Genomic DNA, 57,671 nt, shown 5'->3' with positions numbered 1-57,671 from the left:
TGAACTGATGTCCGCGGGAAAAGATAGTTAATGGCCGCCGGAAAAGATAATAGTTAACTTTTCTCTGCTAAACATGCACACTGAACACACGCGTCGTATACCAAGGAGTGTCGCATGAACGAACACGCCGCCCATACATACAAGCAACAACAGGTCAACACGGCTACACCAGCAAAGATGGTGTTTATGCTGTTTGAGAAGACCTTGTCGCGCTTGCAGGAGGCGCAAAACGCGATCGAACGCAATGACATTCAAGGCCGTTGCAACGCCAACTGCAGTGCGCAGGAACTGATTGCACATCTTTCGAACACTTTGGATATGGAACAGGGCGGCGAAATCGCTGCGAACCTTGAACGTCTCTATACCCACTGCATGATCCGTTTGATGGATGTGGACCGCAAGAACGACCCGAATGCCGCAGCAGAAGTGATCAGACTACTCACACCGCTGCGTGATTCCTGGGCTGAACTCTCCGAGAAAAGTGAAAGTGAATTGCGTCAGGCTGTTTTGACCGCGCAACAGGACCGCCCGGCACAGACCAATCAGGCCGCCGAGGCTCCTGCTGCCGCGTCCGACGAGGCGGAAAAACCGGCAAAATCCGGTCTGTCCATTTCGGCCTGATTCCATACGTCACAAGTCATCACACGGCATTCAAAGGCCTCCGAGTTTCGGGGGCCTTTTTATTTTGGCCTACCCATTCGTACGCTCAACCAGACAATAACGACCGGATCAATTTTGCCCGGCTGGTCGCATCCGCCCCTGCGGCAAAATCTGCCTTCGCCGATCAAACCCCTGTAACCTGCTGAAAATATGTAGAAAACGTTAACTCGTAAAACTGGCCCGCCGCTTGCAAATGTTCTGACACTGCTTCCATAAGGACCAAGGTCATGAACAGCTCTGCGATTACAAATAGCGTGATGCCAACTGTCTCCATTCCCGGCAACAACCCTAGCAACAGCAAGGGTTCCGGCTTTGGCGATATCATGGCATCGATCACAGACAACTGGTCTGAACAAAACCAGCAGGTCAAACACGACGCGGCAAAATCTGCCCAGAAGAACCTGGATGAACGGCGCGCGGACATGGATGCCCGCAGATCCGCACGTGATGAGCGCAGCATGGATGAGGCGCGCGCAGAAGATCGCCGAGACGAAGAACCAGTTCGCGCAGCCCGTGACGAACACGAAGATCATGACGATCACGCTAAAATCGATGATCCGAAATCCGACGAACCGCGCGACGTCGAAGCCAATCGCTCAGACGATGACCGCTCGGGCGAAGAGATGGAAACGGCGGATGGTGATGATCATTCACAAGACAACCAAGCTTCTTCCGAAGACGGTAAAAACACTGCTTCGGCATCTGAAGACACCAATTCTGCTGATGCCAACGATGATGGCCCGGTTGCGGATGCATCCGTAACAAATCAAGCAGGTATGGTTGATCCAAACCAGCCGACACAGGCGGTTCCCCTTCCCGGATCCCCGGAAGCCATTGAACTGGCCAAGGCAAAAGCAGCCGAAGTGAAAGCGACCAGCGCGGCAGGAACCACCAACGGTCAGAATGCAGCTCTGGCAAATGGTCAGAATGCAGCTGGCACGACCAATGGCACCCCCGCAGCTGCAGATACGACCACTGACGGCTTGATGAACTCGACGGCCCTTTCGCAGCCGGCGGCATCATCCTCGGCGAAAATAGCGCTGAACGGTGCTGACGCGGCCAATGGTGATGAATTGTCCTCTGACAAGTTCCTGTCACGGGTTATGGACTCCATGACCGGAGACGGCAAAGGTAAAACCGATGCCGCCAACGGCGTAAATAGCGCGACAAACAGCCAAGCCGCCAACAGCACCCAGCAAGCTGGCGCAACCAACCCGGCGCAAACTGCCCAGGCTGCACAGCAGGCCATGGCAGCAGCCGCAAACGTGCAAAATGCACAAAACAACCCTGCTGCCCCGCAAAGTGCCGCAGCCACCACTTCGGTGACGGCAACTGGCGGGACCGAAGCCACGGCAACAGCCAACGGCCAACCGGGCAGCACCAACAGCCTGCATCAGACCAATACCGGTGGTCAGACCGCGCAGACAGCGCGTCAGGCGCCGTCGCAACAGGTTCAGCAGCAGGTTGCGGTCTCAATCCGCAATGCCGCCAGTGAAGGCGTCGACAAGATTTCCGTTCAGCTTCGTCCAGAACATCTCGGACGCGTCGATGTCAAAATGGAAATCGGTCAAGATGGCCGGGTTCAAGGCGTTATTCAGGCAGATACGCGCGAAACCCTAGACATGCTGCGTCAGGATTCTCGTGCCCTGCAGCAGGCGTTGAAAGACGCAGGTTTGAATGCAGACAGTCAAAGCTTCACCTTCGAGCATCGAAATGAAGGTGGCCAGAGTCAGGAAGGCAACGGCCAATCTCGTATGACCGCCGATCAGGGCAGCAGCCCCGATGATGGTGATGTCATGAGTGGCACCGAACTTGCCGAACATGTCGCAATTGGCTACGGGATCAATCCCAACGGCCTTGTCGATATCCGGATCTAGAAAAGGTAGAGGGACAATCCCATGACCATTTCATCCCTGACAAACGTTGGCCTGTCGCAAGCGGATACCAATGCCGCTTCGAGCAACGCCGCCAATCAGCTGGCACAGAACTTTGACACGTTCCTGACCCTGCTGACCACGCAGTTGCAGAACCAGGACCCGACCTCGCCGATGGAAAGTGATAAATTCACCGACCAGCTGAGCCAGTTCGCCCAGGTCGAGCAAGGTATTCAAAGCAACAGAAACCTTGAAGACCTGATCGCCATGCAGGGTCAGCAACGTCAGCTTTCCGCACTGTCCTATGTCGGTGCCGAAATCGAGGCGGTTGGTGACACCAACTGGCGCGAAGAAGGCGAAAGCCTGTCTTACAAATATAACGTTTCACCTGAAGTTCCGCGTCTGCAACTGCAGATCCAGGATCAGAGCGGCAAAACGATCTACTCCGAAGAACTCACCGATGTTTCCGGCCTCCAGACCTTTACCTGGGACGGGAAGAACAACAACGGCGTGGAACAGGATGCAGGTGCCTATACCCTGGTGGTCAGCCCGATGGCAGCCAACGGCAACAGCTTCCTTGATGAAGACGGCGATCCGGCAGCTGTGGCAATCGGGATCATCGGCACCGTCGATAGTGTCGATATTGATGACAGCGATATCTACCTGCGCATGGGCGATGTCTCTGTACCGTTCTCGACCCTGACCAACGTGAAGCTGGGCGCGAATGGCACAGATACCAGCAACGATAATACAGACACCGGAGATAACTCCGGGACTGAAGAACAGGAAGAAGCCGCCTAGGGCATTCATCCGGATTTGATCAACACCCTGTAGAAACAGGAGAAGAAAAATGAGCCTTTTTGGTGCAATGATTTCCGGTGTTTCCGGCTTGAATGCTCAGTCTCAGAACCTGGGCGTCATCTCGGACAACATCTCGAACCTCAATACGATCGGTTACAAGGGAACTGTCGGACGCTTTTCGACGCTTGTGACTGAGTCCGCTACAGATACCCGCTACACGCCTGGTGGTGTCCGGTTCCATCCGACCGCATTGATCAGCAAGCAGGGCCTGCTGCAGGCAACCTCGTCGACCACGGCGGCAGCGATTTCGGGCGATGGCTTCTTCATCGTTCGCGGCACCGCATCTCCAGGAACCAACGACGAGCTGTTCTTTACCCGTGCTGGTGACTTCAAGCCGGATGATGACGGTTATCTGCGCAACACAGCAGGCTACTATGTCCAGGGTTGGGCAACCGACCGTGAAGGCGGCCTTCTTGATGCCAACGGCAACGCGACCACGTCAAACAGCTCTGCTGTCACCGACCTTCAGGTTCTTGACATTAACTCGATCCTGACGGCGGCAGCATCGACCACCAATATCGAATTCGGTGCCAACCTGAACTCGGATGAAACGGCTGTCACCGGTGGTACCGCAACATCGACCACGACGGGTCTCGATTATGATACGACCGACCTGACCACGCTTGCCGGTATCTCCAACGGCGACCAGTTCAGCATCACCCATAATGGTACGACAACCAACATCACCATCAACACCGGTGATACGCTGGAAGATCTTGCGGCCGCAATCAGTGCTGTAACCGGTATCGAAGCCACCACCACCACGACCGGCACCAACGATACCTTGACGCTGACTGCAGCCTTTGCTGATCAAGGCGTAACCTTCGCAAACGTGAACAACACACCACTTAGTGCAACGGGTCTTACCATTCCGGGTATTCCGGGTACGCTTGCACCGACCTATGTTGCAGGTAACCTTGCAACCGGAACTGTCGATGAAGACAACTCCATGCCGGTGACCATTTATGACTCTCTCGGTTCCGCCCACACGGTAAACCTTCAGGTGGTCAAACTCGGCCAGAACCGCTGGGGCTTCGAACTTATTGGCAACACCACAGCGGGCGAGCTTGACGTTACTGATCACCCGAACGGCCTGATCCAGGCAGGCACCATCACCTTTGACGGCTCCGGTAACCTTCAGAGCTTTACCGGTGTTCAGGCGACCATCGGTGCCACAAACATCGGGGTGAACGGCAGCTTGGTCGACACCGACATTTCGGCAGAGTGGACCAACGGTTCCGATACCAGCGAATTCACCCTTGATTTCGGCACTATCGGCCTTGGTAACGGTATCACCCAGTTTGCTGCTGGTTCGGATGCCAACGGTAACCTCGTCGAATACACCACCCACTTCATCAACCAGAACGGTGCGCAGGCAGGTACCATGGTGAACTATGCCTTCACCGAAGAAGGCTTCCTGCAGGTGGAATTCGCCAACGGTGTCAAACGCCCGGTTTACAAACTGGCCATTGCCACCTTCGAGGCACCTGATGAAATGGAAAACCACACCGGTAACGTTTACCGCCAGACACGTGAGTCAGGTGATTACCTGCTGCGTGAACCGGGCCTGAACGGTGCTGGTAACGTTGTAGCCTCGGCTCTGGAAAGCTCGAACGTCGACCTTGGTGAGGAATTCACCAACATGATTGTCACCCAGCGCGCCTACTCGGCGAACACCAAAACAATCACCACGACCGACGAAATGCTCGACGAACTGATCCGTATCAAACGGTAATTGACATCTGTTTCAGGGCGTTAGACCGCCCTGAAACACATTGCACCAATCGAGACTCGCCCGGCCCAAGTGCCGGGCTTCTTTTTGGCCAATTGACTCACTACATTAAGGGCAGACCAAAGCGGTCATTAAATATCCAAACGATTCAAATCACTGATGAATTTGAATCCGCCGACTGGGCAAAAATTGCCGGTTGTTAACCTGTTCTTCAGCATGGAGAACTATTCGTTGTTGATGCTGGTCGTAATCCGCATGGATCGATCCGCATTGGGACAGTGGTAAAATTTCGGTTCGGAGCAGTCGATCGTGGGCGGCTTGTTGCAAACACTCAAAGGTCTGGGACCAACGCGCCTGATGGCAATCAGCGGCGTGGGCGTGTTGCTGCTTGTCTTCTTTGCATTCCTGATCATGCGGGTTTCAGCCCCGAACATGGAATTGCTTTATCGCGATCTTGATCCGGCCGATGCCAGCCAGATCGTCAATCGTCTCGAAGATCAGCAAGTCCAGTATCAGCTGCTTAATAACGGCACCGAAATTCTTGTTCCGGCCGATCAGGTCAACCGCATGCGTCTGACCATGGCCGAAAGCGGCCTGCCGACAGGCGGTTCTGTGGGCTATGAAGTCTTTGACAATTCCGACGGCTTTGGCGCGACCAGCTTCGAACAGAACATCAACCATGTCCGTGCCCTTGAAGGCGAACTTGCTCGGACGATTGCCGCGATCCAGTCTATCCAGCAGGCACGCGTTCATCTTGTTCTGCCCAAACGTCAGATGTTCTCGCGCGAAACCCAGGAAGCAAGTGCATCCATTGCCGTCAAGATGGCTGGCGGGGAACTGAAACCTGAGCAAGTTGTCGCAATTCAGCACCTTGTTGCCGCTGCCGTTCCCCAGCTTGACCCCGGCAAGGTATCCATCATTGACGAACGCGGCCGGCTGCTTGCGCGCGGTGATGGCGAACAGCAATCCTCGACCTTCCTGACGCAAACCGCCGATGAAATGCGCATCCGCACGGAAAGCCGCCTGCGCAACACCATCGAAGATCTTCTGTCCCGCTCCCTTGGCTATGGCGAAGTTCGCGCTGAAGTCTCGGTCGAGATGGACTTCAACAAGATCACAACGGCAAATGAACGCTTCAACCCTGATGAGCGTGTGATCCGTTCAAGCCAGACGATCGAAGAAAACGCAACCAACTCCGAGACCGAGGGTACTGATCCGGTCACCCTTCAGAACAACCTGCCCGATGCCAACTTTGGCGCAGGTAACGGGGCTGGTACGCAAAGTCAGGAAAACCGCACCGAGGAAACCGTCAATTACGAGATTTCCAAAACCACCACCACGCAAGTCAAGGAAATCGGCGAGATTTCGCGTGTGACGGTAGCGGTCCTTGTTGATGGCACCTACTCCACCGATGAAAACGGCGAGCGCCTGTATCAGGAACGCTCGCCTGAGGATCTGGAAAAGATCGCAGCCCTCGTGCGCAGTGCCATCGGCTATGATCCGCAGCGCAGTGATCAGGTCGAAGTCATCAACATGCAGTTTGCTGATACCGACGATCTGTTCCCGGATGAAGACATCGAGACCTTCCTTGGCCTTGATAAGGCTGAGATCTTCCGCATCGCCGAGATGCTGGTTCTGGCCATCGTCGCGATCCTGGTCATCCTGCTGGTAGTTCGCCCGCTGCTGACCCGTGCCTTCGAAACCCTGCCAAGTGCAGCAGACATGGCACAGCGCCAGTTGCTTGCCGATGACATGACCGCCGACGGCACTCCGGCCCTTGAAGGTCCTGCACCGGTACCGATGGCGCCAGGTGGTGTTGATGAAGGCGAAGAGCTGATCAACCTGTCGCAGGTTGAAGGCCGCGTGAAGGCATCCTCGGTCAAGAAAATCGGCGAGATCGTGGAGAAACACCCGGAAGAAGCTCTCTCGATCATTCGCAACTGGCTGTATCAGGAAAATTGATGTTCCTGACAGTTATCGGCTCACTGGCAGCCGCGAGGCTGCCTTCCTTTTGTTGCTCAAGGCGTTTTAGCAGTTCGATATGACGGCCATTGAAAAGTTCACATTCTCGCTAAGTTTCGACGATGCCGATAACGTAATCCGTTCGGCAGGCGATGAAGATGAGCATTACGAACTGGGCAGGAAAAAGAAGAAAAAGAAAGAAGAGGAAGCCCCGCCACCCCCGCCGCCGGTCTATACCGAAGAAGAAGGCGCGCAAATGGTGGCCGAGGCCGAAAAGCGCGGGCACGAGCAGGGCTATGCCGAAGGCCACAAGCAGGGCTTTGATGATGCTCATCAGCAAATCATGGCCTCGCTCGAAAAGGCTGTTGGCGACGTAGAGTCCGAAATTGCCGAAAAACTTAGCCAGATCGATGAGCAGCAAAAACGCGCCAATGCCAAGATTAATGAGGACGCCATTCACGTCGCCCTTGGCATCATTCGCAAACTGGCACCGGCATGGTCCAAGCAATACCAGCTGACCGAGATTGAAGACATTGTCCGCCAGTGTCTCGCCAACCTGTTTGAAGCACCGAAAGTCATGATCAAGGTCCATCCTGACCTTGAAAAGGATGTCGGTGCTGCCGCCGAACGGATTGCCGTTTCGCGCGGTTTTTCGGGCAAGGTTGTCGTTGTTGGCGAACCGGACGTCGCAATGGGCGATTGTCAGGTTTCCTGGGGCGACGGGACAGCGGTCCGTGACAGCGCACGCGTATGGTCCGAGATCAACACCATTATCGACAATGCGCTGGCACTGCATGCCGGTGATCATGATCTGGGCGAAAGCGACATGGGCGACCCTGAAGTTCAGGAAAGTCGCCTGCCGCCGGAACCGGCTGCCCCGGCAGCGACGGTTGCGCCGCAACCAACGGATACCGGCAATGTAAACAGTGCGCCCAAGGCGCCTGCGCAACCCGAGCCACAATCTTCGCCAGAGGCCAACGCAGCGCCTACACGAGATGCTCAAGTGCCTCACCAACCTGTTTCCGAGGCACCAACGCAGCCCACAACAGAACAAGCTGCCAGCGTTGCAGCATCGCACGACAATCTGGCGGGTCTGACGCAGGGCAATCCGGCTGATCCGGTGACACAGGTCACACCGGATGGGGCAACACCCCAGGCAGCGGCACCTCAAGCCCCCGGCGCGCAAGAAGGCGATGGCACCAACGCGCAGGATATGCAAACATCGCAAGCAGATACGATGTCCGAGCCGGTAAATCCGGGCAGCATACCGCAAAACCCGGAAATGGGTGCGGCAGCCCCCCGTCAACCGGCCCCGGAAGCGACAGCACAGCCGGGCGTTACCGAGCAGGCCGCCACCACCGCACAAGGCCCTGCACAACCTGACGAAACGCGTTCGGAAACCGAACCGCACAAGCAGGAAAACCCGACGACCACAGCCGACGATATGGCTGCTGTGAAGCAACCGACCAAAGACGCAGGAGACGAAAATGGCTGATGATGACGATCTCGAACTCTCGGAACTCGACGATGATCACATCGAACTCGAGGGCGAGGGAACTGAACTTCTTGCCGCAGCCGAGGCCGGCAGCGAGCAGATGAAGACTTCCAAGGATCTCGAAGCCGTGTACGATATTCCCGTTCAGGTTTCAGCAGTCCTTGGAAAAGCAACCATGCAGGTCAGTCAGTTGCTGAAACTTGGTCGTGGTGCTGTCGTAGAGCTTGACCGTAAGGTTGGTGAAGCTATTGATATCTATGTGAACAACCGTCTGGTCGCACGCGGCGAGGTGGTGGTGGTTGAAGACCGGCTTGGCGTGACCATGACGGAAATCATCAAATCCGAGAAAAGCTAACGTAAGAGAGGATATCCGACTATGGCCGAAGGGGGGACTAAAACGTCGTTTGACATTGCGACAGTCGGGGGACTGGCCATTGGCTTTGCGTTGGTGATTGCAGCGATCATCTTTGGCGGATCGCCAGGTGCCTTTATCGATATCCCCTCTGTCCTGATTGTTATCGGCGGTACCGCAGCCATCACGGCTGTCAGCTTTGCGTTGGGCGAGTTTCTCGGATCCGGCAAGGTCCTTATGCGCACGATTTTCCACAAATCGCGCAATCCGGCCGATGCGGCGCTTCAGATCCTTCAGCTTGCAGAAATCGCCCGTAAGGGCGGCGTTCTGTCGCTTCAGGGTCATCTCGATAGCCTGCAAAGCGAGGAATACCTCTGGAAAGGTCTGTCGCTGGTGGTTGACGGCACCCCGCCCGAGGAAGTCGAAGCCATCATGCGCAAGGACATGAACGCCACCATCGGCCGTCACCAGAAAGGTGCCAACATCATGAAGAAGGCCGGTGACGTTGCACCGGCAATGGGCCTGATCGGGACGCTGATCGGTCTGGTGCAGATGCTTGGTAACCTGGATGACCCGTCTTCGATTGGTCCGTCGATGGCCGTTGCGCTTTTGACCACCTTCTATGGCGCGGTTCTGGCCAACATGGTCTTTATGCCGCTTGCCGGTAAGCTTGAGCGTAACTCCAGCGACGAAGAGCTTTTGAATTCGGTCTATATGGTTGGTGCTGTTTCCATCGGTCGGCAGGAAAACCCCCGCCGTCTGGAAATGCTGATCAACTCGATCCTGCCGCCGTCAAAACGCGTCAGCTACTTCGATTGATCACACGTGTGAATACGGCCTTGCGCGCCCATAATCATTTGGTGCGCAAGGTCCCCGAAACTGATCGGAAAGAGATGAGACGATGCAGGTACTGATCGTTGGTGGACTGGGCGGACAGATAGGCGCAGCCAGCAAGATCGCAATGGCGCGCGGTGCTTCGGTCCAGCTGGCCGAAAGCGTTACGACGGCGCTCAATATCCTGCGAGCTGGCAACCGGATTGATCTGGTCATGGCTGACATCACCCTTGATGTCGCCGCCCTGATTGAAGCCATGGGTGCAGAGCGCATCACCGTTCCGGTTGTCGCATGCGGCATCGGCAATGATGTGAATGGTGCGGTAAATGCCATCAAGGCCGGCGCACAGGAATTCATCCCCCTGCCGCCCGAAGCTGATCTGATTGCTGCCATTTTCGAAGCCGTCACCGAAGAAAGCCACGCGCTGATCCATCGCGATGCCCGCATGGCCGAAACCCTGCGCCTGGCAGGTCAGGTCGCCAACAGTTCGGCATCAATCCTGATCACCGGTGAGAGCGGTACCGGTAAGGAAATCATTTCGCGCTACGTGCACCGCAAATCCAACCGTGCGGATAAGCCGTTTGTCGCGGTCAACTGTGCGGCAATCCCTGATAACCTGCTTGAATCCGAGCTGTTCGGCCACGAAAAAGGTGCCTTCACGGGTGCCCAGGCACGCCGCATCGGGAAATTCGAAGAAGCCAATGGCGGCACGCTTTTGCTTGATGAAATCAGCGAAATGGATGTCCGCCTGCAGGCAAAGCTTCTGCGTGCCATTCAGGAAAAGGAAATCGACCGGCTTGGCGGCAAGACGCCGGTCAAGGTCGATGTGCGCATCCTTGCGACCTCGAACCGTAATCTTGAGGCCGAGGTCAATGCGGGCAACTTCCGCGAGGATTTGTATTTCCGCCTGAACGTCGTCAATCTGGATATCCCGTCACTGCGCGAACGCCCTGACGACATCCCGGTTCTGGCCGAGTTCTTTGTCAAAAAATATTCTGAAGCCAATGACGTGCCGATCCGCCCTGTCAGCCCGTTGGCCATCCAGCGCCTGCTGTCCCATCACTGGCGGGGCAATGTGCGCGAACTTGAAAACACCATGCATCGCGCCGTTCTGATCGCGGGTCCTGATGAAATCGGACCAGAGGCCATCATGCTGTCGGGATCAGGCAGCAGCGAACCGGCACCGGCTGCCGCACCACAGGCCCCTACGCCGGCACCAGCAGCACCCGCTGCCCCGGCACGGGCAAGTTCGGCCTATGCGAACGCCAATGCCGCCTATGGTGCTGCGTCTTCAGCCTATCAGTCCAGCACACCGACACCACCGCCCGCCCCGGCGTCATCAGCGCCGGCAGAACATGCGCCCGCAGCTGATCAGGGTGCTGATGCAGCAGACAGCGCATCGGATGAAAGCACGGCTGGCAATGGCTCGATGACCTCTGCGCTTGTCGGGCGCACGGTGGCGGATGTCGAACGTGATCTGATTATCGATACGCTCAAACATTGCTTTGGCAACCGGACCCATGCGGCCAATATTCTTGGCATTTCCATTCGGACCCTGCGCAACAAGCTGCGCCAATATACCGACGAAGGACTTGCCGTACCCGCACCGGGCGATGGCCAGGACTGAACATGAAAAATCCCGGCGCTGCCCCCATCTTCAAGACAGGTGAACGCGCAACCGACATCGAGCACGCAACAGGATAACAAGCAAAGACAATGGCCGAAGGTCAAGACATCACACCGACTGGTTCCGGTGGCTCTGAGGGCCCCGGTGGCGGTGCGCCGGGCGGGCTAAATCTCGGCGCCATTCAGTCGCGTGTATCTTCGGCCATGAAACGTGGCGATATTGCCATGGCGCTTGGCTTTATCATGATCCTTGTGGTCATGATGTTCCCGATGCCGCCATGGCTGTTGGATTTCATGCTTGCGCTTTCGATCAGCTTCTCTGTGCTGATCCTGATGACCTCGCTGTTCATTCAGAAGCCGCTCGAATTCAACTCCTTCCCGACAATCCTGTTGGTGGCAACGTCGCTCCGACTTGCGCTGAACATCGCGACCACGCGTCTGATCCTGGGCCATGGTCACGAAGGCACGCATGCTGCCGGTGCAGTTATCGAGGCCTTTGGCAGCTTCCTGATTTCAGGCAACTTCGTCATCGGGATTATCGTCTTTGCCATCCTTGTAATCATTAACTTCGTGGTTATCACCAAGGGTTCCGGCCGTATTGCCGAGGTCGCGGCACGCTTTACCCTTGATGCCATGCCCGGTAAGCAGATGGCGATTGACGCCGATCTGTCATCTGGCCTGATCAACGAAGAACAGGCCAAGGCGCGTCGTAAGGAACTTGAAGATGAAAGCTCCTTCTTCGGGTCCATGGATGGTGCGTCCAAGTTTGTCCGCGGTGATGCCGTTGCCGGTATCCTGATCACGTTTATCAACGTGGTTGGCGGTATCATCATCGGCACCGCCCAGATGGGTCTGTCACTGGGCGAAGCGACCGAGACCTACACGATCCTGACCGTTGGTGACGGTCTGGTGTCCCAGATCCCGGCCCTGATCGTTTCGACCGCAGCCGGCCTTCTGGTCACCAAGGGCGGCCTTGACGGCGCGACCGAAAAGGCCGTCTTCGGACAGGTTAGTAACTATCCCGCGGCCCTTGGTGTTGCGGCTGCCCTGATGGGGGGCATGTCGCTTCTGCCGGGCATTCCGATGTTCTGGTTCCTGCTGCTTGCCGGCGGGCTTGGCTACCTCGCCTATTACATGGGCAAGCGTCAGAAAGCCGCCGTCGTCGAAGAACAGATGAAAGAAACCCAGGCCGCGGCAGAAGCCGCCGCCCCACCGCCGGAAGAACCCATCGCCAATGCGCTGCGCATGGACTATGTGCGCCTTGAACTGGGCTATGGCCTGCTGTCGCTGATCAGCACCGAACGCGGTCAGAAACTGACCGATCAGATCAAAGCCCTGCGTCGTCAGCTTGCCGGTGACATGGGCTTTGTCATGCCGTCCGTACGTATTCAGGACAACATGCAACTGCCCGCCAATACGTACGTTCTGCGCGTCAAGGAGATCGAGGCAGGCCGTGGCGATCTGCGTCCGAACATGTTGCTGGTGATGGATCCACGTGGTGAGGAAATCACCCTGTCGGGCGAAAAGACCATGGAGCCGACCTTTAACCTGCCCGCCATGTGGATCGAGCAGGGCATGAAGGAAGAAGCCATGTTCCGTGGCTACACGGTTGTCGATCCGCAGACCGTGATCACGACCCACATCACCGAAGTGATCAAGGATCACATGCCCGAACTGCTGTCTTATGCGGAAACCCAGAAGCTTCTCGATGAGCTTGATGAAGACCAGAAAAAACTGGTCGAAGACATCGTCCCGGGTCAGGTTTCGGTTGGCGGTGTTCAGCGCGTTCTGCAGAACCTTCTGACCGAGCGTGTCTCGATCCGTGATCTGCCGACCATCCTTGAAGGCATTGCGGAATCCACCGCCTTTACCCGCAACCCGACCTTCATGACCGAACATGTTCGCTCCCGACTGGCGCGACAGCTTTCAGATGTAAACACCAATCAGGACGGCGTCATTCCGCTGGTGACCATGTCTCCGCAATGGGAACAGATCTTTGCCGAAAGCCTTGTTGGTTCGGGCGAGGAAAAGCAGCTTTCGATCCCACCAAGCCAGCTTCAGGAATTCATCAACAAGGTTCGCACCACGTTCGAGCGCCTTGGCATGATGGGCGAAAGCCCGGTTCTTCTGACGAGCCCGGGTATTCGACCATATGTGCGATCGATCGTTGAGCGTTTCCGCCCGAGCACCGTGGTGATGTCGCAAAACGAAATTCATCCCAAGGCACAGCTGAAAACGCTGGGGCAGGTCTGATGCGCATGACACACCAGACCGCCCTGATCGCGGGAATGACAATAACACCATGGGGGAACCGGAATGCGTCTTAAGACCTTCACCGCGCCCACCATGACAGAGGCGATGGCGCTCGTAAAAGAGCACATGGGCACTGATGCCATCATCGTCTCGACACAGGATATCCCGGGCAGTGGCGTGCGCCTGACTGCCGCCCTTGACCGTGATCCTGACTTTGAAGATGACGGCGGCCCGGCCCCGGCCCTTCAGGAACAACTTGATGCGGTTGAAGCCGCCCTGACACGGCATAATTTGCCGGAACGGTTGCGCATTCGTCTTTGTGATCTGATGGCGCGCGAAACAGCCGCCGCATCCGAACAGCAATTGCTGGCCGGTGCGCTTGATGAAATTTTTGATTTCTCGCCACTGCCTGAAAAGAACACACCACGTGCGCTGGCCTTTGTTGGCCCGCCCGGGTCGGGCAAGACGCTTGCGGTTGCCAAGGCCGCCGCGCGGGCCGTAATGAAGAAGCGAAAAGTCGCTGTTCTTTCAACTGATTATAAACGTGCAGGTGGCATTGCCCAGCTTGAGGCGTTTACCAAAATCCTCAAGATCGATCTTTTGCAGGCAAAATCGCCAGATGATCTGAAGGCACGCTTTGGTGAAATCCGCGAAGCCGATGTCATTCTGATCGACACGGCAAGCTGCAATCCCTATCTCGAAACCGAGATTGGCACGCTTTGTGAATTCATGAAAGCGGTACCGAGTGAACCGGTGCTGGTTAATCCTGCGGGAATTGATGCCTATGAGGCGGCTGATATCGCCAATGCCTTTGCCGACGGCGGCGCAACACGCGTGATGATCTCGCGACTTGATGTTGCCGCCCGCCTTGGCGGTGCGCTATATGGAGCCGATTCAGGAAATCTTTCCCTCTGTAATGTCAGTATGACAGCCCAGGTGGCGGACGGCCTTACGGCCCTTAGTCCCCTTGCCTTGGCAAAACTTCTGATACCGTCCCATCGCGCTGATACCGCGAAACCGAGCTTCTCCGAGGTCGTGAAATGACTACCAAGTCTGATGCTTCACCCAAATCCGCCCCGCGGGCCAGAGGCCGCAATGTCCTTGCTGTCGCATCTGGCAAAGGCGGCGTCGGCAAGACCTGGTTTTCCATTACCCTGACCCATGCCATGGTTTTGGAAGGTCACAAGACGCTGCTGTTTGACGGTGACCTCGGCCTTGCCAACATTGATATTCAGCTTGGCCTGATGCCGAAATATGATCTGGGCGGCGTGATTTCCGGACGGATCAGCCTCAAGGACGCGGTCACCCATTTCCCGGATGGCGATTTTGATATCATCGCCGGACGCAGCGGATCGGGCAGCCTTGCCAACCTGCCGGCCACCCGCCTGCAGGCGCTGTCGGACGATTTGCTCCAGACCGGCAAAGAATATGATAAGGTATTGATCGATCTTGGTGCCGGTGTGGACCAAGGCGTGCGTCAGATGACCGGTCTTGCCAATACGGTGATTGTGATTACCAACGGCGATCCGACCTCTTTGACCGATGCCTATGCCTTTATCAAGATCACCCATATGGCCCGCCCGAAAACCGATATCCGGGTGGTGGTCAATATGGCCAAGGACAAGAAAGAAGGTCAGGCGATCTATAACAAGCTTCTCAAGGCGTGCGAGGGCTTCCTGAAGATTTCACCGCCATTGCTTGGCGTTATTCGTGCGGACTCAAAGGTTTCGGAATGCATCCGTAATCAGACGCCGCTCCTGACCCGTCATCCGAACTGCGATGCCGCCCACGACATAGAGGCAATCGCCCGAACCCTTCTCGAGGAGTAGGTTTGTCATGACGCTCCCGCCACAAGCAATATCGCCCGGCCCGGCCGTCGGTGGACATGCTTCGGCGGGTGGCACTGCCGGACAAGCCAATCAAGGGTCGGTTCCTGCACAAATCAACGCAACCGTCACAACCGCGACCTCGCAACAGGTTGCCGCTGCACTGGCCAAGCTGCCGGTCGAAACGCTTTTGCAGGCATCGGTGCAATCTCAATCGGGCAATCAACTGACCCTTGCGACCGCTCTTGGATCGGTCACGGTCAGGGTCCCGACGCAGCTTCCGGGCAATCTTGGTGATCTGCTTTGGGCGCGCATTCCAACAACCAATCCCGGTGCCGCACAAACCGCATCTGGTGGCAACCCGACCGAGGGCATGCGCCTGCAACTTCTGCCCCATACCCTGACCCCCGGCGGGTCTGGTGTTACCGGCAGCATTGCGAGTGGCAATATTACCGGAAGCAGCCTGACACCCGGACAGACATTCAGCGCGGTTACCACATCGATCCTCAATATGCCAAACGGCACCCAACTGCCCGCCGGAAGCCAGACACAGGTCATTTTCCTGGGCCAGGGCACCGTCACCGCCCAACAGGCCGCCAATGTCATGGCCGCAGCGACCAATGCCGGTTCCACCGGGATGGCAGGCGGCGCAGCTGGTGGTGCGGCGGCTGGTGCAGCCACGGCGGGCATGGCGCCGACCATCGCGGCACAAGCCGCAGGCGGCCAGGCCCCGGCAAGCACCTTGATGTTAACCGGTACTGTCCTGCCGCCAGATAGTGCGGAGGCCCGCCTGCTGCCGCAGGGCTTTACAGCCCTTCGGACGTCAGCCGGGATTGTCGGCATCAAACTGCCCGTACCTGCACCCACAGGTGCGACATTGTCGTTTAACGTCGATCCGGCTGGCACGGCCAAGCCATCGCTGTCTGCACCAATGACCGAGGCGCAATTGATCGCGCGTGGTCAGGCAGCCGCACTGACCCACGATTGGGACAGCCTGCACAAAGCGGTCAGCGCACTTCAGCAACATGATCCGGGTGCGGCGTTAAGCCTGCTGAACAATATTCCACAGGCCGGTCCGAAACTGACCACAACCATGATGTTCTTCTTCGCCGCCATGACAGGTCCGGGCGGGAGTTTGCGTGGCTGGATCGGCGATCGTGCAGCGAACAGTCTGGCGTCGCTTGGTGATCTGGATGGCGGCGGGCTTAAGAAACTTGAAGGTGACTTTGGTCAACTTCGCAGTATCGCTGCTGACGACAGGCCGGACGGCTGGCGCGTGATGACGATGCCGTTCGATATGGGCGACAAGATCGAACAGCTTCAATTGGGCTGGCGGCACGGGGATCAGGAAAACGATCCTGACAAACCCGAAGATCAGGGCACGCGTTTCCTGCTGGACTTGTCATTCAGTGTGGTCGGCCATACCCAGCTTGACGGTCTGGTCAAAGGCGAGGACAGCAAGTTTGATCTGATCATTCGCACCGAAAACCCGCTGCAATCCCATAACCGCGATGACATTCGCGGCATTTTCCGCGAGGCCCTTCAGATTTCCGGTTACAAGGGCCATATCCAGTTTCAGGATGGATCGCGCTTTGTCGAAATTGCCCCCGTTGCCGATACCGACGGCCCGAATTCCCATCATGGGATCGAGGCATAAGGGACAAACAACCGTCATCGACTTGAAATGAATGCTTTTCCTGCTTGCGGCGCGGTCTTATCCTTGATCTTTCACTTATGACAACGGTTGGAAGCCATGCTTGAGATTTATCAGCGCCGTAATCTGATCCTGACCGAACCGAACCCGGGCCCGCGGATTAATTATGTCGTCACCCTGCAAAGCAACCTGACCGGTGCCAAGGATGTCTTTCCCGCACGTCTGACACTTCGTTATGTGCCTGATCGCCTGATCCTCAAGACCAACAGCCTTGCCGAATATTACGCCGAAATCGCCAATATCGAGTTCGAGAATTTCGAAGCCGCCGCCGTTCTTTTGATGGATGATTTCAACAACGAACTGGTGCCGCGCTGGATCAGCCTGCGTCTGGACAAACAGACCGCTGACAATGATCAGGTCTTCCATCACGAAACCGCCCTTGAAGACCGCCAGCCCAAATGGGGCAACCCACGTCTTCTCGATCGTCTCGAACGGTACTGATCCGTTTGTCTGATTAACGGAACGGGTTACCGTGCACCCATTGGGTCAGGGAATAACGTTCTCCCGCCGTGGTCGGTGCCACGCGGTGTAGGACAAAGCTTGGAAAGAAGATCGCTGATCCCCGTTCCATCGGCGCATCAATAAAATGCCCGGCCGGGTTGAGCTGTAACTGACCACCTTCATACTGATCGGGCTCTGAAAGCTGGATCACCATCGTCAGTTTACGACGGCGTGCCACTTCGGATGCGCCAACATCACTGTGCCAGTCATAATGCCCGCGCAAATCACCGGCATAGCAGGCAATCTGGGCATCTTCGGCAAATTCGCTCAGCGAGAAATCAAAGACATTGCGGTTCACATCGGCCACAAGATCAATGATCCGGCGACACACAGCCGGTTCCTCTTCCTCGTTAAACCAGGTGATTTTTGATCGGCGGATGTGGGTTGCCGTTTGTCCCTGCACAAGGCCGCCTTCGTCCATCTCGTGCGCGAAACCGGCAATCAAACGGTCACAGGTGGCCGGATCAAGCGCATCCGGAACAACTGAAAACATTTCTTCAGGGAACATTGACGACATCCTCCATGCCGCACGGGTCTTGTGATTTAACGTCTGGGACCCAAGACAATTCTTTGCGGTAAAGTGCTATAGGACCAATCAAAGGGTGTTTCCACAAAATTCGCTGCATGCCATCGTTGCATTATCGCGCGCTTAATCCAACGCAATCACCCGGCCACCGGCGGCTTCGCCATCTTCGGGATCATGGGTCACCATCAGAGTCGGTAGGCTGTTCTTACGGCATAGATCGAACACAAACGACCGGATTTGGGACCTCAGTCCGCTATCAAGTTTTGAAAACGGCTCGTCAAGCAACAGCGCACACGGTTCCGACAGCAGAACACGCATAAGTGCCACACGCGCACGCTGCCCACCCGATAATGTCGCCGGATCGCGGTCATAAAACCCGTCCATCTCGGCACTGGAAAGGGCTGCTTCAACCCGGCTGCGGCGATTGGCCCGGCCCTTGATATGCGAAGGCAGGGCAAAGGCGAGATTGCCGCCAACCGAAAGATGGGGGAACAACAGATCATCCTGAAACAGAATGCCGACATGCCGATCCTGCGGCGCCAAACCATCAAGGTCCCGGCCATCGAGATTTACCTGCCCGGAAACATCAAAGGCATCAGGCAAGGTGCCGCAAATATGGCCAAGCAAACTGGATTTTCCCGATCCGCTTGGGCCCATCAGGGTGACGATCTCGCCCGGTGCAATTGAAAGGTCAATCGCCACCAGTTCACGCCCTTCCAGGCAAATATGCACATCGCGCAGTTCCAGACCGTTTTTAACCGCCTCAGGCATTCATCATCCCTTGTTCTGTGCACCCATGCCGCGCCGATGGCGAAACAATACCGCCGGGATCAGCAAGGCAAGGGCAAAGCCCGCAAACGGCAAGACCATTTGCAGCAACCCATAAATGCCAATCATCCGCCGGTCCCCGCCAGATGCCAGTGCGACGGCCTCTGTCGTTACCGTGGCAAAGCGCCCCGCCCCGATCAATAGCGTTGGCAAATATTGCCCTACCGTCACCGCAAGCCCGACGGCCGCAGCCGTTAATACCGCGCGGGTCAGAAGCGGCAAGCGCACCTGCCAGAATACCCGTGCCGGTGACGCGCCAAGACAAAGGGCCGTTTGCCCATAGCGCGGATCAAGGGCGTGAAACGGCTCTGACAGGGACAGGAACACATAGGGTGCGACAAACACCAAATGCCCCAGCACGACCGACAGCAATGTGCGTTCAAGGCCCAGCAGGGTAAAGAACACCTGCAAACCGAACATAAAACTGATCTGAGGCACCAGAAGCGGCAGGTAAATCAAAAGCATCGCCTGCCGCCCGGCGGCCTTGCCCGTGCGCACCTCATTTTCAAGACAGGCCAGAACCAGCATCACGGCAACCAGAACAGCCGGGATACCGATTAGAAGTGTTGTGGTAAGGCTGCTGCCAATCGCATCCAGCTCGCGCGCCCAAAGACGCAAACTAAACCCGCGCGGTAGCAAATCCGGAAAGGCCCAGAACCCGGCCACACTCCAGACCAGCAACACGATAAGTCCCAGCACAACAGCACCGGCCGCGACCAGCGCCATCGTGGCCGCAAGCCCGCGCAAAGCTACATCTTTCTTGAAACGATGCCCGTCCTCTGCCCAATAACGCCCCAGTGCCGAAATAATCCGTTCCCCGGCAATCCAGACAGCCATCGCCGCAATGACGATCAAAAGCTGCAAGACAGCTGCACTTGATGCCATAAACCTTAAACCCAGATCAGGATCGGACAACCACCCCAATATGCGAACCGCCAGCGGTGCCGGCGTTGTCGGGGCCAGAATGATCGCCACATCAACCACCGAGGTCGAATAGGCCAGCACAGCCAAAACCGGCAGGCGGATTTGCGGATAGATGCGCGGCAATGTTGCCTTGAACCACCCGGTAATCCTGCCATAGCCAAGGGTTGCCGTGACTTGGGCGGTGCGATCTGTATCAGCCTGCGGCAGGGCAGAAAGCGTCATGAGGAAAAGAAACGGGATTTCCTTGGCGACCAAGCCTGCAATCAGCGCCATCCCCCACGGGTCATGAATGATCGCGATATCAGGCGGCCGTTCCCACCCGGCAACTTGTGCCACTACACGCACGATCCATCCTGACGGCGCAATCAGAAAGGCCAGACCAAAGGCCGCTGTTGCATGCGGCACCGACAGGATCGGTGACAACACCCGCTGCATGGCGTGAAAGATGCGCGTGCCCTGCCAGGCAGAACAAAACAGCATGACAATCGCAACCGAAATCGCGGTTGCGATCAAACCATTCACAAATGACAGACGGATGGATGTGCCAAGGCCGGGCTGGGCAAACAATGCTTGCCACGGATCAAGCGATGGTGTCGTCCTGCCAAGGGCGGGCAAGATGCCAAATGCAGGCAAGATCGTTCCAATCAGCCCGGCCGAAACCGGGCCGATCATCAGAACAAGTGTCAGGATCGGAACAAAACGCAGCATGCGTTATTATTGCACAACGCCGTAACGTTTTTGCCATTCGGTTTCGACCAGCGACATCCAGCTTGGATGCGGTTCCGGCAGAATCGTGCCACGCTCGGACGGCGCAAGTGATGCAATGCCAAGATCAAGATTGGCAAAGGCGTCCTGCATATCGGCAGGCAACTTATCCATCGCCAGGACCGTATCAGCACCCCAATATTGCGGATCCTGCTTGCGCAGCTGGGCTTCGGGCGACATCAGGAAATCGGCCAGAACAACCGCACCGGCCTTCGCCGACGCGTTATAGGGAATGGCAACAAAGTTGGTATTGCCAAGGGTGCCGTTCTCAAACACGTAGGAGCGCACGGTATCAGGAAGCTCGAACGCCTCGATTGCCGATGACACCTCGCCAGAGCTGAACGAAAAGGCGATATCGACTTCATTGTCTGCTAAAAGGGTACGCATAGACGCCCCGTTCTGCGGATAGGCCTGACCATCGCGCCACAAAAGCGGCTGCAAATCTTCCAGATAGCCCCAAAGTGGTGCGAGAGTCGCTTGGGCATCGGTTTCATCAGCGGGCTGCTGCAGAACGCTTGGATCAGCAACAAGTTCGGTCAGAATCTGTTTGAGGAAGGTCGAGCCCATATAGTTGGGCGGCTGCGGATAGGTAAAACGCCCGGGATGCTTCACCAACCATTCCAGAAGCTGCTGGGCAGATTTCGGAACGTTATCAAGCTTGGCCGTATCGTAATAGAAACTGACCTGCGCCATGCCCCAGGGGGCCTCAAGCCCATCGGTCGGCACGGTGAAGTCATTGACCACGGTCGGTTTGCCTTCAACATCGACATAGGCGAAATTCGGTGTTTGCTCTGCCCACGGGCCAAACAGCAATTCATTGCGCTTCATCGCAGCAAAGTTTTCGCCGTTAATCCAGATCATATCAACCGCGCCACCATCATCGACGCCAGCGGTCTTTTCCGACAGAACGCGGGTCACCGCATCGGCGGTATCGGTCAGTTTGACCTGCACGACCTCAACGCCATAGCGTTCGCGCACCTGTTCACCCGCCCAGGCGATATAATCATTAATCCGCGGCTCTCCGCCCCAGGCATGCCAGTAAACGGTTTGCCCGCGCGCCTGATCCAACACCGATTGCCAGTTACCGACATCCGGGGCCGGATCGGCCATTGCAGGGCCTGACAGCGACGTGGCAGCAACACCGGTCGCAATCCCCAAGGCAGAAACAAAAGCGCGCAATCCTGACCGCATATCGGACAATCCTTTTACCTGATGACCCACGGCCTTGCCCGCCTGGCGGGTGCGGCCGGTTGTTTGTTTTGTGATTGTCACTTTTTCAACAGACGGCACATAAAATCAATTCACGCTTGCGTTAGAGACCCTCGACGCACACCTTTTGCCAACCATGGTTGCATCACCAATCGCCAGAACAGGACGTTTTTGATGTTTGACTGGATAAGCGATCCGAATATGTGGATGGGGCTTGCCACCCTGACGGCATTGGAAATTGTTCTTGGCATCGACAACATCGTTTTTCTGTCGGTGATTGTTTCCAAACTCCCGCCGGAGCAACAGGCATCCGCACGCCGTATCGGCCTTCTGGGTGCGATGGGCATGCGCTTGGGGCTTCTGGCCGGGATCGCCTGGGTCATGCAATTGACCGCCCCGATGTTTTCTGCCTTCGGACAGGAAATCAGCGGTCGTGATCTGATCCTGGTTGTCGGCGGGTTGTTCCTGATCGCCAAGGCATCGAAGGAAATCCATCACACCATTGATGAACCCGAAGAACACGGGCCAGGCAAAATCATGTCCGGCTTTGCCATGACGATCGTGCAGATCATGCTGCTTGATATCATCTTCTCGCTCGATAGCGTGATCACAGCGGTTGGGCTGGTTGATCATATTTCGATCATGATGATCGCAGTGATCCTGTCGGTTCTGGTGATGCTGATGGCAGCCAAGACCATCGGCGAATTTGTCGAACAACACCCCTCTGTCAAAATGCTGGCATTATCGTTTTTGATTTTGGTCGGGTTTGTCTTGCTGCTGGACGGGGTCGAGATTCACGTACCGAAAGGTTACATCTACTTCGCGATGGCCTTTAGCCTGTCGGTCGAAACGCTTAACCTGATAAACCGCAAACGCAAACTCAGACGCCGCGCACAAGAGAATGGCTGATGAAAAAAGTTTCACCTCCACAGCGCCTGCAGAACGCCTTTTCCGAACGCAACCTTGACCATGTCGAGGTGTTTGAATTCCCCGCTGGCACGCGCACGGCTGCGGACGCAGCCAACGCCATTGGCTGCGACATCAGTGACATCGGTAAATCACTGGTCTTCATGACCGAGGCATCCCGCCCGATCCTGGCCATCATGAACGGTGCCGATCAGGTCGATCTGAACAAGGTTGCAAGCTTGCTGGGCCTATCCATCCGCAAGGCAGATGCAGCCGAGGTTCGCGAACATACAGGCTACGCCATCGGCGGGGTCCCGCCCTTTGGCCACGCCCACCCGATCGAAACCCTGATTGATGAAAAGCTGCTGGCCAAGGGAACCATCTGGCTCGCGGCCGGAACGCCGAGCACGGTCTTTGAACTTGGCACGTCCGACCTTAAACGTGTGACAGGCGTCGAAGCAGGCGTTGATATCGCGGCCTGATCATCAGCCCCATCCTTAAAATTGCTATTTCAGATTGTTTTATATTTCAAAAAACAATCTGAAGAGATATTCCTGATTCAGACTAAGGTTTTGATTTCATACGGAGTATCAAACAAATGAAGAGCGCCATCAAACACACCATTGCAATCCTTGGCCTGGCTCTTTTAAGTGCCTGTGCATCACCGGCCGAGTTTCAGAACATGGTGGTAACCGAGGGCATCGACACAGCTGCCACGCAGAACTCGGCCCTTAAGGACAGCATTGTTGTGAAGTCGGTTGATGGCGGTGAAGAAACCAACCCGCTATGGACGTCTGAAATCAGCAGCCAGGCTTTTGAAAAAGCCCTGATCGCATCCCTTGAGAATGCTAACTTGCTGGCAAAGCTTGATGAAAACGCGCCGTATGGTTTGCGTGTCACCTTGCTTGACGTCGACCAACCGCTATTTGGTTTGGACCTGACGGTCAAAACCCGTATCCGTTATGAAATCATCGAAAAAGATGGCGGCAAACCGGTTTTTGATGTCGAGATTCCCGCAACACATACCGCAACCTTCGGAGATTCTCCGTTCGCGATCCAGCGGCTGCGCCTTGCCAACGAAGGGTCTGCGAAGAACAATATTGCCGCCTTTATCGAACGCGCCCTCGCCTTTTCACCTGATATGTCAGACGGCAACGTAGCGCTTAAATAAGCCCGTCATCGCGGGTGGCCGAACGGGTGCCGATTTCATCAAGCTCGTCCTGTTCTTTCTTGTCTTCTTCGGCACGCTCGGCCTCAAGCCGGTTGCGTTCGGCAATCTCGGCAGTTTTGAGTTCCTTGAAGGCATCGGCGACTTCTTCGCGAAAGGCGTCGATCTTTTCTTCCTGCTCGGCAATCATTTTCGTGATCGCTTCGCGTTCGGCGATTACGGCAGTGGCAAAACCGCCATAGGCAAAACCGGCGAGTTCCGGGTTTTCCGCCGCAATCTTCTGTTCGTGGATCACCGCTTGCTCAAGGGCCTTTTTTTCGGCTTCAAGATTGCCCAAAACACCCAGCATCTCGCCCAGCTCGCGCTGTTTTTCATCAAGCGCCCATTTGCGCATGCGCACCAGTGTCTTGAAATCCTTGGCCATGGGTCAGCCCCTAGGGTCCGCAATCATTACGACGCCCCGTCAGGAGCATCATTGCCATCCTGACGCAGCGCGCGCTTGGCTTCGTTCAGGTCCTGCCCATCGCGCTGGGAACGGCTTTTGACCTTAGGACCGCGATTGATCTTGGGTCCGGTCGAAGGCGGTGGTGCCGGACGAGCCGCAGGCATCTCTGGCGGCACAGCAGATTGCTGGGCACCTGCCGGATTGACCGCATTGGGCTGCTGAGCCTGACCGGCCGGTTGCCCTTTGGCCGGTGCGGGTTGTTCAGGCTGTTCGGCCAGAAGATCAAGGCGGCGGGCCAGTTCCAGATAGCCTTCATTAAGGCGCGTACACTCCGTCTTGCGCTGTTTGAGGAATTCCTCGATCAGTGGGAAGTAATGAATGGCTTCGTCGACCTTGGGATCGGTGCCCTTGCGATATGCCCCCAGCCGGATCAGTTCGGCCATATCCTCATAGGTCGCAAGTAACTGCCGGGCGCGGGCAACGATCTGGTTTTCTTCCTCGTTATTACAGCCGGGCATCGTACGCGACACGCTGCGCAGGATGTTGATCGCCGGATAGCGACCCTGTTCGGCAATCGCGCGATCCAGCACCACGTGCCCGTCAAGAATACCACGCACCGCATCGGAAATCGGTTCGTTATGGTCATCGCCATCGACCAGCACCGTAAACAGTCCGGTGATCGATCCCTGCCCCGGCCCACCCGGGCCGGCACGCTCCAACAGGCGCGGCAATTCAGCAAAGACCGTCGGCGTATACCCCTTGGATGCCGGCGGTTCCCCCACCGAAAGGCTGATTTCACGCTGCGCCATTGCAAAGCGCGTTACAGAGTCCATCATGCAGAGTACATCACGCCCAACATCGCGGAAATATTCCGAAAGCGCCATCGTCATATAGGCCGCCTGACGGCGCATCAGTGGCGGCTCGTCCGAGGTTGCAACAACCACAACGGATCGACGCAGGCCTTCTTCGCCCAGATCGTCCTCGATGAATTCGCGTGCTTCGCGGCCACGTTCACCGATCAGACCGACCACGGACACATCCGATGTGGTGTGGCGCGTCATCATCGACAGCAAACTCGATTTACCAACACCTGACCCGGCAAAGATACCCATACGTTGCCCGCGGCAACAGGTCAGAAACGTGTTCATGGCGCGAATGCCAAGATCGATCTTGCCCGCCACACGTTGGCGCGAATGTGCTGATGGGGGCATATTGCGGATCGGATAGGGCCGGCTGCCCTCAGTCAGTGGGCCTTTGCCATCAACCGGCTCGCCAAAGGCATTGACCACGCGCCCGAGCCAACTTTCATCGGGATAGACTTGCGGCTGGGTATCGCCAAGTTCGACTTCGCAACCAATACCGATGCCATCAAGAATGCCAAACGGCATCAAAAGCGCGCGTTCATTGCGAAAACCGACGACCTCGCAAATCACCGGTTTGCCGTCGCGGCGCTTGACCTTGCAGCGGTCACCGACTGAAAGCGCGCCTTCTACCCCGCCAATCTCGACCAGCAAACCCAAAACAGCCGTCACCCGCCCGACGACGCGATAGTCGGGAATGCGGCGGAGTTCTGCGACAATGTTGCGGCCAATCTGAAACACGGGCGGTTCTTTTCAGCAAAATCGGTGGAAACAACTCTTATGACACGGAAATTTACCCCATGGATCGGTCAAAGGGGTGGCAAATCGCACCGCGTCGTACCAAATATATTGTCATAATCGTCGTTAAAAAGCCGTGTAAACGATAATTGCACATTTTTTTCTGTGCATAAGGTTTTTGCGATTAACGCCGCAAACCGTTGGGAAAACTCGCATTCCGGTCCCGAGTCGCTTCTTTGAATGAAAAAAAGTTAACAACTTGCGACTCGCCTGCTTGCCACGAGTCGCAAAGCAACGTATCGTTAACGGAATGGGGAAAAAATTTCCTAATACGCGACAATCGTTGGGGCGATTGTCGACTAACCGGATCAACACGGACTTATTGCGGAACACGGTAACGGAGCAGAAACATGCGGGTGCTGCTTGTTGAGGATGACAACACCTATGCTGACAGCATCGAATTGATGCTGAAATCAGAAGGCATGGTGATTGACACCACCGACCTTGGGGAAGACGGCCTCGAGATCGGCAAGCTATACGATTATGACATCATTCTTCTGGATCTCATGCTGCCAGACATTGACGGCTATGAGGTCCTGAGACGTTTGCGCGACGCACGCGTCGAAACACCGGTCCTGATCCTGTCGGGTCTGACCGAAACCGAAGACAAGGTCAAAGGCCTTGGCTTTGGCGCAGATGACTATCTGACCAAGCCTTTCGAAAAGACCGAGCTTCTAGCACGCGTACAGGCAATCGTTCGCCGTTCGCGCGGCCATGCCCAGTCGATGATTTCGACCGGCAAGCTTAACGTCAATCTGGATGCACGTACCGTCGATGTTGACGGCAAGCCGCTGCATCTGACCGGCAAGGAATATGGCATCCTTGAACTTCTGTCGCTGCGCAAAGGCACGACACTGACCAAGGAAATGTTCCTCAACCACCTTTATGGCGGTATGGACGAGCCGGAACTCAAGATTATTGACGTCTTTGTCTGCAAATTGCGCAAGAAAATCCAGTCTGCGACCAAGGGCGACAACTACATCCACACGGTTTGGGGCCGGGGCTATGTCCTGCGCGATCCCGACACCAACAGCGCTGCGGCCTGATACCCGGATTTCGGTCTCAGGCCTGCCTGACGCCGCTCCTACAGTGCCCGCTATACGAAAAACGCCCCGGACTGCACCGGGGCGTTTTTCGTTTCTGGTTATGGCAAGTAGACCATCGGAATGATCAGCCCGATTACCTGCAACCGGTCAATCAGCTCAAAGATCGGGATCACCATCAAAAACACCAGCCCGTCGCGCAAGGTCCGCACCAGAAGCTTTGGGCGAACTTCCAGCATTTCCGCATCCTGCCAGACAGTAACCCGTGGCCCGAAACGCGGCACGCGCGCTTTATATTCCGAAAACGACGCACCGAACATTTCGCCCAAGGCGCGCTCTTCACGCAGGATCACCGGCAAGAAAACGGCAAACGCCCCCAGTCCGAACAGCAGAGCTACGAGCAAACTTCCGGTTTGTGCCCCGATGCCGGTCGCACCGATAAAGCTGAACATGTAAAGCGGATTGCGGCTGATCGAATAGGGCCCGGTATCGGTCAACTGACGGGCTTTGCGCCCGCCGATATAAAGCGTGCACCAGGCGCGCCCGAAAATGGCGATGAGGATCAGGATAATCCCGCCAATCTCGACACTTTCATGGGTAAACATCCCCACCCGGGCAAACGATTGCATGAGCGGAAGCGCGCAAAGTACGAAAAGCGTGATGCAGGCAATCGCAAGCTTGCGCCGACGCTGAACACGGCGCAGGTCATTACGCTGGGCAGAAAAGGGGATTGATGCGTTTGAGGTCATTGGCCTTCCCGACATTCAGTTCAACAGAACAGTCGGCAAAGCACCAACTGTCAGCTACTTCTTATCGTCCGGCTTACCAAAACGGGACCGATCAAAGGTCGTGGACGGGCGCGTGGTTCCATTTGAACCGCTTGTATTGCTGCTACCTGTCCCCGGCCGCTGTGTCGTGCCCCCCGCGCCGGCACTGGTTCCAGTTCCAGTGCCAAGCGGACGGCGATAGGTCGACCCGGTGGTTCCAGAAGAGCCAGTCGTGCCTGTGGTACCCGGACGCGTGGCTGAACCTGTACCAGTCGAACCTGACGGTCTGCTGAACGCGCTGCCCGTCGTACCCGTCCCCGTCGTCGGACGGGTGGTCGAGGACGTTGTACCGCCCAGCGGTCGCTGGGTTGATTGCGTGCCAAAGCTCGACGTGCCCGGACGGGTCGTTGCCGTGCCAGTTGTGCCGGTTGTTCCAGCCGCCGGACGAGCCGCCGTGCCGGTCGTGGTACCCGCACCGGTTTGCATGTGCTTTGGTTTCGGGAAGGCCAGTCCACCGGGCGCCGCAGCACCGGCGGCACCCCCGGCAGCAGCCCCTGCCTGCACCTTTTCAAGCGCGGTCAGATCGACTTCCGGGGCCCCCGGACGGTTGAGCTGATAGATGCCACGCTGACGGGCAAGCGGTTTGAACTTGTCGGAAATGCCCAGAACCGTTTCGGCACCACCGAGGAACAGGAAGCCGTCATCTGGCATCAGGGCCGAAATTCGTGACAGAACATCGCTTTTGGTCGGCTGATCGAAATAGATCAGCACGTTACGGCAATAGACGACGTCAAACTGCCCCAGCGGGCGGAAATCTTCCAGAAGGTTGAATTCCTTGTATTGCACCTTGCCGCGAATATCGGCCGAGATCTGCCACTGGTCTTCCTTCTTCTGGAAGTATTTGACCAGAAGACCAATCGGAAGGCCCCTTTGGACTTCGAACTGGGAATAAAGCCCTGCGCGTGCCTTGGTCAGGATTTCGCGCGAAATATCCGTGCCGATAATATCGATGCGCCATCCGGCAAGCTGTGACTTGAACTCGTCAAGGATCATGGCCAGCGAATAGGGTTCCTGCCCCGAAGAGGCCGCAGCACACCAGATGCGCAGGTGCTTTTTCGGCGCACGCGCCTTGATCATGTGCGGCAGAACAACATGGCGGAACTGATCGAAAGGTTTGGTATCGCGGAAGAAGAAGCTTTCATTGGTCGTCATCGCATCAACGACTTCTTCGACCAGATTACGGTCGCCGCCGCGCAGCGCGCCAATCAGCTCTGTCAGGTCCTTGAGTCCCCGCTTGCGCGCAATCGGCATCAGCCGGCTTTCGAGCAGATAAGTCTTATCCTGGCTCAAAACGAGCCCGGACTTGGACTTGATCAATCTGCTTACGAACTCGAAGTCATCCGGCTTCATCATTGTGGGTTAACGACCCCCCGCGAATTTTTTGATATAGGCCGCAATACCGCCAACCGGCAGAACCGCGGAACAGATGCCGGCATGTGCTGCTGCACCTGGCATCCCCCATACAACGCTACTTTGCTCGTCCTGTGCGACGACCATGCCCCCCGCATTGACGACGTCGCGACCACCGAGCATACCATCCTGCCCCATTCCGGTAAGGATTGCAGTCAGAATGTTTCCTCCGTAACTCGCCACCAGACTGCGCAACATCGGATCAACCGACGGACGACAGAAATTCTCGGGCGGGTTCTGGTTCAACATCAGATGCCGATTGCCACCACGCCCTTCTACGGTCATGTGGTAATCGCCGGGCGCAAGGTAAACCTGTCCGCCCACAATTGGCATATTGTTTTGCCCTTCCTGGCACTTCAAACCGGTCAAACGGGTGATGTGCTCGGCCAGAATGGTCGTGAAGGTCGACGGCATATGCTGGGTAATAAAGATCGGCTGGCGCACGCCATTCAGACCGCGTAGGACTTCGAACAATGCCTGCGGTCCGCCGGTCGAGCTGCCAATGGCAATGGCTTCGACATTGATGCGTTTCTCGGGCAGAAGCGTCACACCACCGCGCGTCGATGGGCGCTTTGCCGGGGCCGGCGCGCTGCCTGAACGGGCCTGCTGGACACGTGCGCTTTTCTGCGGCGCAGGTGCGGTCGGGCGTTTGGGTGCTGGTGCGATTCTGGCCGCTGGTGCGGCCTGGGCTGGCCGTGACGGCGTTTTTGGCGTTGCCTTGGCCTGTCCGCCTGCGGCAATGGCCGCATCGCGAATAAGTCGGCCCGGATCACGTGACGGGGTCGTCGCACGCGATGCTTGCGCAGTCGGTGCGGCTGCGGCTTTTGCGGCCGAGGCTGCTGCGTCCGGCGTTGCCGGTGCTGCGGGCTGTGCCGTTGGTGCAGGCTGCTGCGGTTGCGGCGTCTGACGCATCTGGACCGGCTGATGGCGCGGTTGCTGCATCGGACGCGGGCGCAGTTCTGCGGTAAATCTTTTGCGCTGGATACGGCCTTGTTTCTGAAGCTGCTGATGTTCGACCGACATTTCCGCCCGGAAAGTCGATGCCTTGCCATCATCCGCATCACCACCCTCGGTTTTTGCTGCGACGTCATCTGCCTCGGATGCGGCAGGGGTGGGTTCTGGCTCCGCTTCAGCGGCTGCTGCGGCAGCAGCGGCTTGTTCGACCTCAAGCATCTTGCGACGCTGTTCAGCCCATGCCTTGACCTTATCAAGAAGCTCTTCGCGGAAGCCTTCGCCGACATTGAGGTCCTTTGACGAGCTTGGCTTGGGGATATAATCCACCGCACCCAGCGTCATCGCCTGGAAACTGATATCGGCATTTCGTTTGGTAAGGGTCGACGCCATGATCACGCGAACGGTCGGGTCAATCTCCAACAGTTTAGGCAAAGCCGTCAGGCCATCCATGACCGGCATTTCGATATCCAGAACGACGACTTCGATGCCGCCGCCTTCCATCACAGCCAGTGCTTCTTCGCCATTATTGACCGATCCGACGACGTCAATTTCCGCGTCTTCGGCCATCATACGTGTCACAAGCCCGCGCACGATGGCGGAGTCATCCACGATCAGGACTTTGTATGGCGAATGGATAGGCGTTTCTTCCACGTAGTAGCGTCCCCGCTTGATGATGGAGATCAGTTGTTAAAGGCGTGCAGGCATCGTTGGCAAGCAGGCCTAAATCAGGCCGACCTGCTCAAACTTGGCCTGGATGATCTCGCTATCGAACGGCTTCATGATGTATTCGTTTGCGCCAGCGGTAATCGCTTCCTGGATGTGTTCAAGGTCGTTCTCAGTTGTACAGAACACAACAACAGGATCATCGCCACCAGGCGTTGCGCGCAGTTCACGCAGGAACTCAATCCCGCTCTTGACCGGCATGTTCCAGTCAAGCAGAACCGCGTCGGGCATGGACTCAAGGCACTTGTCGATCGCCTCCTGTCCGTCCACTGCCTCAACAACCGCAAACCCGATTTCCTCAAGGATGCGGCGTGCTACCATTCGGATGACTTTCGAATCATCGACGACGAGACAACTCTTCATCGACTTCCTTCTCGCTTATTTAGGTCGTTAAGCCACAATGGCAGGAACCGGGCACATTGCGTGCCCGGCATGGGAACTCAGCCTAACCAGCCTGCTTCACAGAAGACGTGAAATCAAGCAGACGGGTCACATCAAGAATCACCAGAAGCTTCTTGTCGAGACGGAAAATACCGTCCGAAAATTCGCGCCAGCGCGGATCAAGCGTTGCCGGGTTCTGTTCGAACGCCTTTTTCGGAACGCTCAGAACTTCTCCGACCTGATCAACCATCAGGCTGTAAAGCTCGCCGCCTTCATCGACAACGATGCTCATGCCCGGTTCATTGTCTTCCTTGTCACGCAGGCCAAGACGCTTGCGAACATCAATCGCGGTCACGATACGACCACGCAGGTTCAGCGACCCGGCCACTTCTGGCGGCGACAACGGAATACGCGTGATACGTTGCGGACCCAAGACATCCTGAACCGTCAGGACCGGAATACCGAAAAGCTGTTTGCCAATATTCGCGGTCACGAAATCCTGGCTGTCACCACCAAGGTCAAGGGCGCCGCCTTTTTCCTGGCTCGGAACGAGTGCGTTTTTATCGCTCATAGGACTTTTCTCCCGCTTACATGCTGCTCAGTGTCTGGATCAGGGTCGAGACAAGCGCATCGCGATCAAATTTGGCCACGTAGTCGCTGAAACCGACCTGACGACCGCGTTCGAAATCTTCTTCGCTGGTGTGCGAAGACAGCGCAATGATCGGAACTTCGCCCCAGGCTGCATCATCCTGCAACGCTTCGGCAAATTCGAAACCGTTCATGCCCGGCATTTCGATGTCACTAATAATCGCATCAAACAGAACGCCACGGTTTTTAAGGTCCATGGCCTGTTCTGCGTTTTCAACCGCAGTGACGTTGAAGCCGGCAACAGACAGCATCGGGGTCAGAAGGTTACGGAAGAACGGGCTGTCATCGATCAACAGAACACGCTTCTTCTCGCCACCATTGTCCTCGGTGCCGAACCAGTCACTGAATGCCAGTTCAAGATAGTAACCGGCATCAATAAGGTCGGTCGCCTTGCCGTCAATCACGGCGGAACCAACCAGACCATCCTGATCCGCTGTCAGTTCAACATTAAGCACGTCATCCACGATATCGACGATCTCGTCGACGACCAGCCCCATGGTGCGTTCACGATCCTGGAACACAAGGGTCGGCTGACGTCCTTCTGCCTTCATCTGGTAGCTACCATCGATAAAGACAAGAGGCATCAGCTTGCCGCGATACTGGACCAGCGGACGGCCGTTTGAATGTTCGATATTCTCGACATCAATTTCTTCAAGGCGGGCAACAAGTGCCAGCGGAACCGCGCGCACTTCGCTGCCACCGGCCCGGAAGACCAGCATGGAAGTGGTTTCGCGATCAGATGCATCCGCCTTGGCTTTGCCTTCCACGCCCTGCGAACCACCAACGGTGATTTCGCCGGTGCGGGTCGCAATGCCGTTCGGATCAAGGATCATGATCACGCTACCATCGCCAAGGATGGTGTTACCCGAGAACAGCGACAGATCGCGCAGGATCGGCGCCACCGGTTTGACAACGATTTCCTCGGTGTCGAATACGCGGTCGACGATGATACCGAACGAATAGGTACCAACCTGGGCAACGACGATGAATGCTTCTTCATCGACGGATTCTTCGGTTGCTTCGCTGCTATCAAGGCCAAGAATTTTCTTGAGCGTCACCAGCGGCAGCAGACGGTTACGCAGGCGCAGGACCGGCGTATCGTGAATGCGTTCGATGGAATGCTCGGAATTGTTCGACGCGCGAACCAGTTCCAGAACGCTGATCTGCGGAATGGCAAAGCGTTCGCCGCCACTTTCAACGATCAGAGCCGAAACGATAGCAAGCGTCAGCGGGATCTTGATGATGAAGGTTGAACCGCGGCCTTCGACCGATTTCAGCTCAACCGTACCACCGATCTTTTCGATGTTGGTACGCACAACGTCCATACCCACACCACGACCGGAAACAGAGGTCACTTTCTCCGCGGTCGAGAAACCGGCTTTGAAAATGAACTGCTGGATCTGCTGGTCGCCCATGCCTTCCAACTCGCCCTCGGTCGCAAGACCATTGGCAATCGCCTTGGCCTTGATGCGCTCAAGGTTCAGACCACGACCGTCATCGGAAATCTCGATGATGATGTGACCACCTTCGTGATACGCGTTCAAGGTGACCGTACCGGTTTCAGGCTTGCCCGCATCACGACGGCCCGGAATGTCTTCCAGACCATGGTCGGCAGAGTTACGCACCATGTGGGTCAGCGGATCCTTGATCAGTTCAAGAACCTGACGATCCAGTTCGGTGTCGGCACCGATCATCTGCAGATCGATCTTCTTGTTCATCTCAAGCGCAAGGTCGCGAACAATACGCGGCAGCTTCGCCCAAGCGTTGCCGATCGGCTGCATACGGGTCTTCATCACACCTTCCTGAAGGTCGGTGGTGATGTGCGACAGGCGCTGCAACGGCACGGTGAATTCACTGTCATCCTTGCCGCGAACCATCTGCAGGAGCTGGTTACGGGTCAGGACAAGCTCGGAAACCAGCGTCATCAGGTTTTCAAGCAGCTCAACATTCACACGAATGGTCTGGGCTGCGACCGAGCTTTCCTTGGTCTCGCCACGCGGTGCTTCGGCCTTTGCCTTTTCGGCAGGCTTCGGAGCCGGTGCGACTTCCTGGGATTTTGCAGCAGCAGGCGGCGCTGCCGGTTTTGCCGGGGCTTCTGGTTCCGGCTCGGCGGCGGCTGCCGGCTCATCAGGCACTTCGAAGTCCGGATCGTATTCTGCGGCGTCAAAGGCAGCCTGCAGTTTTTCGTCATCCGTCATTTCGACTTCTTCAGCGGGTTCTTCTGCGGCCGGGGCTGCTTCTGCAGCTGGCGCACCACCCGGAATTTCGCCGGTATCTGCAAAGTGGTTCAGACGGCCGATCAGTTCGGCGTCATTGCCGTCCGGCTCAGCTTCGTTCTGCTCAAGCTCGCCCAGCAGGTACTTAATCGTGTCAATCGACTCAAGAACCAGCGTCACCGCGTCTGCAGTAACGACCAGTTCGCCGTCACGAATTTTACCCAGTACGTTCTCGCCAGCATGGGCAACAGCTTCAAGGCGCGGCAGGCCAAGGAAGCCGCACGTCCCTTTAATGGTGTGAACCAAGCGGAAAATGTTGGACAAGATGTCCGGATCATTCGGGTTCTGTTCCAGCTTCACAAGCTCGACGTCAAGCGTCGAGAGACTTTCCGAAGTCTCGGTCAGAAATTCACTTAAAAGATCGTCCATATACCCCCTCCAAATCTCCAACAATCAATTGCTTGTCGGAACTGGAACTCCCATTAAAGCGCCAATTGGCACAAACATACTATACTTCGGTATCTAGGTAGAAGCTATTGCGCCCCATTACCAGACCTGTCAGTTAAATTTTTATCCGTAGATCAATGCAATATTTCCGTCCTGTTGCAAGACCGAAAGCGCTCCACCGCCAAGATTGGCCAGTTTCCGCAAGAAAAACGCCTGCACATTGCGCGGATCGAGTGCATCTGCAGAAACGTCCTTTTCCAGCACATTCATGATTTCCGGGCGCAAGGCAGCGCGTTTGCCTTCTCCCAGCACCGTTACTTTGCCGGAGTCGCGTGTCACGGAAAGCGTTCCCCCGAAGGGCAATGCTTCACGTGCCAGCATAACCATGTTCAATACGATTCGTCCGTGCGATGGATCAATCGGAAGATCCGGCCACTCAAGCGTTACCTTGCCTTCGGCGGCATAGGTATGTTTTGCCGCCTCTCGCATGGCGGTGGTATCGGCACTGCTGCCCGCCCGCCCGAAGGCCAATCTGAAAAGTTGCAGCCGGCGCGCGGCCTCAAGACCGCTTTTGCGCATCAGCTCCAGCGCCTCGTCATCGCCAACCCCATCTTCGCCCATAAGCTCCGCCCCGGCATTGACCGCCCCGACCGGGCCGACAAGATCATGACAGATCCGCGAACTGATCAATTCGATCAGGGTCAGTTCAAGGGTGGCATCCTCTAGCATAGCGCCGGCTCTCCAAGGTCTTTGCGTATCGGTGTGGCACCCTGTCCCCAAAACACGGTGCCCATTGCGAACGGCCGTCACAACCAGACAGCCCGCTCGCAGAAGCCACAAGATTGCCCCCGATATATTAAGAGCTTATTTAGCACACTCGAAAATCAGGCCTTTCAGACCCGGCAAATTTTACCCCTTGGTGATCGCGGACCCTTTTTGCCCCGCCGACATGACAGCCGCAAATTGCGCATACCCCGCAAACGGCCTATATTGAACCAAGCTACACAGGATACAGAGTACCCAATGGATTTCTTGCTGACGCCGGGCGCCATTGTGCGCCATCCCGACCAACCGGACTGGGGACTGGGCCGTATTCAGGCGGTCGACGGGGATCGAATCGCTGTCAATTTCGAAGAAGCCGGTCGCCAGATCATCCGTCCGCGCTATGTCGTACTTGAAATTGTCGAAGCAGCCGCTGGCTACGAATAGGCGATCCGATCAGAAAAGGTCAGGAAGACCGACACTTGGCATACAGATTGCTCAGTTCGTTTTGTTAACGACTTGAACATACAAGATGGACTCTATCAGACGTTGGATAGATGAACCTGACACGAGCACAACAGTCTTAAGAAGGTCTCGAAACCCATGATCGCAGCCAACAAACCACCGCGTGACAGCTTTAAACAGCGCCATCATGTCGCGGCGTTCACCGTGCTGGAACAATTTGCCCAGGGGCTTGTGCATTTCGCCCGCAACCATGGCGGTTCCGTTACCGAAGAACAGATCTTCAAGGCCGTTGATGGCCTGCGCGACAAGGAAGAACTGTTTGACAACGCCTGGGCAGTGCTGGAAGCCGATCTGGAATCGATCAAGGCCCGAGAACATGCCGCTGTCCGCCATGATCCGTTTGGCCGTCTGCTGGTGTCACGCTTTGATCATTTGCTGGAAGGCAACGAAGCCGGCGATACCGAACATGGCGCCCTTTCGCGCACCATCCTGCAGCCCTTCTTCAAGGTCATTCGCATGATGGTCGGCATGGACATGCTTCAGGAAATCGACCGCGAAATTCACGAAATCATCGAAGCCCACGCTGATGAGGACGACGAACTGCGCAACCCGGCTGAATATTGGGATCATCTGGCCAAGGCCCCGGAAGTGCGTTCGCGCATCAATCTGGTCTTTGCCCGCATGGCGCTTCATTTCAGCAACTATGAACACCGCAAGAAATGGCTGATCCAGCTGGTCAATGACAACATGGCCCAGGGCGAGGAACGTTGGGAATTCACCGAAACCCACTGCATCCGCCTGCTTGATGCGCTGTTTTCTGATGTGCGCAAAACGCTTGCTGTGCCCGAACATTCCGCCGAACTGGTCGCCAAAATGGGCAGCGAAGATGTCGCGACCATTCGCGAAGTCGTCAAATGCATTGATGCGGATGTCGCGCGCCTCTCGGCCTGACCCAAGACCTGCATGACAAAAATCAAAGCCGCCTGACGGGACACCGGGGCGGCTTTGATCGTTTTCACCTGACGGAAAGGTGAACGGCCAACTTCGAAACAGACTGGTCAAACCCCGACCTGCTGTGCGACAGTTGCCTCAGAACGATTACAAAGAACGACGATAAAAAGCCCCGGAAACTCAAGAACACCGTTTAAACGCCACCATGACCAAGCCACTGATCGACAAATACGGCAGACATGTCTCTTACCTGCGCGTCTCGGTAACCGACCGCTGCGATTTCCGCTGCACCTATTGCATGGCGGAAAACATGACCTTCCTGCCGAAATCCGATGTTCTGTCACTCGAAGAACTCGATCAGCTTTGCACGGCTTTCATTACGCGCGGCGTGCGTAAACTGCGCCTGACGGGGGGCGAACCGCTGGTGCGCCGGGGCATCATGGATCTGATTGCCAATCTGTCGCGCCATCTCAAGACTGGCGCGCTTGATGAACTGACCATGACCACCAATGGCAGCCAGCTTGCCACCTATGCAGATGACCTCGCCCGCCTCGGCGTGAAGCGCCTTAACATCTCGCTTGATAGTCTGGATTCACAGAAATTTACCGAAATCACCCGCCGTGGCCGCCTTGAACAGGTACTGGCCGGGCTCGAGGCCGCCAAACAGGCCGGAATTTCGATCAAGATCAATACGGTTGCGCTGCGTAACTTCAACGAAGATGAAATGTCACGCCTTGTCGCCTGGTGCGGGAAGGAGGGCTTTGACCTTTGCCTGATCGAAACCATGCCGCTTGGCGACATTGATGGCGACCGCACCGATCAATATCTGCCGCTGACCGCTGTGCGTGAACGTCTGGAGCAGGAATACACCCTGATCCCGTCCGACCATGTCACCCCGGGCCCGGCCCGCTATACCACCGTGGCCGAAACCGGCGGACGCCTTGGCTTCATCACGCCACTGACCCATAATTTCTGCGAAGGCTGCAACCGCGTACGCGTGACCTGCACCGGCACGCTTTATATGTGTCTGGGTCAGGAAGACCACGTTGACCTGCGCGCCGCCCTTCGTACCGGTGACCCGCGTGCTCTTGATCAGATGCTTGATGCAGCCATGGACCTCAAACCCAAGGGCCATGACTTCGTCATCGACCGCAAAGGCCAGAAACCGGCCGTCGGTCGCCATATGAGCATGACCGGGGGCTAAACCAATCGACACTTTTATCCACCCTAAATTTCAAGTATAATTGATCCCAGCCCTCACTAGAGGGGGTTGAAGGGATTTCGCAATGCGAAGCTTTTTTCAGCTCCCAATCTCACGGCGGCGTACCTAGTACGTGCGTCGGAGATGCTCCTTAGGGGCGATCAGGCTAAAGGCTGTACAGTTGGCGAGTAAGTACTAGTTGCTCGTTCCATGAACAAACTAGTTAGCCCCTTTCAAAGTCTCAGGAGAGACCGTTGTTTGGCGCTAATCGGGCTTAGAACCCCAGTGGATATGGTCGGAGATGTAACGTTGGAGTGTCTCTAACCTGACGGCGGCCCCTACCATGGGAAAACCCGCAATACGGTTACCTTGTTGAGGACGTTTCATCGTAGCCTTCAATAAGTGCGTCTGACATAAACTGCAATCGCTACTACCAAAGCCAAGGATCGGAACCTGTGTATCCGGTTCCTGCAAAGCTGCACGCAGATCACACTCATTCCCACCCGGCACGACCAGCACCGAAACAACCCTCCCTGCCCCGTTTGAGGTCAGCTCATCGACATGCCAATGAGGTTTCTTGTCTTGCTTGCAGTGGCGTTTGACGCGTGCAGCAATGCCGCCGGGGCCGTTGGCAGAACCGCAATAAAGGTAGGTTCCCTTGGCAAGGGAGGCACCTGCGAAGCGTTTGTTTTGAAGAGTAAGGTCAGCGCTGAGTTCGATCACCAAAACGTAAGCTCCGGCAACTTTTGGAAGCTGCCGGAGGGTTTCGTCATTTATCTCTTTGATAAAGGTGCTCACGCGTCCGGGGACTCTCCAAGCAACAGATCAATCGAAAGACCGGGGCCTGCCATGCCGTTGGTCAGGACCGGTTCGCAATGTTCATTGATCCGTGCACCAATGCGTTGGCGAAAACCGCTGAAGCGTTTTGAGGCCACCACATCGACCGGTTCATCCAGATGCACCTCGACCCGGAACACACCGGGTGTCGGGGTGGCGGTTACACTGCGAATAAGTCCGGTCACGGCATGACCGAGATAGGACCCGGCAAAGCGTTTGCCGATGCCAAGGTCCGACACACTGGTCGGGATATTGCGCCTTGCCATGGCAATGGCGGTGTTCCAGTCGCGATAGCCGTGGCTTTGCGCCAGAAGTTCCAGCGAACCGGTATGCGAAATATTGACGTCACGCGCCGCCAAGGCTTTGCGCAAGCGTTTTGCTTGTGCCTTGAGCGTTTCGGTCGCATCCGTCTGAATATCGCCAGATGCGATATTAAGCGTATTGGAAGTCATTCGTCGTCTCCACGCAGGAGGCCGGGGGTCCGCATTGCCGGGCCGTACCCTGATCGGGAAACGGTTCCGAAAAATTCATTCAACGCACTTTACCAAAGGCATAGACCTTGCGGACGGCAGGTGTGCGCAACCAGAAGAATGCGTATTAGTGCAATATCGCGCCAAACACAAGGCCTAGGCGTTGTCTGTCATCACCGGATAACGGGCGTTTCACAAAAATTGACAGCCCCCGTGACAACAACATATACCAATGAAAACAAGTCATATCGGCGGTCCCGAATACAGCGTCGATCAACCATAAGGAATATGCGCCATGGCCATGGAAGCCTACGAAATCGAAAGCATGATCAAGGAAGCCCTGCCCGATGCACAAGTCCGCATCGAGGATTTGCGCGGCGATGGCGATCATTACGCAGCAATTGTTGTCTCTGAACAGTTCCGTGGCAAAACCCGCGTTGTTCAGCACCAGATGGTCTATTCCGCGCTTAAGGGTAAAATGGGCGGCGATCTGCATGCGCTGGCCCTGCAGACTTCTGCACCGGACTGATCGCCGATCTCACCACCCGCAAGGCACGCGCCACCACGCACCGCCTTGCCGACCGATTTCAGGGGTCGTTTCATTTCGACCCCTGATGACTTTCAGATCGCACTGAGCTGGTCCAACGTTGTCGCGACCGGTCACAGCCCCGTTCACTGACCACCGCTTAACGTTAGGTCTCGCCCCGATGTCCTCTCAGGAAAAACCGGCATTGATCGGCCCAGGCCCCCTCGCCGGTCTTGGTGCCTTTATCTTCTGGGGCTTTTTCGGCCTGTATTTCAAACAGGTCGCCTTTGCCACCCCGTTTGAAATCCTGTCACACCGGATTGTCTGGTCGGCGGCATTGACCTTGTTGCTGGTCTTTGTTCTGGGCCGGCGCAAAAAGCTGTGGGAGCTGATTTCATCAGCACGCACCCTCGGGCTTTTGTTCCTTTCAAGCCTTCTGGTGGCGGGCAACTGGTTGCTTTACATCTGGGCTGTCACCAGCGCGCATGCCCTTGAAGCCAGCCTCGGCTATTACATCATGCCGCTGATCATGCTGATCCTTGGGCGGATTTTCTTTGCCGAAAAACTCAACCGCATCCAGATCCTGTCGGTGGCGATTTGTGCCGCCGGGGTTTTGAACCTTCTGGTGTTTTATGGCGACATGCCGTGGGTGGCCCTTGGGCTTTCGACCCTGTTTGGCTTTTATGGCGTTATTCGCAAATTCGTCCCGGCCGATCCGATTGCCGGGCTGTTTGTCGAATGCATCCTGATCACGCCGATCGCACTTGGATATCTTTTCTGGATTGCCCATACCGGTGACATGACATTCGGGCAGATCGGGTGGGTCGAAGATGCGCTTTTGATCGGGCTTGGGATCTGCACGACCGGTCCGCTGGTGATGTTTGCCTATGCCGCACGGAATATGAAATTCTCGGCCCTTGGGCTGATGCAATATCTCAATCCGACCATCCAGTTCTTTGTTGCTGTTCTGATTTTTGGCGAGGCCTTTACCGAGGCCCACATGATCACCTACGGGCTTGTTTGGGTCGGGCTTGCGATTTTCACCTGGGACAATCTGCGCACCGCGCGGCAAAATCGCGCCAAGAGTTGACAGAACCGCAGGTTCCAGCCATATCTTCGCCCATAAAAGTTTAATCCGAATTTGCGGCACGAACTGTGCTGCCCAAAGCCAAGGACAATCATTATGACCGACAATCCGGTATTCGAGCGCATCCAGAAAGACGTCAATGACAATGACGTCGTCCTGTTCATGAAGGGTACCGCAATGTTCCCGCAGTGCGGCTTCTCCGCTGCTGTTGTTCAGGTCTTGGCCGAGCTTGGCGTTCAGTTCAAGGACATCAACGTTCTGGTCGATCCGGCGATCCGTCAGGGCATCAAGGACTTCTCGAACTGGCCGACCATTCCGCAGCTTTACGTCAAGGGCGAGTTCCTTGGTGGTTGCGATATCGTGCGCGAAATGGCTGCCAGCGGTGAGCTGTCCCAGCACCTTAAAGACAAAGGCGTTGCCGTCGCTGCCTAAGGCGCGATTGCCCGCATTCAAAACGCGCTGCGCAGGGTGCCTGGCAGCGCGTTTTTTTTTATGCCTGCGCCGCCCCCGAACCCTCAACGCATGCGATCATTTCAAAGCGCTCACAAAACTATTTCTTGATGGTTTGACGCCCACCCCCCATCTTTATGGCATGCTGCTATTTGCGCCACAGGGGGAAGGTCACCGGCATGAAACCAGCAATCAAATCAATGGCATGTTTTGCCACCTTGCTGCTTGCGATCGCGTTTGCGCTGCCCACCCTGCCCGCACAGGCACAAATGGCCGCCGTCACCGCCCTAAGCGGCGCTGATACCCTTGAGGCTGATCCACTTCCCCAAGATGACGTGGTCACCGAGACCTTCAGCTATTATGGTTTCCTAGAAGAAGGCGTCACCCGCACCCAGGCCCGCATTGCCGATACCCTAAGCGGGCTTGATGCCTTTCCGGGTGAAATTGATGATACCGCCGAATTCCTTTCGACCGATTTCGGCCAAAGCGGCCTGATGCGCGTGTTCCTGTTTACCGCGATTTTCGTTGGTGTCGGCATCCTGATCGAGGTGATCTATCGCAGGCTTTCGGCCCCGATGTGCGCCTATCTTGAATCCTCCCACCCTCAGAAATTCTCCGACCGGCTTAAAAACATGGTCGGGCTTTGCGTGCTGTCGCTGCTGTCACTCTTTGCCTTTGCCATAGGATCGCTTGGCACCTTCATGATGTTTGACTGGCCCGAAATCATGAAGGCCGCCGTCATGTCGCTTTTGATGGCGTTCTTTGCCCTGCGCGTTCTGATCATTGTCCTGCAGTTCCTGTTTGCCCCCAAGGCCGAGGGGCTGCGCATGATCAATGTCGATCCGGTGGCAGCAGGTGCTCTGACCAAAAGTCTGACTTGGGCGTCGGGGATTTCGCTTTTTGCCTTTGCGCTGGCTGGCGTATTCAGTGCCGCACCGACGATTATAGCTGGCGACATTATCCTGTTTGATCTTGCGGTGGTGATATCGGTGCTGACCTTTTGCACAGCAATCCTGTGGCTGGGCCGGTTCTTTGCCACTCACGAGGGGACTGGCACCGGTGTTGAAAAAATGGCCCTGCCAACATCGATGGCCCGTCTCTGGCCGGTGATCGTCTGTGGCTGGTGCATTCTGGTGGGCGGCGTTGCCATCATCGGTGCCGAGCGGATTCTCAAGGCGCTTCTCGCCATCGGTTTGGCCTGCCTGTTTGATGTCGTCTTGCGCAACATCATCGAAAGCCAGCATCGCAAGAAACTGCAAATCGCCGAAGACGAAGCCGCCGAACAAAACGCTGCGGCCGAGGCCATCGCCCGTGAACAGGACGAGGTGTTCGAACCCGTCAAGCCCAAGGCACCGGTCTTTACCAAGGTGCTTAAACGCGGGGTGCGGCTTCTGGCACTGGTCTTTGTTCTCGCCAGCATGTGGCGCATCTGGGGCTTTGACCGTTTGGCGCAGTCTGACGATGCCGGGATCATTGCCCGGATCATTGATAGCTCAACCGAAATCATCATGATCCTTTTGATCGCCGATCTGATCTGGTCGCTGATCAAGGCGTTTCTTGATGAACGCATGAGTGCGTCCAATCAGGGCAATGCGGGGGATGAAGGTGGTGGGTCAGGCCTGTCGCGGGTTGAAACGCTTCTGCCGTTGCTTAAGAACTTTGCGCTTACGGTGATCATCATCATGGTGGCGATGGTGACACTGTCGGCATTGGGGGTCGATATCGGCCCGCTGATCGCCGGTGCCGGTGTTGTCGGCCTTGCCCTTGGCTTTGGCAGTCAGGCGCTGGTACGTGATGTGGTGGCCGGGGTTTTCTTCCTGCTCGATGATGCCTTCCGGCTCGGCGAGTATATCGAGGTTGATAATCTGCGCGGCCGGGTCGAAAACATCTCGATCCGTTCCATGCAACTGCGCCATCACCGTGGCCCGCTTCAGACCGTCCCGTTTGGCGAGATTAAATCCATCGTCAACCACAGCCGCGACTGGGTCATCGTCAAACTAGAATTCCGTGTTCCGTTTGAAACAGATGTGAACAAGATCAAGAAACTGGTCAAGAAGCTGGCTGCCGAACTGCTTGAAGATCCGCTGATTGGCGACAGCTTCATCGAACCACTGAAATCCCAGGGCGTGCGCCGGATGGAAGAATTCAACATGGTAATCGGGCTGAAATATACCTCAAAGCCCGGCGAACAATTCACCATCCGCAAAACCGTCTATCAACGGGTTCTTGCCATGTTCAAGGAAAACGGCATCCAGATGGCCTCGCGTAACGTCAAGGTCGACGTCCCGCCAGATGCGACGCCGGAACAAAAGCAGGAAGCCGTCGCCGCCGCAGCCCAGCAGTCGTCCGAACAAATAACTCCCCTCAAGCCTTAAGTCTTAACGGAGAGTAGAAATGTTCAGCGATAGCTGGATCATTCGTCCGGCAACAATATTTGGTTCTTACAACCAAATATATATATCCAAACTAACAATCGCTTTTTGCAGGCACAGTGACCCGACCAGAACCTGATGGAAACTTAGTAAAAATTGCTTCTGTGATCTCGTCTATAACTTCCGAGATAACACCGCACGAACCCGAGCTAACAGCAGAACTCTCATATAATTTCTGCTCTGTTTCAGCGTCAAACAGATCAATGAAAACTGTTCTGGTGTATGTGGTCACATCGTAGCTGTAGGTTGACGACCCCACAACGCCATACATCGGAGCCGTATAGCTCGTCCCGGAGTAACTACCGTACCCCCCACCATAAGAAGAGACTGTTCCCGAGTGATATGTCGTGCCTCCACCGGTTTGCCCATAAATGGGTACGCTCCCGATTTCTGTAGAGGTTTGCGGGTCACCTATACCATAAGTCACAAATGCTAGATAATCAGCCTCATTGGGCAACGAAATAACAAACCCTTTTTCCATAAATCTAGCTTCGAAAATTGGTTTGTATGTTTTCCATTCGAGGCTCTCTGCAAGCTCATCGGGGTACCCAATAACCGCTAAAGTCTTGCCCGGGTAATCATTAGGTAAATCTGAAAAGCTTTGTACAGTGGCTTGAATCCGCACGCATGCTGTTAATAGTAACATGCCCAATATGACCATTAAGATACGCATCTCAGGTCCTTCGCGTCGCCGAAATTGTTACAGACGCCTATATTAGCATTGTCCGCACAACTTAATGCAACCCAAAGTGTAAAAACGCAAAATCATTGCGTTCAATGGAATCCCCACGCCGAGTAAAGCAAAATCCAGACAAACAAAAACGCCCGCTGTTTCCAGCGGGCGTCTTCGTATTGGTTGGTCGCGAAATCCGTAAGGATTAACGCGAGTAGAATTCGATGACCAGGTTCGGCTGCATCTGAACCGGGTACGGAATTTCTGCGAATTTCGGTACGCGAACGAAGGTGCCTTTGAAGGCCTTCGCGTCAACGTCGAGATATTCCGGAACGTCACGTTCGTTCAGGTTGGCAGCTTCCATAACCATCGGGATTTCGCGCGAAGCAGATTTCACTTCGACAACGTCACCTTCTTTAACAAGGTAGGACGGGATGGTTACTTTCTTGCCGTTGACAAGAATGTGGCCGTGGTTAACGAACTGACGCGCAGCAAACACGGTCGGAACGAATTTCATGCGGTAGATAACCGCATCGAGGCGCTGTTCAAGAATACCAACCAGATGCTCGGAGGTATCGCCCGGACGACGGGAAGCTTCTTTGTAGTAGCGCAGGAACTGTTTTTCAGAGATCGAGCCGTAGTAGCCTTTGAGCTGCTGTTTAGCAAACAGCTGGGTACCATAGTCGGTTGGCTTCTTACGGCGGGTCGCACCGTGCATGCCCGGTGCATATTCGCGCTTGTTCAGCGGCGATTTTGCACGGCCCCAAAGGTTCACACCAAGGCGGCGGTCAATCTTATGCTTTGCAGCAATACGTTTCGACATTTTGTAACTCTCTTTTTTTAAAGATCACTTATTGTCCCGATAGTTTCCAACTGCCCAAACCTCAGCATGCGGAACGGGGACGAAACCACATGTTTCGACCCACTTTCTCGGAAGTGAGGCGCAATATAGAGATCACGGCCCGAGAGTCAAACGAAAATGGCCGTTTTCATGACCTGCCAACGCAAGCACTGCCTGCAGTTTTCGCAAGGCTTGCCATGCCAGCGCAAGTCCTTTCCCAACCAGCACAGATTATCTGGCGGCATTCCAAGGCCTTAGCCCTGTTTTCACGCCACATTGACGATTGTCATGTCATTCAGACACGCTCCAAAATTAAAATATTATCATTGATTAATTATCCCGAATTTGGAGCGCCTCCATGGATAAATCCACCATCACGCCAGTCCGCTTTGCCTTCATGTTCCTTCTGATGGCCATCCTTCTTGTTTTGAATGTCGCCATTGCCAAGGCCGATGACAAAATTGACAAGGCCCTGATCATCCTGACCAGCCCGTCCCTGCAGACCCAGGGCATGGCGATGGTTCTTGGCAACACCATGCAGGCGCAAGGTGTCCGGGTCGATGTTCTTCTGTGTGACAAGGCAGGCGACCTGGCACTCAGTGCCACCCAAAGCCCCGCCCTTGAGCCGAAAAAGGTCACCCCTGAGCAGCTTCTGGCCAAATTGATGAGCGGCGGTGCCTCGGTCAATGTTTGCGCGCTTTATCTGCCAAACAGTTCACAAGATCAAACTGCGCTTCGCGATGGCGTTGGTGTCGCAACCCCGCCGGCCATGGCCAAGATGATGGTTGATGAAGATACCCGCGTCTTTTCGTTCTAAGCCCCAAGGACCCAACGATGATGAATATGCTTAAAATGCGCCCCGTTATGGCCAGTCTGGCTTTGCTTGCGGCCATCGCCTTTTCCACCACTGTTCCGGCATCCGCCAAGGCAGATGAGCTTGGTATTTCCACCCAGAAGGCCTTCGAACTCTCGTCCAAGCAGAACAACGTGCTGTTTGTCGATGTCCGTGATCCGGTGGAAATCCTGTTTATCGGCTTCACCGATGCGGTGGATATCAACATCCCCTTTCTGATGGTGGATCGCACCAAGTGGGACGCAGAAAAGGGCCGTTTCCGGCTTTATCGCAATCCAAACTTTGCCACCGAGATTGAAGCAGCCCTTAAGGCACGCGGCATGGACAAGGACGCCACCATAATCACCATGTGCCGGTCCGGCAGCGAACGTGGCAAGCCAAGTGCCGCCTTCCTGCAGGAAAGCGGCTTTGCCAATGCCCGTTATGTCGTTCATGGTTTTCAAGGAAGTGCGATCAAGGAAGGCCCGCAAAAAGGCCTTCGCCTGCTCAATGGCTGGCAGAATGACGGCCTGCCCTGGCAAAGCAAACCGAACCCGGACAAGATCTATCGCATAGATCGGCCATAACACCGTCCAGCTTGGCACTTCCTGCAGACAAACAACAAGGGCTCCCTGGCCAAGATCGGGGAGCCCTTTATTTTCGATATTAAACCGCGCAAGCGTTACGGCTTGTGCTTGCCGCCACGCATGGCAACGATCATACCGCGCAGCGTCTGGACTTCCTGATGGGTCAGGTTCGCGCGGTTAAAGATATTGCGAATATTGCGCGCCATGCCCGGGCGTTTTTCGGCCACCCGGAAGAAACCGGACTCATCAAGTTCGTTTTCAAGATGCACAAACAGACGTTCCATATCATCCTTGGTCGCCGGGAAGGTGTCGGCCATCATCAATTGATAATCGGGCACATCAACGCCCGCCTGCCACCATTCATAGCCGATCAACAAAACCGCCTGCGCCAGATTGAGCGAGGTAAAACCGGGATTAAGAGGCACGGTGACCACCGCATCGCCCATGGCGATATGTTCGTTACGCACACCGGTGCGCTCCGGGCCAAACATCACGCCAACTTTCTCGCCACGCGCAACGACGCTTCGCATCTCCGGTGCCAAACCCTTAGGGGTAAAGACAGGCTTGATGGCATCGCGCGTGCGGGCCGTGGTGACATACACCCGGTTGAGATCAGCCAGCGCATCTTCTTCGCGCTCGAACACCTTGGTATTATCAATGACGATATCGGCACCCGATGCATTGGCGGTTGCCCGCTCATTCGGCCAGCCATCCCGCGGACGCACCAGACGCAAATCCACCAACCCGCAATTCAGCATCGCGCGCGCGGCCTTGCCGATATTATCGCCAAGCTGCGGTTCGATCAGAATGATCACGGGTGGATTGGCAATCCCGCCTGTTTCAGGCTTGGCACTGCCGATGGGCTCGCTCATCGCGGTATTCTCCGGTCGTCAAAGAAAGGGTGACGGGCATTCCCGTCCATATTGGCGCTTACTTAGCAAAAGCCAACCGTTCGCGCCAGCCTCCTTGTCCAAACGAAAACAGCCGGACCTTGATGTGGCCCGGCTGTATCTAAAACTTGATCCGTTGATCAGGCGTGCTGGCTGCGCACGCCCGACTTGAAAAGCTTATAGGTGATGGAATCACGAAGCGCATTATAGGACGCCTCGATGATGTTGGTTGAAACCCCCACCGTCGCCCAGTTATTGCCTTCGGCATCCCGGCTTTCGATCATGACGCGTGTCACCGCACGCGTGCCATCGCCACGGGTTATGATCCGGACCTTATAGTCGATCAGTTCGATCTGCTCGACCGCCTCGCGGTATTCCGGCACGGTCAGAAGAACCTTACGAAGTGCAGCATCAAGGGCGTTGACCGGGCCATTCCCCTCGGCAACCGACATGAACTGGTCATCGCCAACCACGACCTTGACAGTGGCCTCACTCATGGTGATGACCTGCTCGTCCTGTTCATCGACCCAGCGACGTTCGTCAATCACGCGGAACGAGGTCACACGGAAATAGCGATCCAGCTCGCCCATGGCTTTGCGCGCCAGCAATTCAAAGCTGGCCTCGGCCCCGTCATAGGCAAAGCCATCAAATTCACGTTGCTTGACAGTCTCGACCAGCTTGCCGACGGCTTCCGATTTCGGATCAACATCGACGCCGATTTCGCGGAAACGCGCCAGAATGTTGGATCGGCCCGCCTGATCCGAAACAAGGATATGACGCTGATTGCCAACCAGATGCGGTTCGACATGTTCGTAACAGGTCGGGTTCTTTTCGACAGCTGAAACATGCAAGCCGCCCTTATGGGCAAAGGCGCTGTCACCAACATAGGCGGCTTGGCGCAGCGGTTCACGGTTCAGGCGCTCATCGAGGATGTGCGAGATGCGGCGAAGACTGGTCAGCTGATCATGGGAAATGCCAACGTCATAACCCATTTTGAGCATCAGGGTCGGGATGATCGAAATCAGGTTGGCATTGCCACAGCGCTCGCCAAGGCCATTCAAGGTGCCCTGTACCTGACGCGCGCCGGCGCGGACCGCGGCCAATGAGTTCGCGACCGCGTTTTCCGTATCATTATGGCAATGAATACCAACATGCGTACCGGGGATCTGGCTGCAGACATCGGTGACGATGTCAAAAATCTCGTCGGGCAGCGTGCCGCCATTGGTGTCACACAAAACAACCCAGCGCGCACCGGCATCATATGCCGCCTTGATCGCCGAAAGCGCGTATTCCCGATTGGCCTTGTAGCCGTCAAAGAAATGCTCGGCATCGAACATGACTTCGGAAACCTTGGTTTTCAGGTGCGCAATAGAATCCGAAATCATCGCAAGGTTTTCATCAAGCTCGATCCCGAGCGCCTCGGTCACCTGAAAATCCCAGCTTTTGCCGACCATGCACACGATCGGCGCATTCTGCGCCAGACTGGTCAGCCCCGGATCGTTGGATGCAGAACGCCCGGCACGGCGCGTCATGCCAAAGGCCGTCAGTTTGGAATTCTTGAGCTTCGGCGGGTTGGCAAAAAATGCGTCATCGGTCGGGTTCGCCCCGGGCCAGCCGCCCTCAATATAGTCAATCGACAATTCGTCCAGCGCCTTGGCAATCGCGGTTTTATCCGCGGCCGAAAAATCCACGCCCTGGGTCTGCTGCCCGTCGCGCAGGGTACTGTCATAGAGATAGACGCGCTTGTCTGACATTTTCATTCCAACTGATCGATAGTCTTTCTTGGGGCGGCGCTGTTATGACCGCCTCTGTTCTTCCCGCGCGGGGGATATACCCATATCCGCTGCGGGTCTGGCAAATTGCCGCAAAACAGCCCTTAGCGCAACAGCATTGCTAAATTTGAAGCATTCAGGGCAATTTCCACTCTATTTCAAGAAATTACCCACCTTTAGGATAGCAAGCCTGTCCCCTTGAATGATTGTAACCCCCACCTCCCGATGATTAACTTTACTAAATCATAGGCTGCGTGATCGCCCTCTTGCCCAAAAACAAATACACACACTGATCGCGCGACGTCCGGGAACAATAACAATGGTAAATGACGCCACCACCAGCGTTGACATCATGATGCTTGCCGGTCTGACATGGGAACGTACCGGTCGGAATTGCTGGACAGCATCGGATCGCTTCGCCCGCTACACCATTTTCCGCGATATTGACGAACGCTGGTACGGCGATTGGGAACGCGACGGTGAATTGACCCGTGCGGAATGGTCTTGCCCGATCCTTGAAACTTTTGCCGAATACATGGTCGATAACGCCCGTCGGCAATCGAACTGACCGACACGCCCGGCTCACCCCGGAAAAATCAGAAAAAACTGATAAAAGGACCGTTTGGGACGCGAGAGGCCAGTCTTTTCCTTGTGTTTGACGTCATGTCGATTATGTGTTGGGGTAGCGTAACGTTACATAACCCAAGGCAATTCTATCCAATGACTAAAGCCATTCCCATGCAGATCGACATTGTTTCGGACGTTGTCTGTCCGTGGTGCATCATCGGTTACAAGAACCTCGAAGATGCCATCAGCCGTCTCGACGGTGAAATTGACGTCACCCTGCGCTGGCACCCGTTTGAACTGAACCGTGATATGCCGCCCGAAGGACAGGACCTCTCAGAGCATATCAACGAAAAATACGGCCTGACCGCCGACCAGAGTGCCGATAACCGCGCACGCATCACCATGATGGGTGAAAATGTCGGCTTCCCGATCCATTTCAGTTCGGATTCACGCATCTATAACACCTTCGATGCGCACCGCCTGCTTTACTGGGCTGGCAAGGAAGGCGAATACGGTCAGCAGACCGCGCTGAAACTCAACCTGTTTGCTGCCTATTTCCAGGGCGGGGACAACACCGCCGATCACGGTGTCCTGAAACGCGCGGCCGAGGAAGTCGGTCTTTCCCCGGAACGCGCGGCCGAAATCCTCGCCAGCGACGAATTCGCCAAGGAAGTCCGGGCCGAAGAAGATGAATTTGGTGATGCCGGCATCAGTTCGGTGCCGACCTATGTCGTGAATGGCAAATTCGCCATTTCCGGCGGCCACCCGCCAGAGGTCTTTGAACAGGCCCTTTCGGAAATCGCCCGTCAGGGGGATGAAATCCTGGCCGAAGCCCAGAACGACGCCTGATTATCGGCACTCACCAGACAATCGATCAAAGCCCGGTCCATTTGGATCGGGCTTTTTCGTTCCGCTCGACAGAATTCAACCACTGATCTAGGCTGACTTTGCCACCACCAAAGGAAACGCCCCATGATCAGTTTCACCGAAATCGGGCAGTATCTGCCCGGAATATTGCTGTCTTATGCTGCCTTGCTTGTCGGGCTCATTAGCCCCGGCCCCGCCCTTTTGGGTTTGATGGGCGTTTCCCTTGATCAGGGCCGCCGTGCCGGACAGCATTTTGCCCTTGGCATTGGAACCGGATCGTTCTCAATCGGTCTTCTGACCCTAACTGGCTTGTCGGCTGTGTTGGCGACCTACGCCGATGCCATGACCGCCATCCGGATTTTTGGCGGGCTTTATTTGCTGTGGATGTCTTACCGCGCGTTTCGCACTGCCTTTCGCAAGGCCCCGAACAGTGCAGATGTCCAGAACGCCGTTGATCCCCGGCAAATCTCGGGACGTGGCTATTACTTTCGCGGTCTTGGCCTGCACCTGACCAACCCGAAGGCCATCCTGACCTGGATCGCCATTATTTCCATCGGGTTTCAGGAAGGTGCTCCGCTTTGGGTCGGGGCTGCAATTGTCATTGGCTGCGGGCTGATTTCGACCAGCACGCATTTGCTTTATGCAACCGCGTTTTCCACCGCACCGGCCATTTCGATCTATCGCCGGGCGGCAAGCTGGATCAATGGCTTGCTTGGTGTGTTCTTTGCCGCTGTCGGGCTGCGTTTGCTGTTTAACCGCTGAGCCCGCCAACTGACCTAGGCTTTGGGTGTTTCATCCTTGGTGGTATCGCCCTCTGCCTCGGCTGCAGTTTCTTCAGCTGCAGCTTCCTCGGCGGCGGCTTCTTCCGCGGCTGCTTCGGCTTCTGCCTCAGCCTGTTCGGCGGCCCACACACCGGCGGTTTCAACTGCCATCGGTGATGCCGTCGGCAGGACGCTGACATAGCTTTCGGTTTCTTCAACCGGCAGGGCTTCACGGCGTGTCATCCGATAAAGCGCATAAACCGCAATCACGGCAAATGTCATCGCCAGCACCAGCCAGAACGATTGCGCACCAAGATGCTCCATCGACCAACCAGCGATAAGCGGGCCCAAAATTGCGCCCACCCCGAAGGTCAGCACCAAACCGCCTGAGGCAGCCGGCATATCTTCAAGCGGCAGGAAATCGTTGGTATAGGCCAGAAACAGCGCATAAAGCGGGGTGGTCATGCCGCCCGCGACAAAGGCCGCCGACATCATAAACATCAGGTTGTTGCCCGATATCCAGCCCAGCGTACAGGCCGCCATCGCCACCATCGAGGCACCAAAAATCAATTTGCGGCGATCCATGCGATCTGAAAGCCAGCCAATCGGGAACTGAAACACCAAGGCGCCAGCAAACAGCATCGCAACAAAGGTCGCGATCTGTACCGTCGTCATTTCGATCTGGGTGCCATAAACCGCCGCCATACCGGTCTGGGTGGCATAGACACAGCCCAGCAGGAAGATCCCCACAGTACTCAGCGGCGATCCCGAAAACAGCTCCTTAAGCCCCATAGGACGGGCGGCTTCGGTCACCGGCACGGAAGATGCCGACAGCAGGATCGGTGCAAAGGAGATTGAAACCAGGATGGAAGCGACAATAAACAGTGCCGAGGTCCCCGCATCCCCCAGGGTCAAAAGACCCTGCGCACCAATAATGCCAAGCGTCTGGGCAATCATATAGGCCGACAGGACCTTGCCACGGGTTTCGTTGGTCGAAGAATCATTCAGCCAGCTTTCTGCCGTGACATAAATGCCCGACATGCAAAAGCCCAGGATCACGCGCAAAGCCGTCCAGGCCCAAGGCTCGGCAATCAGCGGAAAGGCAATTAACCCGGCGGAGGTAAAGCTGCCAAGGGCGGCAAAAACCCGGACATGGCCAACACGCTTGATCATGCGTGGCGTCAGACGCGCCCCGGACAGGAAGCCCGCAAAATACCCCGATGTCACAATCGCAAGCTCGGCCGAGGAAAAACCTTCGATGCCGCCGCGCAGACCAATCAGCGTGAAATGCATGCCATTGCCCAGCATGATCAGGACAACACCAATAAGAAGTGCCCAGACACTGGTTAAAACCTGGATCATGGCTCGCCCTTTCACGCTTGGGGATTACCGAAAAGTCATTCTTGTCTGTGCTCACTGCGTCTTGGCCTGATGCAGGATTGGTTCAGACAAACGACTTGTTTCAGCAAAAAGTACGAAACCACCGATTGACGGTGGTTTCCAGACTTTTTTGTCCATGAAGGGAATTTTTTGGCCTAGGCCGCCGGGTCTCTGATTTCCGCCTCTGTCAGGCGCTTGGTGGTCACCCCGTTTTTAAGATCAAGCCAGCCGCAGAAAACCGTGATCCAGACAGCCGCCAGCATCACTATCGCAACCTGCTGATCCATCACCCAAAGTGTTCCGGCTGAAATCACGCACCAGATCAAAGGCACTGGCAAAAGAACCCAGCGCCACGTCCCGCGCGACAGCAACACAAACCCCAGGGAGCCAAGTGCGGTCGGATCGGCCGCGCTGCCAAACAGTTCCGCCTGCAGCAAATCGCGCCCTTCGATCAATCCGATAAACGGATAAGCAATCAGGGCAAAGGCCACCAGTGTCAGCCCGACATAACTGGAAAGATCGCCGCGCCAACCAAAGCGCAGCGGCAATGGCCGTGCCGCAAAGATGGCAAACAAAACAACCTGAAGGCCAAAGCCCGGCAACAGATAGGGAATAGCCCAGTTGATCGGCTGATAATATTGCCAAAGGAAACCATACCCACACCACGCCCAAACCAGCGCCAACAGCACCAGAATAACCCGGTTGCCGCGAAACCCGTGCCGCAGTGCCAGGCCCGATGCGATCAGGCCGGCAACAACCGCACTGGCAACCACCAGCCACCAGGTGCTGTTCATGGTTTCAAACAGCCGGTAATAGACACGCGGCGAAAACAGCAACAAGTCCGCCAGTCCGTAATCCCACCATTCACTCATGCTGGTTGCCCCGCATTTGCATTGCTCACACCAGAACGCCGATCACGGCTGCGATCTGTTCGCGCATTTTATCATCGGGCAACGGCCCGGTTGCTGCTGCCATGTTTTCCGCCGCATGGGCCGGTTTGGTCGTGGCCGGGATCGGGCAGGTCACTGCCGGATGGGCGATCAGATATTTCAAAATCAGCTGCGCCCAGCTTTTGACTTCAAGCTCGCGGGCAAATTCCGGCAAGGGTTGCCCTTCAAGGCGCTCCGTCAGGCTCCCCCCGCGAAACGGCCGATTAACAATGACCGCAATCCCGCGATCATAGGCCATCGGCAGTAGATATTCCTCAACCTTGCGATCAACCGGGTTATAGGTCACCTGCACGAAATCAAGCCGTTCATTCTTCATCACAGCCATTAGGTCATCGGTCCGTCGCCCATGTGACGTCGTCACACCGACATAGCGCAACTGCCCGGCATCCTTCATGCGAAACAGAAGGGGTAAATTGTCATTGATGCCCAGCAGATTATGAACCTGCAAAAGATCAAACTGCTCGACCTTCCAGCGATCTGAGGTTTCGGCGATCTGATCCGCCCCGTCGCCCGATGTCCAGACCTTGTCGGTCGAGAACACCTTGTCGTGCGCGCCCAGCGCATCAAGGCCATAGCCAATCACATCCTGCGCGGAACCATACATAGGTGAACTGTCAATCATGCGCCCGCCCGCCTTGAAAAAGGCCGACATCACATCCGCACACTGATCGCGCAATTCCATGTCATTACCGACATTGAACGTGATCCAGCTGCCCAACCCGACAGCGGGAATGGCCTCGCCAGTTGACGGGATCTGCTTTTGCAGTACTTCGGGTAAGGCCGCGTCTTTGGCACCCTGCGCGCGGGCAGGCATACCCGATGCCATCAGGCCGGTTGCGCCCACAGCACCAATTGCGCCCAGTGCGCCAAACGACGCTGACGCTTTCAAAAACCTGCGGCGGTCAAGTTCAGACATGGCTTACAGCACCTTTTCGTTGCTTCGGACCAATCTGCACACATGATCCATCAAGATTTGGGCAAAAATCTGCCCGTCTGCAACTTTTGGTACTGATACGTAAATTGCCCCGCCCCGGAACAAAAAAAGGGACTGCAAGCATCTGGCCTGCAGTCCCTTTCCGGAAAGATTTCAACGTGTCTTAGACACGCTTCCAGCTGGTACCTTCCTTGAAGTCTTCAAGGATGATACCGCGTGCCAGAAGGTCATCACGGATCTTATCGGCTGTTGCGAAATCCTTGTTCTTCTTGGCGTCCGCACGCTGGGCGATCAGGCCTTCGATTTCGGCGGCCTCGTCTTCATCTGCCGACCCGGTAAACCAGGCTTCCGGATCGCATTCCAGAATGCCAAGAAGCTTGGCCGCAGCGAGGATTTCACCCTTGGCTTCCGCGCGTTCGAATTTCTTTTCCGCCTTGTTGAATTTGGTCACAAGGTTGTGGAATTCCGAAATCGCAAGCGGCGTATTAAGGTCGTCACACAGCGCATCGAGCACCGCACGCGGCACCGGCATGGCTTCGGGCGTGACATCTGCACTCTGACGAAGCGCCGTGTAGAAACGATCAAGTGCCTCTTTGGCCTGACGCAGGTTTTCTTCCGTCCAGTTGATCGGCTGATGATAATGGGTTCCCATCATCGCCAGACGGATCGCTTCACCCGGCCATTTTTCCAAAAGCTCATGCACGGTGACGAAATTGCCAAGCGACTTGGACATCTTTTCGCCTTCGACCATCAGATGGCCGTTATGCATCCAGTATTTGGCGTAGCTTGAACCCTTATTGGCGCAGCAGCTTTGCGCCAGTTCATTTTCATGGTGCGGGAACACCAGATCCGAACCACCGCCATGGATGTCAAAGTTTTCACCGAGATAACGCGTCGACATGGCAGAGCATTCAATATGCCAGCCCGGGCGGCCCCGGCCCCACGGGCTATCCCATCCCGGAATGTCATCGCTTGACGGTTTCCACAGAACGAAATCGGCCGGGTCCTTTTTATAGGGCGCGACTTCAACACGTGCACCCGCAATCATTTCCTTGCGGTCACGGCGCGACAGTTTGCCATACTCATCGAACTTCTCGACCGAAAACAGCACGTGTCCTTCGGCGGCATAGGCAAAGCCCTGTTCGATCAGGCTTTCGCACATGGCGATCATCTCGGCGATATGTTCGGTCGCGCGCGGCTCGATATCGGGCTTGGCGGCATTAAGCGCGCCCATATCATCGAGATAGGCCTGATGCGTGCGCTTGGTGATTTCCGAGATCGGCTCACCACTTTCCTTGGCGCGCGCGTTGATCTTGTCATCAACATCCGTGACGTTCCGAACGTAGGTCACTTTCGGATAGATATGGCGCAACACGCGTACCAGCGTATCAAACACCACCACGGGCCGCGCATTGCCGACATGGGCATAGTCATAGACCGTCGGGCCGCAGACATAGAGGCGCACGTGATCGGGATCGATCGGCTCAAACACCTGCTTTTCGCGGGTCAGCGTGTCAAAAATACGAATGGTCTTGGTCATTTCAAACGTCCGTTTGGCTGTGGTATCGGGTCAAATGCGTACATTTTCCGGCGATCAAAGCAGATGCTTAGACCGCCTTCCCACACAACCGTTCGCGCGCCTTTTCAGCCCCGATCAGAACCAGCATCGTCGACATTTCCGGACCGTGTTCGCGCGCTGTCAGCGCCTTGCGAAGCGGCATGAAAAGCTGCTTGCCCTTGCGCCCGGTTTCATCCTTGAGCGCTGTGGTCCAGGTTTTCCAGCTCGTACCATCAAGCTCGCCTTCAGGCAGCATGCTTGCCGCCTGTTTGAGGAACTCGGCATCTTCTGCATCGATTTCCGGAATGACATTTTTGTGGATTACATCCCACCATTCCAGTGCCTCGGCCACGCGCCAGCAATTGCCACGCACCGCATTCCAGAACATCTCGTCGGCATCCGCCATGCCTGCAGCTTCAAGCTTCGGCTTGGCCGCCTCAAACGACATGTCGTGAATGACTTTTTCATTGAGGCTTGCCAGTTCCGCCGGATCAAATTTAGGCGTGGAGCGGCCATAATGATCAAGATCGAACTTCTCAAGCACCTGCGAAAGGTTCGCTGGCTCGATCTTGTCCGATGCGCCAAGGCCGGTCAAAAGACCGACAAGTGCCTCGACCTCAAACCCGTCATTGCGCAGCTCGCGGAGCGAAAGACTGCCCAGACGTTTTGAAAGCTGCGAACCACCCGGCCCAGCCAAAAGTGGCATGTGGGCAAATTCAAGCGCGCCCGGTTTCCCGCCAAGCGCGAGATAGAGCAGGATCTGCGACACGGTATTGGTCACGTGATCTTCACCGCGGATGATGTGGGTAACACCCATCTCAAGATCATCAACGACTGATCCCAGCATATAAAGCAGCGATCCGTCTTCACGGATCAGAACCGGATCAGACACGTGTTCGGTATCGAACGAGCATACACCACGCGTCAGGTCATCCCACTCAACCAACCCGTCGGTCAGAAGGAAACGCCAATGCGGCTTGCGGCCTTCGGCTTCAAGGGCGGCTATTTCTTCATCGCTAAGGGTCAATGCCTTGCGGTCATAGATGAACGGCTGATGGCGCTGGCGGGCGGCCTTGCGCTTCCAGTTCAGCTCACCTTCGGTCTCGTAGC

At 56.0% G+C, this 57,671-nt stretch carries 55 protein-coding genes (2 of these 55 cut by a window edge); 31 read left to right on the top strand and 24 right to left on the bottom strand.

The window, feature by feature from the left end; all coding sequences use genetic code 11:
- From fliD to UF64_RS05425, 15 genes are all read left to right on the top strand, one after another.
- Nucleotides 1-31, top strand: partial view of a flagellar filament capping protein FliD gene (gene fliD, locus UF64_RS05500; protein WP_044827618.1) — the end only. 1,739 nt of this gene lie to the left of the window's left edge; 31 of the gene's 1,770 nt are visible here — the last part of the coding sequence; the start codon falls outside the window, past its left edge; the stop codon is at nucleotides 29-31.
- Between the two features lie 83 nt (nucleotides 32-114).
- The gene (gene fliS, locus UF64_RS05495) at nucleotides 115-621 is read left to right on the top strand and encodes a flagellar export chaperone FliS (RefSeq protein WP_044827617.1); all 507 of its coding nucleotides are present in this window, start codon (nucleotides 115-117) and stop codon (nucleotides 619-621) included.
- Between the two features lie 266 nt (nucleotides 622-887).
- On the top strand, nucleotides 888-2,537 hold the full coding sequence (locus tag UF64_RS05485; protein ID WP_082049552.1) for a flagellar hook-length control protein FliK: 1,650 nt from the start codon (nucleotides 888-890) through the stop codon (nucleotides 2,535-2,537).
- A gap of 21 nt (nucleotides 2,538-2,558) precedes the next feature.
- Nucleotides 2,559-3,335, top strand: coding sequence for a flagellar hook assembly protein FlgD (locus tag UF64_RS05480; RefSeq protein ID WP_044827614.1), 777 nt, complete (start codon nucleotides 2,559-2,561; stop codon nucleotides 3,333-3,335).
- A gap of 49 nt (nucleotides 3,336-3,384) precedes the next feature.
- Nucleotides 3,385-5,130 (top strand): flagellar hook protein FlgE, encoded by a 1,746-nt coding sequence (locus tag UF64_RS05475; protein WP_044827613.1) that lies wholly within the window; start codon nucleotides 3,385-3,387, stop codon nucleotides 5,128-5,130.
- Nucleotides 5,131-5,436: 306 nt separating this feature from the next.
- Entirely contained in the window at nucleotides 5,437-7,089 is a 1,653-nt protein-coding gene (gene fliF / locus UF64_RS05470; protein WP_082049550.1) for a flagellar basal-body MS-ring/collar protein FliF, read from the top strand.
- Nucleotides 7,090-7,168: 79 nt separating this feature from the next.
- Nucleotides 7,169-8,584: a FliH/SctL family protein gene (locus UF64_RS05465; protein WP_044827612.1), complete on the top strand. Its 1,416-nt coding sequence runs from the start codon at nucleotides 7,169-7,171 to the stop codon at nucleotides 8,582-8,584.
- Nucleotides 8,577-8,939, top strand: a complete 363-nt coding sequence (gene fliN, locus UF64_RS05460; RefSeq protein ID WP_044827611.1) for a flagellar motor switch protein FliN — start codon at nucleotides 8,577-8,579, stop codon at nucleotides 8,937-8,939. The genes UF64_RS05465 and fliN overlap by 8 nt, the downstream gene beginning before the upstream one ends.
- A 21-nt stretch (nucleotides 8,940-8,960) precedes the next feature.
- On the top strand, nucleotides 8,961-9,755 hold the full coding sequence (locus UF64_RS05455; protein ID WP_008891637.1) for a motility protein A: 795 nt from the start codon (nucleotides 8,961-8,963) through the stop codon (nucleotides 9,753-9,755).
- Between the two features lie 82 nt (nucleotides 9,756-9,837).
- The gene (locus UF64_RS05450) at nucleotides 9,838-11,397 is read left to right on the top strand and encodes a sigma-54 dependent transcriptional regulator (protein WP_044827610.1); all 1,560 of its coding nucleotides are present in this window, start codon (nucleotides 9,838-9,840) and stop codon (nucleotides 11,395-11,397) included.
- A gap of 89 nt (nucleotides 11,398-11,486) precedes the next feature.
- Nucleotides 11,487-13,649: a flagellar biosynthesis protein FlhA gene (flhA, locus tag UF64_RS05445; protein WP_152630611.1), complete on the top strand. Its 2,163-nt coding sequence runs from the start codon at nucleotides 11,487-11,489 to the stop codon at nucleotides 13,647-13,649.
- A 63-nt stretch (nucleotides 13,650-13,712) separates the two neighbouring features.
- Nucleotides 13,713-14,693 carry a GTP-binding protein gene (locus UF64_RS05440; protein ID WP_044827609.1) on the top strand — a complete coding sequence of 327 codons (981 nt, stop codon included), beginning with the start codon at nucleotides 13,713-13,715 and terminating at the stop codon, nucleotides 14,691-14,693.
- Entirely contained in the window at nucleotides 14,690-15,478 is a 789-nt protein-coding gene (locus tag UF64_RS05435) for a MinD/ParA family protein (protein WP_044827608.1), read from the top strand. Before UF64_RS05440 ends, UF64_RS05435 begins: the two co-directional genes overlap by 4 nt.
- Nucleotides 15,479-15,485: 7 nt before the next feature.
- Complete coding sequence (locus tag UF64_RS05430) at nucleotides 15,486-17,132, top strand: hypothetical protein (protein WP_044827607.1); 1,647 nt, start codon at nucleotides 15,486-15,488, stop codon at nucleotides 17,130-17,132.
- 96 nt (nucleotides 17,133-17,228) lie between these two features.
- Nucleotides 17,229-17,630, top strand: coding sequence for a hypothetical protein (locus tag UF64_RS05425; RefSeq protein ID WP_044827606.1), 402 nt, complete (start codon nucleotides 17,229-17,231; stop codon nucleotides 17,628-17,630).
- A 13-nt stretch (nucleotides 17,631-17,643) separates the two neighbouring features.
- Here UF64_RS05425 and UF64_RS05420 read toward each other — a convergent pair whose 3' ends face one another.
- The 4 genes from UF64_RS05420 to UF64_RS05405 form a co-directional block, all read right to left on the bottom strand.
- Nucleotides 17,644-18,198 (bottom strand): 2OG-Fe(II) oxygenase, encoded by a 555-nt coding sequence (locus UF64_RS05420; RefSeq protein ID WP_044827605.1) that lies wholly within the window; start codon nucleotides 18,196-18,198, stop codon nucleotides 17,644-17,646.
- A 141-nt stretch (nucleotides 18,199-18,339) separates the two neighbouring features.
- Nucleotides 18,340-18,987, bottom strand: a complete 648-nt coding sequence (locus tag UF64_RS05415; RefSeq protein WP_082049548.1) for an ATP-binding cassette domain-containing protein — start codon at nucleotides 18,985-18,987, stop codon at nucleotides 18,340-18,342.
- A 3-nt stretch (nucleotides 18,988-18,990) separates the two neighbouring features.
- Entirely contained in the window at nucleotides 18,991-20,676 is a 1,686-nt protein-coding gene (locus UF64_RS05410) for an ABC transporter permease (RefSeq protein WP_044827604.1), read from the bottom strand.
- Nucleotides 20,677-20,682: 6 nt separating this feature from the next.
- Nucleotides 20,683-21,924 (bottom strand): ABC transporter substrate-binding protein, encoded by a 1,242-nt coding sequence (locus tag UF64_RS05405; protein ID WP_044827635.1) that lies wholly within the window; start codon nucleotides 21,922-21,924, stop codon nucleotides 20,683-20,685.
- Between the two features lie 192 nt (nucleotides 21,925-22,116).
- Here UF64_RS05405 and UF64_RS05400 point away from each other — a divergent pair, with 192 nt between their 5' ends.
- The 3 genes from UF64_RS05400 (at nucleotide 22,117) to UF64_RS05390 (ending at nucleotide 24,019) form a co-directional block, all read left to right on the top strand.
- The gene (locus UF64_RS05400) at nucleotides 22,117-22,851 is read left to right on the top strand and encodes a TerC family protein (protein ID WP_044827603.1); all 735 of its coding nucleotides are present in this window, start codon (nucleotides 22,117-22,119) and stop codon (nucleotides 22,849-22,851) included.
- Nucleotides 22,851-23,330, top strand: a complete 480-nt coding sequence (locus tag UF64_RS05395; protein WP_044827602.1) for a YbaK/EbsC family protein — start codon at nucleotides 22,851-22,853, stop codon at nucleotides 23,328-23,330. Before UF64_RS05400 ends, UF64_RS05395 begins: the two co-directional genes overlap by 1 nt.
- A gap of 116 nt (nucleotides 23,331-23,446) precedes the next feature.
- On the top strand, nucleotides 23,447-24,019 hold the full coding sequence (locus tag UF64_RS05390; RefSeq protein ID WP_044827601.1) for a hypothetical protein: 573 nt from the start codon (nucleotides 23,447-23,449) through the stop codon (nucleotides 24,017-24,019).
- Here UF64_RS05390 and UF64_RS05385 read toward each other — a convergent pair.
- Both UF64_RS05385 and fliI read right to left on the bottom strand, forming a co-directional pair.
- Nucleotides 24,012-24,440, bottom strand: coding sequence for a flagellar FliJ family protein (locus UF64_RS05385; protein WP_044827600.1), 429 nt, complete (start codon nucleotides 24,438-24,440; stop codon nucleotides 24,012-24,014). The genes UF64_RS05390 and UF64_RS05385 overlap by 8 nt on opposite strands.
- A gap of 26 nt (nucleotides 24,441-24,466) precedes the next feature.
- On the bottom strand, nucleotides 24,467-26,062 hold the full coding sequence (fliI, locus tag UF64_RS05380; RefSeq protein ID WP_044827599.1) for a flagellar protein export ATPase FliI: 1,596 nt from the start codon (nucleotides 26,060-26,062) through the stop codon (nucleotides 24,467-24,469).
- A 407-nt stretch (nucleotides 26,063-26,469) separates the two neighbouring features.
- Between fliI and ctrA the strand changes: the two genes are divergently transcribed.
- On the top strand, nucleotides 26,470-27,165 hold the full coding sequence (gene ctrA, locus UF64_RS05375) for a response regulator transcription factor CtrA (RefSeq protein WP_008891622.1): 696 nt from the start codon (nucleotides 26,470-26,472) through the stop codon (nucleotides 27,163-27,165).
- Nucleotides 27,166-27,263: 98 nt separating this feature from the next.
- Here ctrA and UF64_RS05370 read toward each other — a convergent pair whose 3' ends face one another.
- The 7 genes from UF64_RS05370 to UF64_RS05340 form a co-directional block, all read right to left on the bottom strand.
- Nucleotides 27,264-27,911 carry an isoprenylcysteine carboxylmethyltransferase family protein gene (locus tag UF64_RS05370; RefSeq protein WP_044827598.1) on the bottom strand — a complete coding sequence of 216 codons (648 nt, stop codon included), beginning with the start codon at nucleotides 27,909-27,911 and terminating at the stop codon, nucleotides 27,264-27,266.
- A 54-nt stretch (nucleotides 27,912-27,965) separates the two neighbouring features.
- A complete protein-coding gene (locus UF64_RS21135) occupies nucleotides 27,966-29,339 on the bottom strand; it encodes a protein-glutamate O-methyltransferase CheR (RefSeq protein WP_369792940.1) in 1,374 nt (457 codons plus the stop codon).
- A gap of 9 nt (nucleotides 29,340-29,348) precedes the next feature.
- Nucleotides 29,349-31,004, bottom strand: a complete 1,656-nt coding sequence (locus UF64_RS05360) for a chemotaxis protein CheB (protein ID WP_044827597.1) — start codon at nucleotides 31,002-31,004, stop codon at nucleotides 29,349-29,351.
- Between the two features lie 69 nt (nucleotides 31,005-31,073).
- Nucleotides 31,074-31,439, bottom strand: a complete 366-nt coding sequence (locus UF64_RS05355) for a PleD family two-component system response regulator (protein WP_044827596.1) — start codon at nucleotides 31,437-31,439, stop codon at nucleotides 31,074-31,076.
- A gap of 82 nt (nucleotides 31,440-31,521) precedes the next feature.
- Entirely contained in the window at nucleotides 31,522-32,028 is a 507-nt protein-coding gene (locus UF64_RS05350; RefSeq protein WP_044827595.1) for a chemotaxis protein CheW, read from the bottom strand.
- A gap of 16 nt (nucleotides 32,029-32,044) precedes the next feature.
- Complete coding sequence (locus UF64_RS05345) at nucleotides 32,045-34,750, bottom strand: chemotaxis protein CheW (RefSeq protein WP_044827594.1); 2,706 nt, start codon at nucleotides 34,748-34,750, stop codon at nucleotides 32,045-32,047.
- Nucleotides 34,751-34,891: 141 nt separating this feature from the next.
- A complete protein-coding gene (locus UF64_RS05340; protein ID WP_044827593.1) occupies nucleotides 34,892-35,497 on the bottom strand; it encodes a histidine phosphotransferase family protein in 606 nt (201 codons plus the stop codon).
- A gap of 294 nt (nucleotides 35,498-35,791) precedes the next feature.
- Here UF64_RS05340 and UF64_RS05335 point away from each other — a divergent pair, with 294 nt between their 5' ends.
- From UF64_RS05335 to moaA, 3 genes are all read left to right on the top strand, one after another.
- Nucleotides 35,792-35,977 (top strand): DUF3553 domain-containing protein, encoded by a 186-nt coding sequence (locus tag UF64_RS05335; protein WP_044827592.1) that lies wholly within the window; start codon nucleotides 35,792-35,794, stop codon nucleotides 35,975-35,977.
- A 156-nt stretch (nucleotides 35,978-36,133) separates the two neighbouring features.
- Nucleotides 36,134-36,946 carry a hypothetical protein gene (locus tag UF64_RS05330; protein ID WP_044827591.1) on the top strand — a complete coding sequence of 271 codons (813 nt, stop codon included), beginning with the start codon at nucleotides 36,134-36,136 and terminating at the stop codon, nucleotides 36,944-36,946.
- Between the two features lie 205 nt (nucleotides 36,947-37,151).
- Nucleotides 37,152-38,150 (top strand): GTP 3',8-cyclase MoaA, encoded by a 999-nt coding sequence (gene moaA, locus UF64_RS05325; RefSeq protein WP_044827590.1) that lies wholly within the window; start codon nucleotides 37,152-37,154, stop codon nucleotides 38,148-38,150.
- Between the two features lie 261 nt (nucleotides 38,151-38,411).
- Here moaA and UF64_RS05320 read toward each other — a convergent pair whose 3' ends face one another.
- Together UF64_RS05320 and UF64_RS05315 are read right to left on the bottom strand one after the other, a co-directional pair.
- Entirely contained in the window at nucleotides 38,412-38,945 is a 534-nt protein-coding gene (locus tag UF64_RS05320; RefSeq protein WP_235284972.1) for a DUF123 domain-containing protein, read from the bottom strand.
- A complete protein-coding gene (locus tag UF64_RS05315; RefSeq protein ID WP_044827589.1) occupies nucleotides 38,942-39,436 on the bottom strand; it encodes a glyoxalase superfamily protein in 495 nt (164 codons plus the stop codon). Before UF64_RS05315 ends, UF64_RS05320 begins: the two co-directional genes overlap by 4 nt.
- 313 nt (nucleotides 39,437-39,749) lie before the next feature.
- Here UF64_RS05315 and UF64_RS05310 point away from each other — a divergent pair, with 313 nt between their 5' ends.
- The 4 genes from UF64_RS05310 (at nucleotide 39,750) to UF64_RS05295 (ending at nucleotide 43,892) form a co-directional block, all read left to right on the top strand.
- Nucleotides 39,750-39,983: a BolA family protein gene (locus UF64_RS05310; protein WP_044827588.1), complete on the top strand. Its 234-nt coding sequence runs from the start codon at nucleotides 39,750-39,752 to the stop codon at nucleotides 39,981-39,983.
- Nucleotides 39,984-40,161: 178 nt separating this feature from the next.
- The gene (gene rarD, locus UF64_RS05305) at nucleotides 40,162-41,070 is read left to right on the top strand and encodes an EamA family transporter RarD (protein WP_044827587.1); all 909 of its coding nucleotides are present in this window, start codon (nucleotides 40,162-40,164) and stop codon (nucleotides 41,068-41,070) included.
- Nucleotides 41,071-41,163: 93 nt separating this feature from the next.
- On the top strand, nucleotides 41,164-41,499 hold the full coding sequence (gene grxD, locus UF64_RS05300; protein WP_044827586.1) for a Grx4 family monothiol glutaredoxin: 336 nt from the start codon (nucleotides 41,164-41,166) through the stop codon (nucleotides 41,497-41,499).
- Between the two features lie 197 nt (nucleotides 41,500-41,696).
- Nucleotides 41,697-43,892, top strand: a complete 2,196-nt coding sequence (locus UF64_RS05295; RefSeq protein ID WP_044827585.1) for a mechanosensitive ion channel family protein — start codon at nucleotides 41,697-41,699, stop codon at nucleotides 43,890-43,892.
- 91 nt (nucleotides 43,893-43,983) lie between these two features.
- Here the strand turns inward: UF64_RS05295 and UF64_RS19600 are convergent, their stop codons facing one another.
- Complete coding sequence (locus tag UF64_RS19600) at nucleotides 43,984-44,622, bottom strand: DUF4136 domain-containing protein (RefSeq protein WP_052657460.1); 639 nt, start codon at nucleotides 44,620-44,622, stop codon at nucleotides 43,984-43,986.
- Between the two features lie 205 nt (nucleotides 44,623-44,827).
- Nucleotides 44,828-45,445: a 30S ribosomal protein S4 gene (gene rpsD / locus UF64_RS05285; protein WP_008891604.1), complete on the bottom strand. Its 618-nt coding sequence runs from the start codon at nucleotides 45,443-45,445 to the stop codon at nucleotides 44,828-44,830.
- A gap of 376 nt (nucleotides 45,446-45,821) precedes the next feature.
- Between rpsD and UF64_RS05280 the strand changes: the two genes are divergently transcribed.
- On the top strand, nucleotides 45,822-46,280 hold the full coding sequence (locus UF64_RS05280; RefSeq protein WP_052657459.1) for a hypothetical protein: 459 nt from the start codon (nucleotides 45,822-45,824) through the stop codon (nucleotides 46,278-46,280).
- 17 nt (nucleotides 46,281-46,297) lie between these two features.
- A complete protein-coding gene (locus tag UF64_RS05275) occupies nucleotides 46,298-46,882 on the top strand; it encodes a rhodanese-like domain-containing protein (RefSeq protein WP_235284971.1) in 585 nt (194 codons plus the stop codon).
- A 95-nt stretch (nucleotides 46,883-46,977) separates the two neighbouring features.
- On the opposite strand, the gene UF64_RS05270 is transcribed toward UF64_RS05275, so the two are convergent.
- Both UF64_RS05270 and cimA read right to left on the bottom strand, forming a co-directional pair.
- A complete protein-coding gene (locus UF64_RS05270; protein WP_044827584.1) occupies nucleotides 46,978-47,754 on the bottom strand; it encodes an RNA methyltransferase in 777 nt (258 codons plus the stop codon).
- 158 nt (nucleotides 47,755-47,912) lie between these two features.
- Complete coding sequence (gene cimA, locus UF64_RS05265; protein ID WP_044827629.1) at nucleotides 47,913-49,526, bottom strand: citramalate synthase; 1,614 nt, start codon at nucleotides 49,524-49,526, stop codon at nucleotides 47,913-47,915.
- A gap of 337 nt (nucleotides 49,527-49,863) precedes the next feature.
- Here cimA and UF64_RS05260 point away from each other — a divergent pair, with 337 nt between their 5' ends.
- From UF64_RS05260 to UF64_RS05250, 3 genes are all read left to right on the top strand, one after another.
- On the top strand, nucleotides 49,864-50,112 hold the full coding sequence (locus UF64_RS05260) for a hypothetical protein (protein ID WP_044827583.1): 249 nt from the start codon (nucleotides 49,864-49,866) through the stop codon (nucleotides 50,110-50,112).
- Nucleotides 50,113-50,264: 152 nt separating this feature from the next.
- Nucleotides 50,265-50,960, top strand: a complete 696-nt coding sequence (locus tag UF64_RS05255) for a DsbA family oxidoreductase (protein WP_044827582.1) — start codon at nucleotides 50,265-50,267, stop codon at nucleotides 50,958-50,960.
- Nucleotides 50,961-51,083: 123 nt separating this feature from the next.
- Complete coding sequence (locus UF64_RS05250) at nucleotides 51,084-51,740, top strand: LysE family translocator (protein ID WP_044827581.1); 657 nt, start codon at nucleotides 51,084-51,086, stop codon at nucleotides 51,738-51,740.
- 14 nt (nucleotides 51,741-51,754) lie between these two features.
- On the opposite strand, the gene UF64_RS05245 is transcribed toward UF64_RS05250, so the two are convergent.
- The 5 genes from UF64_RS05245 to gltX form a co-directional block, all read right to left on the bottom strand.
- Nucleotides 51,755-53,101, bottom strand: coding sequence for an MFS transporter (locus UF64_RS05245; protein WP_044827580.1), 1,347 nt, complete (start codon nucleotides 53,099-53,101; stop codon nucleotides 51,755-51,757).
- 173 nt (nucleotides 53,102-53,274) lie between these two features.
- Nucleotides 53,275-53,991 carry a DUF6064 family protein gene (locus UF64_RS05240; protein WP_044827579.1) on the bottom strand — a complete coding sequence of 239 codons (717 nt, stop codon included), beginning with the start codon at nucleotides 53,989-53,991 and terminating at the stop codon, nucleotides 53,275-53,277.
- Between the two features lie 25 nt (nucleotides 53,992-54,016).
- Nucleotides 54,017-54,985, bottom strand: coding sequence for an aldo/keto reductase (locus tag UF64_RS05235; protein ID WP_082049546.1), 969 nt, complete (start codon nucleotides 54,983-54,985; stop codon nucleotides 54,017-54,019).
- A 181-nt stretch (nucleotides 54,986-55,166) separates the two neighbouring features.
- Complete coding sequence (gene cysS / locus UF64_RS05230; protein ID WP_044827578.1) at nucleotides 55,167-56,543, bottom strand: cysteine--tRNA ligase; 1,377 nt, start codon at nucleotides 56,541-56,543, stop codon at nucleotides 55,167-55,169.
- Nucleotides 56,544-56,610: 67 nt separating this feature from the next.
- Nucleotides 56,611-57,671, bottom strand: partial view of a glutamate--tRNA ligase gene (gene gltX, locus UF64_RS05225; protein WP_044827627.1) — the 3' portion only. Its footprint extends 292 nt past the window's final position; 1,061 of the gene's 1,353 nt are visible here — the last part of the coding sequence; its start codon lies beyond the right edge, outside the window; its stop codon occupies nucleotides 56,611-56,613.

Source organism: Thalassospira sp. HJ (assembly GCF_000948415.1).
In the GTDB taxonomy this organism is placed as follows: domain Bacteria; phylum Pseudomonadota; class Alphaproteobacteria; order Rhodospirillales; family Thalassospiraceae; genus Thalassospira.
The sequence above is the reverse complement of the archived record's forward strand: the minus strand, read 5'-3'. Positions and strand labels throughout refer to the sequence as shown.

Excerpts from the sequence above, each read along its gene's own strand:
- UF64_RS05435 (WP_044827608.1), top strand. The coding sequence starts at position 14,690 with ATGACTACCAAGTCTGATGCTTCACCCAAATCCGCCCCGCGGGCCAGA.
- UF64_RS05350 (WP_044827595.1), bottom strand. The coding sequence starts at position 32,028 with ATGAGCGATAAAAACGCACTCGTTCCGAGCCAGGAAAAAGGCGGCGCC.
- UF64_RS05395 (WP_044827602.1), top strand. The coding sequence starts at position 22,851 with ATGAAAAAAGTTTCACCTCCACAGCGCCTGCAGAACGCCTTTTCCGAA.
- rpsD (WP_008891604.1), bottom strand. The coding sequence starts at position 45,445 with ATGTCGAAACGTATTGCTGCAAAGCATAAGATTGACCGCCGCCTTGGT.
- UF64_RS05425 (WP_044827606.1), top strand. The coding sequence starts at position 17,229 with ATGCTTGAGATTTATCAGCGCCGTAATCTGATCCTGACCGAACCGAAC.
- UF64_RS05280 (WP_052657459.1), top strand. The coding sequence starts at position 45,822 with ATGGATAAATCCACCATCACGCCAGTCCGCTTTGCCTTCATGTTCCTT.
- UF64_RS05260 (WP_044827583.1), top strand. The coding sequence starts at position 49,864 with ATGGTAAATGACGCCACCACCAGCGTTGACATCATGATGCTTGCCGGT.
- fliN (WP_044827611.1), top strand. The coding sequence starts at position 8,577 with ATGGCTGATGATGACGATCTCGAACTCTCGGAACTCGACGATGATCAC.
- cysS (WP_044827578.1), bottom strand. The coding sequence starts at position 56,543 with ATGACCAAGACCATTCGTATTTTTGACACGCTGACCCGCGAAAAGCAG.
- UF64_RS05315 (WP_044827589.1), bottom strand. The coding sequence starts at position 39,436 with ATGACTTCCAATACGCTTAATATCGCATCTGGCGATATTCAGACGGAT.
- UF64_RS05480 (WP_044827614.1), top strand. The coding sequence starts at position 2,559 with ATGACCATTTCATCCCTGACAAACGTTGGCCTGTCGCAAGCGGATACC.
- UF64_RS05310 (WP_044827588.1), top strand. The coding sequence starts at position 39,750 with ATGGCCATGGAAGCCTACGAAATCGAAAGCATGATCAAGGAAGCCCTG.
- UF64_RS05475 (WP_044827613.1), top strand. The coding sequence starts at position 3,385 with ATGAGCCTTTTTGGTGCAATGATTTCCGGTGTTTCCGGCTTGAATGCT.
- UF64_RS05345 (WP_044827594.1), bottom strand. The coding sequence starts at position 34,750 with ATGGACGATCTTTTAAGTGAATTTCTGACCGAGACTTCGGAAAGTCTC.
- UF64_RS05405 (WP_044827635.1), bottom strand. The coding sequence starts at position 21,924 with ATGCGGTCAGGATTGCGCGCTTTTGTTTCTGCCTTGGGGATTGCGACC.
- UF64_RS05245 (WP_044827580.1), bottom strand. The coding sequence starts at position 53,101 with ATGATCCAGGTTTTAACCAGTGTCTGGGCACTTCTTATTGGTGTTGTC.
- UF64_RS05295 (WP_044827585.1), top strand. The coding sequence starts at position 41,697 with ATGAAACCAGCAATCAAATCAATGGCATGTTTTGCCACCTTGCTGCTT.
- UF64_RS05330 (WP_044827591.1), top strand. The coding sequence starts at position 36,134 with ATGATCGCAGCCAACAAACCACCGCGTGACAGCTTTAAACAGCGCCAT.
- UF64_RS05485 (WP_082049552.1), top strand. The coding sequence starts at position 888 with ATGAACAGCTCTGCGATTACAAATAGCGTGATGCCAACTGTCTCCATT.
- rarD (WP_044827587.1), top strand. The coding sequence starts at position 40,162 with ATGTCCTCTCAGGAAAAACCGGCATTGATCGGCCCAGGCCCCCTCGCC.
- UF64_RS05415 (WP_082049548.1), bottom strand. The coding sequence starts at position 18,987 with ATGCCTGAGGCGGTTAAAAACGGTCTGGAACTGCGCGATGTGCATATT.
- UF64_RS05455 (WP_008891637.1), top strand. The coding sequence starts at position 8,961 with ATGGCCGAAGGGGGGACTAAAACGTCGTTTGACATTGCGACAGTCGGG.
- UF64_RS05255 (WP_044827582.1), top strand. The coding sequence starts at position 50,265 with ATGACTAAAGCCATTCCCATGCAGATCGACATTGTTTCGGACGTTGTC.
- UF64_RS05235 (WP_082049546.1), bottom strand. The coding sequence starts at position 54,985 with ATGTCTGAACTTGACCGCCGCAGGTTTTTGAAAGCGTCAGCGTCGTTT.
- UF64_RS05400 (WP_044827603.1), top strand. The coding sequence starts at position 22,117 with ATGTTTGACTGGATAAGCGATCCGAATATGTGGATGGGGCTTGCCACC.
- moaA (WP_044827590.1), top strand. The coding sequence starts at position 37,152 with ATGACCAAGCCACTGATCGACAAATACGGCAGACATGTCTCTTACCTG.
- UF64_RS05270 (WP_044827584.1), bottom strand. The coding sequence starts at position 47,754 with ATGAGCGAGCCCATCGGCAGTGCCAAGCCTGAAACAGGCGGGATTGCC.
- flhA (WP_152630611.1), top strand. The coding sequence starts at position 11,487 with ATGGCCGAAGGTCAAGACATCACACCGACTGGTTCCGGTGGCTCTGAG.
- UF64_RS05450 (WP_044827610.1), top strand. The coding sequence starts at position 9,838 with ATGCAGGTACTGATCGTTGGTGGACTGGGCGGACAGATAGGCGCAGCC.
- cimA (WP_044827629.1), bottom strand. The coding sequence starts at position 49,526 with ATGTCAGACAAGCGCGTCTATCTCTATGACAGTACCCTGCGCGACGGG.
- UF64_RS05390 (WP_044827601.1), top strand. The coding sequence starts at position 23,447 with ATGAAGAGCGCCATCAAACACACCATTGCAATCCTTGGCCTGGCTCTT.
- UF64_RS05250 (WP_044827581.1), top strand. The coding sequence starts at position 51,084 with ATGATCAGTTTCACCGAAATCGGGCAGTATCTGCCCGGAATATTGCTG.
- ctrA (WP_008891622.1), top strand. The coding sequence starts at position 26,470 with ATGCGGGTGCTGCTTGTTGAGGATGACAACACCTATGCTGACAGCATC.
- UF64_RS05420 (WP_044827605.1), bottom strand. The coding sequence starts at position 18,198 with ATGTTCCCTGAAGAAATGTTTTCAGTTGTTCCGGATGCGCTTGATCCG.
- grxD (WP_044827586.1), top strand. The coding sequence starts at position 41,164 with ATGACCGACAATCCGGTATTCGAGCGCATCCAGAAAGACGTCAATGAC.
- UF64_RS05340 (WP_044827593.1), bottom strand. The coding sequence starts at position 35,497 with ATGCTAGAGGATGCCACCCTTGAACTGACCCTGATCGAATTGATCAGT.
- UF64_RS05370 (WP_044827598.1), bottom strand. The coding sequence starts at position 27,911 with ATGACCTCAAACGCATCAATCCCCTTTTCTGCCCAGCGTAATGACCTG.
- UF64_RS05430 (WP_044827607.1), top strand. The coding sequence starts at position 15,486 with ATGACGCTCCCGCCACAAGCAATATCGCCCGGCCCGGCCGTCGGTGGA.
- UF64_RS05440 (WP_044827609.1), top strand. The coding sequence starts at position 13,713 with ATGCGTCTTAAGACCTTCACCGCGCCCACCATGACAGAGGCGATGGCG.
- UF64_RS05410 (WP_044827604.1), bottom strand. The coding sequence starts at position 20,676 with ATGCTGCGTTTTGTTCCGATCCTGACACTTGTTCTGATGATCGGCCCG.
- UF64_RS05465 (WP_044827612.1), top strand. The coding sequence starts at position 7,169 with ATGACGGCCATTGAAAAGTTCACATTCTCGCTAAGTTTCGACGATGCC.
- fliS (WP_044827617.1), top strand. The coding sequence starts at position 115 with ATGAACGAACACGCCGCCCATACATACAAGCAACAACAGGTCAACACG.
- UF64_RS19600 (WP_052657460.1), bottom strand. The coding sequence starts at position 44,622 with ATGCGTATCTTAATGGTCATATTGGGCATGTTACTATTAACAGCATGC.
- UF64_RS21135 (WP_369792940.1), bottom strand. The coding sequence starts at position 29,339 with ATGAAGCCGGATGACTTCGAGTTCGTAAGCAGATTGATCAAGTCCAAG.
- UF64_RS05240 (WP_044827579.1), bottom strand. The coding sequence starts at position 53,991 with ATGAGTGAATGGTGGGATTACGGACTGGCGGACTTGTTGCTGTTTTCG.
- UF64_RS05385 (WP_044827600.1), bottom strand. The coding sequence starts at position 24,440 with ATGGCCAAGGATTTCAAGACACTGGTGCGCATGCGCAAATGGGCGCTT.
- UF64_RS05275 (WP_235284971.1), top strand. The coding sequence starts at position 46,298 with ATGATGAATATGCTTAAAATGCGCCCCGTTATGGCCAGTCTGGCTTTG.
- UF64_RS05355 (WP_044827596.1), bottom strand. The coding sequence starts at position 31,439 with ATGAAGAGTTGTCTCGTCGTCGATGATTCGAAAGTCATCCGAATGGTA.
- UF64_RS05335 (WP_044827592.1), top strand. The coding sequence starts at position 35,792 with ATGGATTTCTTGCTGACGCCGGGCGCCATTGTGCGCCATCCCGACCAA.